Origin of the sequence: Hymenobacter endophyticus, from assembly GCF_032464715.1 — a bacterium.
GTDB classification, from domain to species: Bacteria; Bacteroidota; Bacteroidia; order Cytophagales; family Hymenobacteraceae; genus Hymenobacter; species Hymenobacter endophyticus.
In genome coordinates, this window is the sequence record NZ_JAWDJT010000007.1 from 114,537 (window position 1) to 172,207 (window position 57,671).

Genomic DNA, 57,671 nt, shown 5'->3' on the forward strand with positions numbered 1-57,671 from the left:
TGTGGCCACCGAAACCCCTGTTGCTGCCCCTGCTACCGATGTAGCCCCAGTAGCTGCTCCAGTTGAAAAGTCGGTAGCTATTAGTGCTCCTGCTGCTAAGCCTGCTGTAGCTAAGACTTCTGCTGCTCCAACCGCTGCGGTAGCCAAAGCCCCCAAGTTGAACTTCGCGCAGAAAGCAGTAGTAGCTAAGCTGACCAAACAAGCTAACAAGCTGGCCGCTAAAACGCAGGTAAGCAAGAAGTCGGAAGTAGCTTCCGAGGAAGATGCTACTGCCCTGAGCCGCAACATTAAACTGGGTATTATCCTGCTGCTCATCGGTGTACTGCTGGGTATCTTCGGCGGTATCCTGGGCCTGCTCGGTGCCATCATCGGCGTGATTGGGGTTGTTCTAATCATTCTGGGTCTGCTCGACGAGGTGTAACAACTTCCGGAAGTCAACTGCACAAAAAAAGGCCGGAGCTTTAGCTTCGGCCTTTTTTTGTGCAGTAAAAATCTATATTGATCAATATTCTACCGCATCCCTAATTCATCATTACCCCATTTTATCCTCTGTTCAGATGAATTTTTGCCTCCTAGGTGTTCTGGTTTGTATCCTATGGTTAACCTCTTGCCGCAGCACACAGGCACCCGCGTTTTTTCCGGCTGCCCAACAGTATAAGCCACACCTTACGCTGCCTTTGCGCGCGGAGCCGGAAGTATTATCGCGCCCATCTACTCCTGTACGGAAAGCAGCACCCCGCAAACTGATTGCCAGTGCCCTGACGCGTCAGTCGGTGAATACAGCGGCAGATACGTCCCGACGGGCTACCAGAAAGTCCAAAGCAAATCAGCCAACGCTGGTTGTAACCGGAAATGATACGCTGGTAGGGTACCCCGTCGACAGCCGTATTCCGCTAACCGCTCCTGCCGATACGTCGGCCCTCCGGCCAGATCCGGAAACTACGTTTGTTAATGTTATTGGGGGCGTTTTGATGGGAACCGGGCTGATTTCCTTAGCGGTGGGTTCGGCTAACACAGGATGGGGATCTTTATATTGGACACTGATAGCTCTGACTCTGACTTCATTAGGACTGGTTTTGCTGATTTACCAAGGCATAAACGGTCGGTTGCGGCTTAGGCGAGAAGCCCGTCGCCGAGCCCGCGCGGGTGCCCAAGCGCCTGTTGCAATTGGTGCGGCCTCGCCCAGCCCAAAAGCAAAACGTAATCCTATGCGGAAGCTGGTCGCTATACTCCTGTTAGCGGGAGGAATATTGCTGCTGGCTGGCCTGCTGACTGCTCCTTATGGAATGTTTTACTTCGGCTTACCCGGGATTATCACCCTGCTTATTGCCCTAATCCTGACGGCAGCGTAGCTATGGCCGGCCGTACATCACATCAGGTCTACATCGGGTCCACGTCGGCGGCTAGGCGCACCTGCTTGAACTCCTTCTGGTCGCGCACCAGGTTCATGGCTTCCAGAATATCGGCCTTGGCGGCGCGCAGCACGGTGTGTTCTCGGCTGAGCTTGATGGTGATTTCCTGGAGGTAAAAGTTGCGGATGCGGAAAATGTAGGGCGCTTCCGGCCCCAGCACGGCCTCCCGTCCCAAGCGGTCTACCAACTCCTGGGTAAGCAGAATGGCGGCCCGCTCGCCTACTACGGCATCCATGTGCTTCACAGTAAGCCGGATAATGCGCATGAACGGCGGGTAGCCATGCTCCCGTCGCTGCAGAATCTCGTACTCGTAAAACTCCAGGTAGTCGTTGCGGATTACCTTATCGAAAATCACCTGTTCCGGGTCGCCGGTCTGAATGATAACCCGGCCTTTCTTGCCCTTGCGGCCCGCCCGTCCGCTCACCTGCACAAACATCTGAAAAGCCCGCTCGTGGGCCCGGAAATCGGGGTAGTGAATGATGCTGTCGGCGTTGATGATGCCCACCAGGCTCACGTTGGCGAAGTCGAGGCCCTTGGTGACCATCTGGGTGCCTACCAGCACGTTGGTGGCCTGCTTCTCGAAGTCGGAAATGATTTGCTGGTAGGAGTTTTTGGCGCGGGTGGTGTCTAGGTCCATGCGCTGCACGTTGGCCTGGGGCAGCATCACCTTGAGGTCATCCTCCAGCTTCTCGGTGCCGAAGCCCACGGTTTTGAGGTTGCGGGAGCCGCAGGCCGGGCACTGCACGTACATCCGCTCGTGGTAGCCGCAGTAGTGGCAACGCAACTCGTGGCTGTGCTTGTGGTAGCTCAGGCTCACGGCGCAATTGGTGCACTTGGGTATCCAGCCGCAGTCCAGGCAGTTGATGAAGGGAGAGTAGCCGCGCCGGTTCTGGAACAGAATCACCTGCTCCTTGGCCGCCAGCTTGCTCTCCATAGCCTGCATTAGCTCCGGGGTGAAGTGGTTGAGCATGGTTTTCTGCTCCCGGCTTTTGCGCGTATCCACCAGCTCAATTTCCGGCAGGCCGGCCTCCCCAAACCGCTTGGTCAATGACACCAGCCCGTAGCGGCCGGTGCGCGTCTGGTAATAGGTTTCCACGGCGGGCGTGGCCGAGCCCAGCAGGGTTTTGGCACCTTGGAAGTTGGCCATCATCAGGGCCACCTCGCGGGCGTTGTAGCGCGGGGCGGGGTCGTACTGCTTGTAGCTGGATTCGTGCTCCTCGTCCACAATCACCAGCGCCAGGCTATCAAAGGGCAGAAACACGGCCGAGCGGACCCCAATTACCACCTGAAACCGCCCCGACAGCACCCCATTCCACACTTCCACCCGCTCATTATCAGAGAACTTGGAGTGGTACACGCCCAGCCGCGAGCCGAACACGCGCATTAGCCGGGTAACAATCTGAGCGGTGAGGGCAATTTCGGGCAGCAGGTATAGCACCTGCCCGCCGCCGTCCAGGGCCTGCTTGATGAGGTCGATGTAGATTTCTGTTTTGCCCGCGCCCGTTACCCCGTGCAGCAGCACAATATCCTTCTCCTGAAACTGCTGCATGATATCCTGACGGGCCGCCTGCTGTGCCTCACTCAGGGTGAAGTGGATCTTGGCCTCCGCGTCGTCCTCGTCCAGCGGGAAGCGGGACACAATCTGATCAAACTGCTCCAGCACGCCGTTTTTGATGAGCGTGTTAACGGCGGAAGGGGAGAGGTGCGGGGCCGAGGTGAGGTAGGCTTTTTCAAGGCCGCGCTGGTTGGCGTGCTCGTTCTGGTACACCGGCACCTTCTGCAGGTAGCGCATGAGCACGTCCAACTGCTTGGCCCGGCCGGCCAGCTGGGCGAACAGGTCTTCCAGCGCGGCCTCGGCAATAAACCGATGAGCCAGGCGCACCTTCTTCACTACTTTAGGCGAGTACTTATCCTGCAAGTGCTCGAACAGGAACACCACGTCCTTCTGCATCAGGGACTTGATGTACTTGTGAAAGGAGGCAATACCCAGCAACTCGCCCACTTCCGTGAACGTCATGGATTTGCCCTCCTCCCCGGTGCTCAGCGCGGCTACCACTTTCTGCTCCTGCTCACTGAGCGGGTAGGGGCTCGTCTCGGCCTCGAAAGCCGGGTGCAGCTGTACCCGGCTCTCAGAGCTGAGCTTCAGAGCCGAGGGTAAAGCCGCATTGATAACTTCGCCCAGAGTGCACAGGTAATAGTCGGCTATCCAGCGAAACAGCTTCAGCTGGGGCTGCGTGACTACCGGCGCGTCGTCAATGAACTCCAGAATGTATTTGGCCTGGTATTCCTTGGGCGGATTTTCGTGCACGGCGGCCACAATGCAGCTCAGGGTTTTCTTGGCCCCAAACTGCACAATTACGCGCCCGCCCACCACCACGTGGTCATTCAACTCGAAGGGGACGCGGTAAGTATAAAGTTTCGGCAGCGGTAAGGGCAGAATCACATCCGCAAACAGCGTTATGCGGTCGGCGGCGGGTTCTGGTTGGGGCTGCACAAAGTCAAACGTCAGGCTCAAGGGCAAAAGGAAAAACAGGGGCTTTTCCGTAGGTAAAAGCGGTGAAAAAGGCGGCGGTGCGCGAGAAGATGGTTCCCAGACCAAAGGCTCGGTCTGGGTGCTGGCCAGTTGGTAAAGATACGGCCGGGCTATGCTTTCTTGGCGCGCCGAAAGCCTACTAAAAAAGAAAACCCGACCACTGGCGGCCGGGTTTTCAATTAGCTGTTTTCGGTAGCCGAAGCATCGGTGGCCGGCTTCTTGCGCGGTGGCCTAGGCTTGCGCTTGGGTGCCGTCGGCGTTCCGGCTGGTAGTTCAGGTGCCGTTTCCACCGGCTCAGCGGCAGCAATGGAAACCTCGGGAGCCTCTGCCGGCTTGGGCTTGCGGGCCGGCCGCTTGCGGGCGGGTTTGGCTGCCGGAGTTTCGGCCGCAGTTGCAGCCGGAATGTCGATGCTCGGTTCAGTTACAGGCTCGACAGCCACCGGGGCCACCGGGGCAGCCACTTTCGCCGCCGGCTTGCGACGGGCGCGGGCCGGCGGCGCGGCAGCTACCACTGAAGCGGCTACCTCGGTAGCCTCACTAGCCACAACCGGTAACTCTGCCGGCGCCGGGTTGGCCTGTTCAACAGCCGCTACCTCTTCCGATGAAGGCACAGTCTCCGATACAGGCTCCGTCTTATCAACCGGCTTTTTCCGGCTACGGCTGGCTGGTGCCCGTTTTGGGCGGGGGGCCTGCTCCTCAGCTTCCGGTACAGCAAGAGGTTCTGTAACAGCCAACTCAGTGTCTGACGGTTGCGGTGCCTGCTCCGTGGAGACTGGTTGGGTAGTCGGCTGGTTTTCTTCGGCCGATGCCGGGGCAATGGGCTCCGGCGTTCCGGCGACTTCCGTTGCGGTCGGTTCTTCGGCATACAAAGCCGGCCGGGCAGTGCGGGAACCCGAGCGCTCGGGCCGTTCCCGCTGGTTACGGCGGTTGTTGCGGCTGCGGCGGGCCGGCTCGTTTTGCTCTGGCTCCGGGGTTTCTGCCAGGGCAGGTATCTGCTCAGCATCCGTCTGCTCCCCACGCGCTGTCTGCTGCACCTGCCCCGTTCCAACGGCGGTCAGCGGCTCCAGGCTGCTCGTAACCTGCTCCGAAGCAACAGATCCGGCAGCTTCGGCTGCCAAGCGGGCGTGTTTGCGTTTCGTACGCTTCGCTCCGCCCCGGGAGCGGCGTTTCTTGCGGCGGGCTGGCTCTTCTCCTTCAACAACGGCAGCATCTGCTTCCTCAGCGTCCTCTTCGTCCTGCTCCTCGTCGGCTAGGCCGGCCGCATAAGCGTGTTCGTAAGCTGAGTCGGGAGTGGATGCGGGTTCATCCTGCTCTTCCTCTTCGTTGTCATCGTCGATTGGATCTTCGCGCAGGATGCCAGCTCCGGCTCCCAGCAAAGAGGCCTGCGAAGTCGGAGTTTTCTCCGCGTATTCGCCAATGTCAATGCGCTCCTCGTCGTCCTCTTCTTCCGGCTCCGGCTCGGGGGCGGAGTAGGGAAGGGGCAGATCAGCCAGCTCACGCTCCAGGTGCAACGTTTCCATGCGTACGTCGGCCTGGGGACCGAGGCGGCGCAGACGCTCCAGCGTGCTTTCCAGAAACTGCCGGTGTTCGGGTGCGGCGGCATACGTGGGTTTGTGGCCCATTGCCTGCCGGATACCTTCCCACTCTTTCTTGAAACGACCGAAACCAGCATCAAAATACGTACGCGTAAACCGTTCCCAAATGTAATTTTCGGCTACCTCGGATGGATGCAGCATATCGGCCGCGTAAAAGCGGTAGTCGCGCAAATCGTCCAGCAGCAGCTCGTAAGCCGGGAAATAGGTAACGTCGGGCAGCAGTTCGCTGAGGTAGTGGCAAGCTACCCGCAGCATAGATTTGCTGGTCGAGTTCAGCACCAGCGTGTCCTTGATGTGACGCACGGGACTAACCGTCAGAATAAACCGCAAACGTGGGTTGATGCGCCGCAGGTAAGCGTGGGTTTCGGCTACGGCGGCAATGATATCGTCGGCCGTCAGCAGCTCCTTTTCGAATTTCTCGGCCGGAAGCTTGTGACAGTTACTGATGATGGCATCGGTTTCGCGCAGACGGTAGGCAAAGGCTGAACCTAACGTGAGTACTACCACATCGGCAGTAGCCAGAAACACGCCTACCTCGCGGGTCAGCGTCTGGATATGCTGCAGTAGCTCGACCGGCGTCTCAGCCCCTATCTCAGCGTGTAAGTCGTGGCTTTGCCAGCGGCCCCGAGCCTCCACCACGTGCTGCTGCCAGTCCATGTCCTCGCCGGCAGCCGCCCGAAGCAAACGGCAGACGGAAATCGGGTTGAAGACGGTTCCGAACGGGTTGACCATGGTGGTCACCTTAAAGTCGCGCAGGCGCGACCCGATGGAATCCGAGAAACAGGAGCCTATCGTCAGCACCCGGGCCGAAAGCGGCAGCTGTTGGGGATGAGGCGTAAGCGGAAGTTCGGTACGAAACATTGGATGTGATACGGCCCTCAACTGAGCCAATAGACGATCAATCTGCCGGGGCATCCCGCACCCGGGCAGTTAAGCCAAGATTACAGGAGCGCGCCCTAAGGACGCGGAGCAAAAGCCGCTGAAAATACAATATCAGGTAATACAGGCCTGCCAGAGCAGACTGTTGAAACCTTGTACGCACAAAGGTCTGTAATAGTCGGGAGCTTTGCGCGCATCCTACACAAATACAAACAAAACGCCCGGCTGCTTCCGCAACCGGGCGTTTTAGAGTGCTAAAACGCGTAGCTTATTCAGCTACTACGTTGAAACGTACTTTGTGCTTTACCTCACGGTGCAAGTCAGCCGTAGCGGTGTATTCGCCTACCGAGCCGGGCTCCGAGTCGAACGACAAACGCTTGCGGTCAACATCAACGCCTTTCGCTTTCAGGGCGTCGGCCAGCTGCAGTGTGGTTACGCGGCCGAAGATTTTGCCGCTTTCACCCACTTTAGCTGGAATTTCCAGCACCAAGTCACCAATTTGGTTAGCAATAGCCTGAGCGTCGCCTTTGATTTTGTCAGCTTTGTGAGCTGCCTGACGTACGTTCTCAGCTACGATTTTCTTGTTGGTCTTATCGGCCAGAACGGCCAGACCCTGCGGGAGCAGGTAGTTGCGGCCGTAGCCGGGCTTCACCGTTACGGTGTCGTTCTTATAGCCCAGACCTTTAACGTCGTCTTTCAGAATTACTTCCATGTCTTTATTGAGTTGCTAGCTGCTGGCTGTTGGTTGGTAGTCATTGCGGGGGCGCAAGACCGTCAACTGACAACTGACAACTAAACACTGACAATCTATTTCAAAGAGTCGGTTACGTAGGGCATCAGAGCCAAGTGACGAGCTTTTGCTACGGCTTGGGCTACTTTGCGCTGAAACTTCAGGCTGGTGCCGGTAATACGACGGGGCAGGATGCGGCCCTGCTCGTTTACAAACTTCAGCAGGAAGTTCGGGTCTTTGTAATCAACGTACTTAATGCCGTTCTTCTGGAAGCGGCAGTACTTTTTGCGGGTATCCTGCTTGTGGATCTTTTCGTTGGCGAGGCTCATGGTCTTACTGGGCTACGGCTTCCGATTGTTTAACTTTCTGCTGGTTCATCTCGCCTTTACGACGACGCGCCCCGTAAGCCACGGCGTGCTTGTCCAGTACAGTAGTGAGGAAGCGGATAACCCGCTCGTCACGGCGGAACGCCAGTTCCAGCGTATCCACCACGTTACCTTCACCGGTGAACTCTACCAGGAAGTAGTAACCAGTGTTCTTTTTCTGAATTGGGTACGCCAGTTTCTTGAGGCCCCAAGCTTCAGTGTTGATGATGTCGGCGCTATTTTCCTTAAGCACCTGCGAGAACTTCTCGACCGTCTCTTGCACTTGGCTCTCGTTCAGAACGGGAGTCAAAATGAAGACCGTCTCGTAATTTCTTACTGCCATTACGACGGGGTGAAAATTGTGTGAAAAACTAAATGAGGGGCAAAGATAGCACAATTTACGGCACCTGCTACTGCCTCACGACTCTTTTTGGTGAAAGACCTCTTTTCTAATAAGCTGATCATCAATTGCAAAAGACGGAGCCTGTAAGGAGAGGGCTCTGGCTAGCACCGGTGCCGATATAGCCATACAATCCTTTATATATAGCTGAGCTGGTGAGGGCTTGTGAAGCAAGGAGTTGCTGCTACTTGTTGTTGTTTTCGGTGAACCAAGTCTTTTTAGAATGTTTCTAAGCTTCCGGAATAGGGCGAAAATTAGCCCAAGCCGGTTTGTTCTCTGGGTTTCCCAACCTACATTTGTGGCCTTGAAGCACCCCCGCGTTTCTTTTTTTCAGTCAATTTGTGCTATGGATAGCATCCGACTACGACCCCTTTCCCGCCTCTTTCTCGCTCTGTCTCTGTTCTTTGCTAGCGTAGGCTCGTCCTTCGCTCAAGGCACAGCGGCTGATCCGAGCAAAGCCGGCGTGGCACCCGGCGCTACGGCGGCCGCTGCCCCCGCCGCCGCCGCTGCCGGCGCCCCCGCTGGCGACGCTGCTGCCATTGCCGCCGGCGACGCTCTTTTTAAAGGTAACTGCGCCCAGTGCCACGCCGTGAACGAGGTGGTAGTAGGTCCGGCACTGGCCGGTATCACCAAGCGCCGGCCAATGTCCTGGATTATTCCATGGATCAAGAACTCCAGCAAACTGGTGGCCAGCGGCGACGAGTACGCCGTGAAAATCTTCAACCAGTATCAGAAACAGCAGATGCCCAGCTTCCAGCTGTCAGATGCTGAAATCACCTCCATCATTGCCTACACCACTTCGCAGGAAGGCGGAGTTGCTGGTAAAGATCCAATTGCAGGTGATGGTACGAAACCCGCCGGTGATGGTACCGCTACTGCCGATGCTGGTGACGACGCTGCCGGGGCTGGCAAGTACATGAATGTGCTGCTCATCGTGCTGGTGGTAGTACTGATTGTGCTGGTGGTAACGCTGGTTATCATTGCTAACATCATGAAGGACGTGCTGCGGGGTCGCAAAGACCTGGACGGCCGTGACGTGGAGGTAATCGACCAGCGCTTTGACTTCTCGAAAATCTACAAATCAACAGCAGTCCGCGCTATTGTGGGCGTGGTGTTCGTGCTGGCGGTGTTGTATGAGAGCATTCAGGGTGCCATGGGCGTAGGTTTGCAGCAGGGCTACCAGCCTACGCAACCCATTGCCTTCTCGCATAAACTGCACGCTGGTGAGCACCAAATCAATTGCGCCTACTGCCACACGTCAGTGTACAAGAGCAAATCGGCTAACATTCCTTCCCCCAACATCTGCATGAACTGCCACTCGCAGATCAAAACAGAGTCGCCGGAAATCAAGAAAATCTACCGCGCTATTGAGCGCAAGCAGCCCATTCAATGGGTGCGTGTGCACAACCTGCCCGATCTGGCCTACTTCAACCACTCCCAGCACACGCAGGTAGGTGGTATTGAATGCCAGACCTGCCACGGTCCCATCCAGAACATGGAAGTGGTGTACCAATACTCGCCCCTCACCATGGGCTGGTGCATTAACTGTCACCGCGAAACGCCCCTCAATACCAAGGGCAACGGATACTACGACAACCTCGTGAAGCTACACGACTCGGCCAATGGTGCCGTGCCGTTCACCGTATCGTCGAACGGCGGTACCGAGTGTTCGAAGTGCCACTACTAGTAAGCTAGGGCCTTGGGCTCCTGGGTAGCTGGCCTCTTAACCAGCTCCGGGCGCTCAAGGCCTCACCTACCTCTACAAAAACAGCCTACTTAGCGACTTATCGGACGTTACACTCCAAGTCCCTAAGTCCCTAAGACCCTAAGTTCCAAAAACACGATGCAAGAGTCGCCTAAGTACTGGAAGGGAATTGAGGAACTGGAGAACTCACCGGAGTTCGTGAAGAATGCACTCTCTGAGTTTGCTGACTTCATGCCGATGAAGGAAACCCATGGCACCTCGGATGCCACGGTGGCCCCGCGCCGCGACTTCCTCAAGCTCATGGGTTTCGGCTTAGCTGCCGCCACCCTCGCCAGTTGCGAAACCCCGATCAAAAAGGCTATTCCCTACCTCAACAAACCAGAAGAGGTAGATCCGGGTATTGCCAACTTTTACGCCTCTACCTTCTTCAACGGCCAGGATTACAACAGCGTGCTGGTGAAAACCCGCGAAGGTCGTCCGATCAAGCTGGAAGGTAACCCCGAGTCACCCATTACCCGGGGCGGTTTGTCGGCCCGTGCGCAAGCTTCCGTTTTGAGCTTGTATGATGGCGGCCGTCTGCAGCACTTCGCCAAAAAGGGTGCTAAAATCGACAAAGATCAACTGGACCAGGAAGTGCGTAATGCACTGGCTGGGGCTGGTCGTGTTGCTATTGTATCGCACACCATCATTAGCCCTTCCACTAAAAAGGTAATTGCGGAGTTTGCTGGGCGTTTTGCCGGTACGGAGCACGTGATGTACGACGTGAACTCAGTATCAGGCCTGCTGCGCGCCAATGGCGGTGCGCTGCCAGCCTACGACTTCAGCAAAGCTGATGTTATCGTAAGCTTTGGCGCTGACTTCCTAGGTACTTGGCTGTCGCCGGTTGAATTTGCCCGTCAGTACATAACCAACCGTAAGGTTTCGAGCGAGAAGAAGACGATGTCGCGTCACTTCCAGTTCGAGAGCAACATGTCCCTGACCGGCTCTAATGCCGACGTGCGCGTGCCGTTGAAGCCCTCCGAACTGGGTGAGGCTGTGCTGGCGGTGTACAATACGGTTGTAGGTGGTGGTAGCGCCTCTTCTTATACCGATAAGCGCATTCAAACTGCTGCCTCCGAGCTGGCCAAAGCTGGTTCGCGTGGTTTGGTTGTATCAGGTTCCAATGACCCTGCAGTGCAGGCGTTGGTAACGGCCATCAACCAGCGGTTGGGTTCGGCTGCTGTTGACGTGGCTAATCCTTCAATGGTTCGCCAGGGGGATGACGCTAAAATGAGCAACCTGCTCAAAGCTATCAGTGCAGGCCAAGTTGGGGCAGTTATCTTTTACAACGCAAACCCGGTATACGACCACCCAATGGGTGCCGACCTGGCAGCTGCACTAAAAGCTGGTAAGGTTCGCACGACCATTTCGCTAAATGACCGCCTGGATGAAACCGGTGAGTTGTGCACCTACTCCGCTCCCGATCATAATTTCCTGGAGTCGTGGAATGATTACGAGCCCAAGCGTGGCTATCTGAGCTTGGCTCAGCCAGTGATTACTCCACTATTCGCCACTCGTCAGGCTCAGGATTCCTTGCTGACTTGGGCTGGTAACCCCACTACTTATTACAACTACCTCCGCGCTCAGTGGAAAGCTGTACTAGGAGGCGACTTCAATAAAGCCTGGGATAAGGCAGTACACGATGGTGTAGCCATGGGTACTGCTGCTCCAGCAGCTGCTGCCTCAACGGCTCCTGCTATGGACGCTGCTGCTGCCATTGCTGCTATCAAATCAGCTCCGAAATCCTCGGGTATAGAGTTGATGGTGTATGAGAAAGTAGGAGTTGGCAGTGGTGCTGATGGCAACAACCCTTGGCTGCAAGAGTTGCCTGATCCGGTAACTAAAGCTACTTGGGGTAACTACGTAACTGTGCCACGCGCATATGCCGAAGCCCAGAAGTGGAAGCAGGACGATGTGGTGACTGTAACGGCCAACGGCAAATCCGTTCAATTACCTATCCTCATTCAACCTGGTCAGGCTGCTGGTACGGTAGGTATTGCTCTTGGATACGGTCGCGTTAACGCTGGCAAAGTTGGTAATGGCCTAGGCAAAAATGTTCTGCCGTTGCTGTCCATGCGCAATGACGCCATCAGCTATGCTACTGCTGTTACCCTAACCGCTACCGGCACTCAGGAGCCTATTGCCCAAACACAGACGCATCACACCATCATGGACCGTAAGCCGGTGGTGCAAGAGGCTACGCTGGCCCAGTATATCAAAGACCCCAAGGAGGTTACGGAGTACGAGAAGATTTCGACTCCAGAAGGGTTACAGAAGCCTAATAAGGTTTCTCTGTGGCAGGACTACGAGTACAAGAACCACCATTGGGGAATGGCTATCGACCTCAACTCCTGCATCGGCTGCGGCTCTTGCGTGGTGGGTTGCCAAGTAGAGAACAACGTAGCGGTAGTTGGTAAGCAAGAAGTAATTAACCGTCGCGAGATGCACTGGATGCGTATCGACCGGTATTACAGCTCTGATGCCCATAAATCAGACTTCGACACCAAAGGTAAGCTGGATACATATGCAGCTATGGAAGACCCCTCTGAGAATCCCTCAGTAATCTTCCAGCCCATGATGTGCCAGCATTGCAATCATGCTCCTTGCGAAACAGTGTGCCCAGTATTGGCTACCACGCACAGCTCGGAAGGTCTAAACCAAATGACCTACAACCGTTGCGTAGGTACTCGTTACTGCGCTAACAACTGCCCATATAAGGTTCGTCGCTTCAACTGGTTCTCGTATTACACTAACGAGAAGTTCGAGTCAGTAAACGGTCACATGTTCACTGATCTTGGCCGGATGGTACTCAATCCGGACGTGACAGTACGGGCCCGCGGGGTAATGGAGAAATGCTCTCTTTGCGTGCAGCGTATCCAACTCGGCAAGCTGGAAGCCAAGAAGCAAAAGCGTCGTCCGCAAGACGGGGAAGTTGTTTCGGCCTGTGCTCAGTCCTGCCCCACGCAAGCCATCGTGTTTGGTGATATGCGGGACCCCGAGTCGCGTATATCTAAGCTGCTCCGCCGTGAAGATGGTGAGCGTGCTTTCCACGTACTTGATGCTATCAACGTACAGCCGAACATTACGTACCTGACGAAGATCCGGAACACGGAAACTTCGGAGTTCAACGCCTAGAAACCGAGCCACGGGGGAGGGTAGAAGCGCCCACCGCACTACAGCCCTCCCTCACAATTCCTTTAAGTCCAAAAAACTATGCAGCACGTATCGCCTGTACGGGAGCCGCTCGTTACCGGGGGGAAAACGTACCACGACGTCACGCAGGACGTGTGCCGCCAGGTAGAAGCCGCCCCGAATGTTCGGTGGATGGCCGCCCTGAGCGTCGCCCTTTTGCTCCTTGGCGTCTTCTTCTACTCCGTGTACCGCACGCTGTGGTACGGTATCGGGGAATGGGGCCTGAACAAAACCGTTGGCTGGGCCTGGGATATCACCAACTTCGTGTGGTGGGTAGGTATCGGTCACGCCGGCACGCTGATTTCGGCAGTTCTGCTACTGTTCCGCCAGAAGTGGCGCACCTCGATTAACCGCGCCGCAGAGGCTATGACGATCTTCGCCGTAATCTGCGCCGCTATGTTCCCAGTTCTGCACATGGGCCGCCCTTGGCTAGCCTTCTGGGTTTTCCCGCTGCAAAACACCTTCGGTTCGCTGTGGGTGAACTTCAACTCCCCACTGCTGTGGGACGTGTTTGCTATTTCGACCTACTTCACCGTGTCGCTGGTGTTCTGGTACACGGGTCTGGTTCCCGACTTCGCTACCATCCGTGACCGGGCCAAAGGTCCTATTGCCAAAGTAGCGTACTCGCTGCTGAGTATGGGCTGGAAAGGCTCGGCCAAACACTGGAGCCGCTACGAAACAGTTTCCCTGATTCTGGCCGGTGTTTCAACGCCGCTGGTACTATCGGTACACACCATCGTATCGATGGACTTTGCTACCTCGGTAGTGCCAGGCTGGCACACCACCATCTTCCCGCCTTATTTCGTAGCCGGTGCTATCTTCTCCGGTTTCGCAATGGTACTGACACTGATGCTCATTACCCGGGTAGTATTCAAGCTGGAAGACTACATCACCATCGAGCACATTGCCCTCATGAATAAAATCATGATGATTACCGGTTCGATTGTGGGGGTGGCTTATATCACGGAGTTCTTCATTGCCTGGTACTCGGGCGTAGAATTCGAGCAGTACGCCTTTATCAACCGCGCTACCGGTCCTTACTGGTGGGCTTACTGGTCGATGATGACCTGCAACGTAATCACTCCCCAGCTGGTGTGGATTCGTCGGGTGCGTTACAGCATCCCATTGACTTTCATCTTGTCGATCATCGTGAATATCGGGATGTGGTTTGAGCGTTTCGTGATTATTGTAACCTCCCTGCACCGCGACTACCTGCCTTCTAGCTGGGCTATGTTCTCGCCCACTATTATTGATATCGGCATCTATGTTGGTACCATTGGCCTGTTCTTCACGCTGTTCCTGCTATTTGCCAAGTTCTTCCCGGTAATTAACATGGCAGAAGTGAAGTCGGTACTGAAATACACCGTGGATAACGGCCCGACCTATACCGGCCATGACGCCGCCCACCACGCTCATCAGCCTGCTACCACCCACGGAGTACCTGCCTCGGCCTCTGTAAACTACGATAAGCATGACTAAGCGCTTCGCCCTCGGCATCTTCGACGACGAAGACGTGCTACTGCACGCCGTTGAAAACGTCCGCGATGCGGGTGTTAAGATCTACGAAGTTTTCACGCCGTTCCCCATCCACGGAATGGATGACGCTCTCGGTATTGAACGTTCCCGCCTGCCTATTGCGGCCTTCTTCTTCGGCCTGACGGGTCTGTGCTTCGCTTTGTGGCTGCAGATTTACACGTTGGGCTTTGATTGGCCAATGATTATCGGTGGTAAGCCACACATTGCGCTTCCTTCCTTTATTCCGGTGTCGTTTGAGTTAACAGTACTCTTCTGCTGCCACGGTATGGTAATCACCTTCTATACCATCAGCAAGCTGTACCCACGCTGGAAAACGCCTGTGCTGGATGTCCGCTCTACCGATGATAAGTTTGTAGTGGCCATTGAAGTGAACGAAAACACGGATATGACCAAGCTGACTCAGCTGCTGCGTGACAACGGGGCTTCGGAGGTGAACCAAAAAGAAATGTCCAAGTTCTAATGACGCACTCGCTGAAACTAACTCTGCAAGCGTCGGCGGTTCTGCTGGCATCGGTGTTCACCACCGCCTGCAACCGCGCCGATGACCCCGGCCTGGAGTACGCTCCGGAGATGTACGAAGGTATTCCCTACGATCCGCTGCGCCAAGTGAATGCCAACACGGTTAACCCCATGGGCATTAATGAGCGCACTCCGGCAGTTGGTACTGTTCCCCGTGGAAAGCTCAACTACTACACGCACATTGCCAAGGAGGATGTGGCTACAGCTGAAACTTCCTTGCGCAATCCTTACGCTTACTCCAAAGCCAACTTGGAAGAAGGTAAAGTGTTGTACCTGCGCAACTGCCAGCACTGCCATGGTGAACAAGGTGACGGCCAAGGGCCAGTAGGAGCCAAGTTCAAAGGTGTGCCAAACTATTCGGCTGGCGCCTACAAAACCATGAATGACGGCCATATCTACCACGTAATTCAGTGGGGTAAAGGCCGCATGATGCCCCACGGTTCTCAAGTTAATCCGGAGGAACGGTGGAAGATTGCCATGTACGTTCGTGCTCTTCAACTGGGCAAAGGCCCTGACGGACTTGCTGACATAGTGAAGTCAGGTAGTGCTAACGCCAACGTACCCACTGCTGACTCAACTTCGACCACTGGTCAAATGAAGGAAAATCCCACTGAGGCAGGTTCCGATAAAGCATCGGAAACTCCTGGACAAGGTGACAAAGCACGAAACGGCACGGCTATTTAACCTACTTCTATGGCAACTCTGACGCATCAAGAGAGCGTTACGGCTGAACACCTGGAGGTTTCGCCGGGCACCCGTAAAAATTTCATGCTGATTATCGTAGCAGGCGTAGTTCTGTTGGTAGTCGGCATCATCATGTCCATGATGGGTATTGGAGCTGCGCACCATGAAGGTGCCGCTGCTGCCCACGGTGCTGCTCACGGAGCTGCCGAACACCACGGTAGTGCTCCCTGGCTTAAGCGCCTAATCGTAAGCTTGTGGCATAACAACGTATTCTTCACTGGGGTAGCCTCCATTGGTACAGTGTTCGTCGCTATTCAATACGTGGCTTATGCAGGCTGGTCGGTATTGGTAAAACGAGTAGCGGAAGCACTCAGCGCGTGGCTCATACCTGGATTGGTAATCATGATTGTGGTGTTTGCTATCAGCTACTTCACGCATGATATCTTCCATTGGACCATGCCAGGTATCATGGATCCTAAGTCGGAAAACTATGATGCCATCATTGCAGGTAAATCGGGTTTTTTGAATATGCCCTTCTATGTTGCCCGCATGATTATTTTCTTAGGGCTGTGGGCATTCTTTACCAAGAAACTACGCGACCTTTCGCTGGCAGAAGATCTGAATGGTGGTACAGAGTACTTCCATAAAAGCATCAACACAGCAGCACTGTTTCTGGTAATCTATGCAGTGTCGTCGCCTATTGCTGCTTGGGACTGGGTTATGTCTATTGACACGCACTGGTTCTCAACCATGTTTGGCTGGTATATCTTCGCTTCTTGGTGGGTATCGGGTCTGGCTGCAATTACGCTCTGCACTATTCTGCTGAAACAAGCAGGTTACTTGCACTGGGTAAAAGAAGGCCACTTGCACGACCTCGGCAAATTTATGTTTGGTTTCAGCATCTTCTGGACCTACGTATGGTTCTCGCAGTTCATGCTGATCTGGTACGCTAACCTTCCCGAAGAGTCTGTTTACTTCAACCAGCGCCTAGGTGGGTTCAACGGTCAGTACACTTGGATGTTCTTTGGTAACCTGTTTATTAACTTCGTGTTTCCCTTCTTAGTGCTTATGACTCGTGATGCCAAGCGTCAGATGATCATGCTCAAGATTGTAAGCATCGCCATTCTGATAGGACACTGGTCGGACTTCTATTTGGCTATCATGCCCGGAACGATGAAGGCTGAAAACGGGTTTGTAATTGAGATTGGGGTAGCCTTGATTTTCCTGGGGGCTTTCCTCACGCTCATGACCAACCGCTTGGCGCAGGCATCACTGGTGCCAGTTCATCATCCTTTCTTGGATGAAAGCGTCCACCACACTACCTAAATTTGAAGAAGCTAGGAATTGGAAGCCAAGAGTAAGAATACTCTATGATTTGACTTCCGGTTCCTAGCTCTTAGCTTCTAACTTCTTTCCAAATGACTACTCTTGGTATTCTTCTGGTGCTGGTGTTGCTGCTGGTCGTGTTTGGCCTGCTGTTTCGCCTCCAGATCCTAACCTCTATCTTCTCGGGCAGTTCTACCCGCGAAGTAGGCGTTAGCAACCGCGTAAATGCCATCCTGTTCATCATCTTCTTGGTAGTTGGTGGAGCGGCCTTTGCTTGGTCGTTCGTTGACAGCTACGACAAGATGAACCCTCCCATTGCATCCGTGCATGGCCATGCTACTGAGCGTATGTTCTGGACGACAATGATCATTCTGGGCATCGTATTTACGCTGACTCAAGTTCTGCTGTTTGTCTACTCTTACAAATACCAGCATAAAGAAGGTCGTCGTGCTTTCTTTTTCCCCCACAATAACAAGATTGAAGTTATCTGGACGATTATCCCAGCCATCGTAATGGCTGGTCTGGTATTCGCCGGATGGAAAGAGTGGACGCGTATCACTGGCCCTGCGCCTAAAGATGCCATTGTTGTAGAAGTAATGGGCAAGCAGTTTAACTGGTTAGTTCGTTACCCCGGCCGCGACCAAAAGCTAGGCCTTGTAAACTACCGACTGATTGATGCCACAAACGAGTTCGGGTTTGACCTGAGTGACCAGAATGGCATAGATGATTTTGTGGCACCTGAAATTCACGTACCCAAAGGTCACCCTGTCCTGCTAAAGATTCGCTCCCGCGACGTGCTTCACGCTGTATATATGCCGCACTTCCGCGTGCAGATGTATGCGGTACCTGGCATGCCTACAAAGTTTTGGTTTACTCCAACCAAAACTACTGACGATATGCGTGCTCAATTGGGTAACCCTAAGTTCAACTATGAACTGGCCTGTAACCAAATTTGTGGCCGGGGGCATTTTGCCATGAAGCTGAACATTGTGGTAGATGAACCAGACGACTACGTAAACTGGTTTGCTGCTCAGAAGTCGTTCTCGGAGCAGAACCCTGATGTACTGGCTACCTTCAAACAGAAAGGTGATAAGCCGGTTGTAAAAGAGGCTGCTGCTGTTGTTCCGGCTGCTGCCAAAGCTTCGCTCTAACTTATTTAACTGCACGCTTCATTTATGGCTGCTAATTCTCCTACTCAAGTGCAAGGCGGTATCGGGGCGACCGAGCCGGGCGTTTCGCACGATGAGCACCTGCACCACGACGAGCATCATGATCATCATGAGCAGGGCTTCCTCGAGAAATACGTTTTCAGCACTGACCACAAGTACATTGCCAAGCAATTCCTGATTACGGGTATTTTCTGGGCTATTATCGGTGGTACGCTGTCGAGTCTGTTTCGTTTGCAGCTTGGCTGGCCTGAGGCTACACTGGAATGGCTGAAGCCGTTCCTAGGCAAATGGATTGAAGGCGGTAAACTCAACCCTGAGTTTTATCTGGCTCTGGTGACGATGCACGGTACCATTATGGTATTCTTCGTGTTGACGGCCGGTTTGTCGGGTACGTTCTCCAACTTCCTAATTCCGCTGCAGATTGGTGCCCGTGATATGGCTTCGGGCTTCATGAACATGCTCTCGTACTGGTTCTTCTTTGCTTCCAGCGTGGTTATGTTCAGCTCGCTGTTCATTGAAACCGGCCCCGCTGCTGCCGGCTGGACAATTTACCCGCCGCTGTCGGCATTGCCGCAGGCCATTTCGGGTTCGGGTGCCGGTCAGACGCTCTGGCTGGTTTCGATGGCTTTGTTCATCGTGTCGCAGCTGCTAGGCGGTGTTAACTACATAACTACCGTAATTAACCTTCGGACGCAGGGCATGAGCATGAGCAAACTGCCCCTGACGATCTGGGCATTTTTCCTGACGGCTATCCTGGGTCTGCTTTCATTCCCGGTACTGTTTTCGGCCGCTCTTCTGTTGATCTTTGATCGTTCGTTCGGCACCTCATTCTTCCTGTCGGATATATACATTGCTGGTAAGGCTTTGTCGAACACGGGTGGTTCGCCGATTCTGTTCCAACACTTGTTTTGGTTCCTGGGTCACCCTGAAGTATATATCGTGATCATGCCTGCTATGGGTATGGTGTCGGAAATCCTGGCCACCAACGCTCGTAAGCCTATCTTCGGCTACCGCGCTATGATTGGCTCCCTGTTGGGTATCTCGTTGCTGTCGTTCATTGTGTGGGCTCACCATATGTTCGTAACAGGCATGAATCCCTTCTTGGGCTCGGTGTTCATGTTCCTGACGCTGATCATTGCGGTGCCTTCCGCTGTAAAGACCTTTAACTGGTTAGCTACCCTGTGGCGCGGTAATATTCGCTTCACTACCGCCATGCTATTCTCCATTGGCTTCGTGTCATTGTTCATCGCCGGTGGTCTGACGGGTATCGTACTTGGTAACGCCGCGCTGGACATTCAGATGCACAATACCTACTTCGTGGTAGCTCACTTCCACTTGGTAATGGGTTCTTCGGCCTTCTTCGGTCTGTGGGCTGGTGTTTACCACTGGTTCCCCAAGATGTTCGGCCGCATGATGGACGAGAAGCTGGGCTATATTCACTTCTGGCTGACGTTTATCGGCGTGTACCTCGTGTTCCTGCCGATGCACTACGTAGGTATTGCCGGTTTCCCTCGTCGCTACTATGCTTGGACTGGTTTTGACAGCTTCAGCCAGTTTGCTGATTTGAACAAATTCATTTCGGTAGCGGCTATTGTAGCCTTCGTCGGTCAATTCATCTTTATTTTCAACTTCTTCTACAGCATCTTCCGTGGTCGTCGGGCAACCGAAAATCCCTGGAACTCAACAACGCTGGAGTGGACGACACCAGTGGAACTGGGGCATGGTAACTGGCCTGGCGCAATTCCAGCCGTACACCGCTGGCCCTATGACTACAGCAAACCAGGTGCTGCTGAAGATTTTATTCCTCAGCATATTCCTCACTCGCAGACGCAGTCATCAAACCTGCCATACGAGAAACAAATGGAGTAGTGCTTTCGGGCACCAGCCTTCTAAAAACGGGCCGCTGTATACACGGCGGTCCGTTTTAATTTTAAAGGGGGAACCGGTTCGGCAGTGCCGGGCGAGGTTCCCCCTTCGGCATTATATAGGCTGTGGTTTTTAGCCTGCAAAACTTTCACCTTAACAAGTTGGTATGTCAACTCCTTCCTTTGTACGCCGCTTCCGGTTTTGGGGAATCCTAACTGTGGTGTCCGTATACGTGCTGATTTTGGTTGGCGGAGTGGTGCGAAGTACGGGCTCCGGTATGGGCTGCCCCGATTGGCCGAAATGCTTTGGTAGCTGGATTCCACCCACCCACATCGGTCAGCTTCCGGTCAATTACAAGGAAATATATACTGCGCAACGGGTAGCTAAGAATAAAAAGCTGGCAACTCGTTTGGAGCGGATGGGCTTCAAACAGGTGGCAGGAGACATTTTTGCGCATCCAACGCAGTACATCGAGACGGATTTTAACCCAGTGAAAACCTGGATTGAGTACGTGAATCGTTTGGTGGGTGCCTTGATTGGAGTATTTGTATTTGGTACAGCGGTATTCGCGTTTCCGTATTGGCGTAGAGACAAAGTAGTGTTCTGGCTGGCATTCGGGTCTTTCTTGCTCACTGGTGTGCAAGGATGGCTTGGCTCTTTGGTAGTATCTACCAATCTGTTGCCTATCATGGTTACCATTCACATGGGGCTGGCACTGTTGATTGTAGCCATGCTGCTATATGCCGTGGACCGTTCTCAGTACAGTGCGTCGGCTGATATAGACGTGGTGCGGCCAGTAGCCGGGTTAACAGTAGTGCTGGGAGTAGCAGTGCTGCTAACATTTGTGCAGATTGTGCTAGGCACCCAAGTACGGGAGCAGGTTGATTTGATTGCAGCAGCGGCTAACTATTTGGGTAGAGCTGGCTGGGTGGAGCAACTAGGAAATACCTTCAAATTCCACCGCTCATTTTCTGCTGTACTCCTGCTATTGAATGGATATCTAGCGTATCGGCTCTACTATTTGCCTTCCCAACGACTACACAGGCTGGCTACAGCTATTTTGGTACTGATAGGAGGGGAAATACTGGCGGGAGTCGTGCTGGCCTACTTTGCTTTCCCGGCCGCCGTGCAGCCTGTGCACCTCACACTAGCCACTTTGCTGTTCGGGGCGCAGTTTTTGGCGGTAGTTGCTTATCGTCGGGCCACTAAGTTGCAGCGGCAGGTGGCTACTCCGGCCGTTGTTGCGTAACTTTGCGGCCCCGTTTGGCGGACTTTTTCGCCGCGCAACCTGTTTTCAACAGTTGATGAGCAAGGCTAGGGCTTTTTTCCAGTTACTGAAATTCCGACTGGCTCTCACAGTAGCCTTTTCCAGCGCCATTGGGTACCTGCTGGGGGCACATGAGCTGGATTGGAGTCGTGCCCTGCTGGTGATGTTAGGGGGCTTGGCTGTAACAGGATCGGCCAATACCATCAATCAGATTTTTGAGATTGACCTAGACCGGCAGATGAAGCGTACTGCGCAACGGCCACTGCCGCTGGGCAGTATCACAGCTGCTGAAGCTTGGATGTTCGTGGTGGTCCTGGGAGTACTTGGGTTGGGCTTACTTACGTATTTCTTCAATCCGCTGGCCGCTGCACTTTCGTTGGTTTCCCTGATTCTGTACGGCTTTGTGTACACGCCGCTGAAAACCATTTCGCCGGTATGCGTGGCCGTCGGCGCTATTCCAGGTGGCTTGCCTCCGCTAATTGGCTGGGTAGCCGCCACTGGTTATTTGGGAGTTGAAGGGTGGATCTTGTTTGGTATTCAGTTCATGTGGCAGTTTCCGCACTTTTGGGCCATTGCCTGGGTGCTGGACGACGACTACAAGAAGGCGGGCTTCAAAATGCTGCCTACCCCCGGCAAAAAGGATTTGCGCACGGCTTTCCAGATCATGACCTATACGCTGGTTCTGATACCCTTGAGTCTGCTGCCGTTTTATTTCCGCATGACAGGTACTACCTACCCGATGGTGGCCGCTATTTGTGGGGTACTGTTTTTGATGCAGACCTTTTACCTAATGCGCACCGTGAGTAAGAAAGCCGCTATGAGCATCATGTTTGGGTCGTTTCTCTACCTGCCCATCGTGCAGATTGCCCTGGTGCTGGATAAAATTTAGGAAGTAAGAAATGTAGCGAATGGTGAGGGACAAAAGGTGTCTTTCAACTGTTTTATAGCGTCTTATCTTCCTGTCTCACGCTTACTTCTGAAAATATGCATCCTTCCGAAGCGTTAAATACTAAACAGCCCTCCACCGGCATACACCCGGCCCGCTTCCTGCTGATGCTGATGATGGTCAGCATCTTCATGATTTTTGCCGCTTACACCAGCGCCTACATCGTGCGGCGCAACGAAGGCAACTGGCTGGAATTCAGCTTGCCAGTAGGCTTTCTGATTACCACCATCATCATCGCGCTCAGCTCCGGTACCATGCAGTGGGCGTGGTTGGCTGCCCGCAAGGACAACCTGAATCAAGTGCGCATAGCATTGTCAGTTACTCTGGCACTGGGTGTCGCCTTTCTGATTGGGCAGTGGCTAATGTGGAGCCAGTTGGTGGAGCAGCGCATCTTTTTTGCGGGCGTTGATGCCAACCCTTCCGGCTCATTTCTGTATGTATTAACCGGCGTCCATGGTTTTCACCTGATTACGGGCCTCATCTTTTTGCTGGTAGTTTTGCGTAAAAGCTTTAAGTATCAGGTGCATTCCCGCCAGATGCTCTCCATTGGCAACGTAACCATTTACTGGCACTTCCTGGGCGCGCTTTGGTTGTACCTGTATTTGTTCCTACTTTTGAACCACTAGAATTTCGTCAACCCCGCACGCTATGTCCACCATTTCCACGACGCAGGCCATTTCTGATTCCGCCCTGGATAAGCCGCGCACCGGCACCTGGGACGGTGGGAACGAGCCCTTCAACGCGAGCTACGGCAAGCTGATGATGTGGTTCTTCCTGTTGTCGGACGCCTTCACGTTCGCCGCCTTCCTGACCACCTACGGCCTGATCCGTCACCGCCATTTGGCCTACGAAGGTACCCCTGAGGCCTTTACCTTCTCCACCAACTACTGGCCTATTCCAGAGAAGGTATTCAACTCCTTCCCCGGCTTGCACGGCGTGGATCTGCCGCTGGCGTTTGTGGCGTTGATGACGATGATTCTGATTTTCTCGTCGGTGACGATGGTACTGGCCGTAGAAGCTGGTCACCGCTTCGATAAGAAGGACGTGCAGAAATGGCTGCTGTGGACGATTCTGTTCGGTACTATCTTCGTAAGCTGCCAGGCTTGGGAGTGGAGCCACTTTATCGGTGGCACGGATGAGGGTACGCTGATGAACGACGGTACGCGCTTCTTTGGTGCCAACCTAGCGGCCAATCAGTACGGTCCGGTTCTGTTTGCTGACCTGTTCTTCTTCATTACCGGCTTTCACGGCACCCACGTATTCTCGGGTATCTGCCTGCTGATCTACTGCTTCATTGCTACCACTAACGGTACTTTCGAGAAGCGCGGCCACTACGAGATGGTGGAGAAGATTGGCCTGTACTGGCACTTTGTAGACTTGGTGTGGGTGTTCGTTTTCACCTTCTTCTATCTGGTTTAATTTCCTGGCATACCTGAGCAGCTGAGTAACCCCAATGGTTGTTCAGCTGCTTGCGTTTTTGCTTTCTAACTCCGTTACGACTAGAACTCATGGCACAGCACGCGCCGCAGCACCCCACTCACGTAGGCGAAATTCCGAAGCCTAATACTGCTTGGATCTGGAAAACCTTCTGGGTTATTACGGCCATTACGGCCCTCGAATTTGCTATTGCCTTCGTGATGCCCGCCAGCACGCTGCGCAATAGCATCTTTATCATCCTGACCATCTGCAAGGCCTTCTTCATTGTGGCCGAATTCATGCACTTGAAGCATGAAACCAAAGGCCTGATCTGGACAATTCTCATTCCGATGTCTCTGTTGATATGGCTGTTAGTTGCGCTTATTACCGAAGGCAACGCTATTCATAAAGCCATTTTCTAAGGCATGAAGCCCCAACAAGTTTTGCTGTTGGGCATCATTCTGCTAGTTCCGGTGCTGGCTTTTCTGTTTCTGAAAAGCTTTGGAACCAACCGTTACGCGCTGCCAACTTACTTGCCCGACCATGTGGACTCCACACAGGTAGGCGGAAAGTGGCAGCGCGATACTGTTTTTCACCAAGTCGGTGATTTTCGGTTTGCGTCTCAATCGGGACGAGCAGTGACGGGGGCGGAATTACGCAAGAATGGCCTGTATGTAGCCAGCTTTTTTTTCTCGACCTGCCCGGGAGCTTGCCCGCGCATGAACAGCCAACTAGTACGGGTGCAGGAGAAGTTTCGCCAGGACCCTAGGGTGCGGCTGGCTTCCTTCACTGTTGATCCAGCCACCGATTCTGTACAGGCACTGGCCCGTTACGCGGAGAGCTATGGAGCCATTGCGGGTAAATGGTTCTTCCTGACCGGTGACAAAACGGCGCTGGACCGGTTAGCTACTGAGGAGTTTCGTTTGCCCGCACCTGCTGGCGAAGGCCCGGCATTGGTGCATAGCCAGATTGTGTTTTTGGTTGACTGTAACGGGCAGGTACGAGGCCGCTACGAGGGTACCAGTGAGCGGGATGTGAACCGGCTCATCACTGAAATTGACGTTTTGCTTTACACCTATGAACACCCCTGAGTCAACTGTTAATCCGGCCGGCTTCACTAAGTATAAAGTCATAATGGTGGCCCTGGCCGCTATTATTCCGGTGGCGGTGGCCATTCTGTATTTCCTGCCCGGTGTATTCGTCATTCCAGGCCTGGATGTGAAGATGCTGCCTGCCGTTAATGCCGTGCTTAATTCCTTGACGGCCATGTTTCTGGTAATCGGGTACTCGTTTATTCGCCGGAAGAATGTGGCCGGACACCGGGCTATGATGGGGCTGGCCTTTCTATTGGGCTCTGTATTTCTGCTGTCCTACGTGGCCTACCACTCGCAGGTGCCCAGCACTAAGTTTGGGGGGGAGGGTATTATCAAAGGCATTTACTACTTCATCCTCATCACGCACATTCTCTTGGCGGCCATAACGGTGGGATTGGTGCTGTTCACTCTGTACTTTGCCCTGACGGAGCAGTTTCAGAAGCACCGCCGGATTGCCCGCTGGACTTATCCGGTGTGGCTGTACGTGTCAGTAACGGGTGTAATTGTGTACTTCATGATCAAGCCTTACTATCTGTGAAATAGCGGTAAGTGAGCAGCATTTGCCGAACCACTACCTCTTGGTGGCGGTTATAGAATACAACTTTTGATGAAGAGCATGAAAAAGACGGTAGTTGGAGGGTTGCTGACTATGTTAATAGCAGCGTTGTTGAGCGTGCTGCCTTTATCGGTGCAGGCCCAGTGTACCATGTGTAAAACGCAGGTAGAAGCCTCGCGGCAGGAGAAAGACGGCTACGATACCACAGGCCTCAACAAAGGAATTTTGTATCTGATGACGATTCCGTACGTACTGATTGGTACCGTCGGCTTCTTCTGGTACCGGCACAGCCAGCAGCAGAAGAAAAAGGCCGCCCAAGCATAGCGTATGGACTCAACCCTTGTTAGTATCCTGCAGCAGCGGTGCCCCCGGTGCCACCAGGGCCCGCTATTTAAGCATTCGGCCCTCAACGTGGCCCGTTTTACCGAGATGCCCGAAGCTTGCCCCGTATGCGGGCAGGTATACGAGCCGGAGCCAGGATTCTACTGGGGTGCCATGTACATCAGCTTTGCATTCTCTACGGCTATTATGCTGGTAGTGGGCTTTGCGGTGTATTACTTGCTGAACGACCCTGATACGTGGGTATACATTACGGCCGTGGCCGTTGTGGCCCTGCTACTTACACCTCTGAGCCTGCGATATTCCCGCACTTTGATGCTCTACTTATTCGGGAGTGTGCGCTACGACGCTAGCTATGCTACCCGCCGCCTGTAAGCACTCTAATTAAGCTGGTTAGGAAATGCCGCCGCAGGGCGGCATTTTTGTTTGGTATCAAGGTTGTAGTATTACTCAGCTCACTAGCTGTCCTTTCTGTTGAAGATTCTGCGTTCTATTCCGGTGATGCTGTTGGCACTGGCGCTTCTGTGCTTTGCAGGCTCCTACTTCAGCAACCGCCACAGCCAGAATCCTGCCGTGATGCTGCGCGCTTCGGCCACTCGCCTGCAGGAAGTGCTGATGGAGGCGGAGCTGACCGGGGAGCGGGAATCGACAGATTTGCTGCAGCGTCTGGCTACGGGCCGGGTGAGTTTCCGCAGCCTAATCAGCCATACTACCTATCCTACGTTCATCTTTCGGGGTGAGCAGGTGGTTTATTGGTCAGACCACGCAGTACGGCCTGATGCGGAGCAGGCCCTGCAACGCTACCATGAGCGGCTGCTGGAAACGCGCTTCGGCAAGTTTCTGGTGCTGCGCCACGTGGAGGATCCGTACGTGGTACTGACCTATATTCCGCTGGAAATCAGCTATGGTATCAGTAACCGCTACCTGCGCGAGGGCAACGGCCAAGGTCTGTTTCAGGGGCAGAACGTGCGGCTGGTGGTGGAAAAGCCCGGGCCGGCAACGGGGCTGCCGCGCCTGTCCTCCAACGAAGGCAACTACTTGTTCTCCATCGAGAGCCTGCAAGCGGCTCCGATTACTGGTAAGTACCTCACACTGCTGCTGCTGGTTGCGGGAATAGCGGCTTACGTACTAGGCTGGGTACTACTAGCCCGCCAACGATTTGCGCAAGGCCGAGTGTGGCAAGGTGCTTTGCTGGTACTGGTACCGCTGTTGCTGTTTCGGGCGGTGCTGCTCTATTTGGGTCTGCCGTTTTCGCTGTTGGAAATAGGGTTGTTCGACCCCCGGGTGTACGCCGCTTCCTTGCTCTCCCCCTCCTTGGGCGACCTGTTGCTGAATGCCCTGCTGCTGCTGGTAATGGCCTGGTATGCGCTGTTGCTGTTTCGGCGCTACAAATTGCGGCGGTTTGCGCTGAACGTACATGGGTGGCGGCTACGGGTGCTGGTGGGCGGAATCATTGTAGTGAGCTTTTATGGCTTGCTGGTTCTCCTGTTCGATTTCTACACCAGTAGCTTCAGCAACTCCCTGCTCATCCTTGACATCACCCAGGACATACAGTTCAGCTTTTATAAGCTGTTGCTGGGCCTAGCCATTGTACTGCACACGGGCAGCTTCCTGATTGGATTTTATATGCTGGCCCAGTTGTTTGCCTCGGTAGTGCGGCCTTCAACCCGGCGCATCGGTGTGCTGCTGCTACTGCTGCTGGGGGCGCTGTTTTTGGTGCTGGGCTTGGGGCTACATCTGGTCCACTCTACGTTGCTGGGCTTCACGCTATTATTCTTCCTGATTCTGCGGCTTACCGGGCTGAAGTCCGTAGGCGCGGTGCTGCCCTACCAGGTATACCTGTTCATCTTTCTGATGCTGGGCATAAGCTCCGCGGTGGGAGCCCTGGCGCTGTATGAACACTTCAACCGGCAACTGCAGCTTAACAAGCAAAATCTGGCCGGCAATCTGCTAACTGATAATGATTTGCAGGGAGAATACCTGTTGGTAGAGCGTGGCCAGGAAATGGCCCAAGACCCGGTAATGCGCACCATGTTGGCCAGCCCGTTCGTGAACCTGGACCTGATCCGGCAGAAAATAGTGAAATACTACCTGCGCGGCTACTTCGATAAGTATGAGGTGCGGGTGATGCTCTTCAACCCTGAGGGGCGGGGGGTTGCCATTGGCGGCTCTTTGGCTACCACCCGCGAGTTTCTGCTACGCAATGCCCGACCTACCGACCACCCCAGCATTTTTCTGGTACGCGACAATGGTACGGCCTTCAGCTCAAGGCGGTATGTGGCTTTCGTGCCGGTGCCCGCGCCGGAAGCTGCCCAGGGCTCCAGCACTATTGTGCTGGAGCTGACGCTGAAAAAACTCACGACCAACAGCGTAGTGCCCGAACTGCTCATCGACCAGAAGTTCTTTCAACCACGCCTGGGTACAGAGCTGAGCTACGCAGGTTACGAGAACAACCGGCTAGTATACACTGAAGGAGATTTTGACTACGCCAACCGTCTGCCGGCCAGTATGTTCCGGGATGCACGCTTGTACACAACCGGCGTGGCCCTGAATGGATTTCACCACTTGGCCGTGCGCGCCACCAACCAATCGGGGCGAATGGTGGTGGTGACTACGGCTACTTACTCCTTTTCGGACTGGCTGGCCAACTTCTCGTTCCTGTTTCTGCTGTTCAGCTTCTGCTGGCTGCTGCTGATGGGCGTGGTGGTCATATTCCGGGGGCGGTACCGGGAGTTGCTGCGGGCCAACTTCAGCACTAAAATTCAGCTGTTCCTGAATTTTGGGGTGCTGGTGCCGCTCATTGTGGTGAGCGTAGCCATTGCCAGCCAGGTCACCAACTCCTATAAGCGGGACCTGCGCCGTGCCTACCAGCGCCGGGGCCAGGCAGTGCAGGAAAATTTGCTGGAGAATCAAAATCTGCTCAGTGATGCGGCCAACCGTTCCGATTTGGTGGACCTGGCCGAAAACGTGGCAGCCCTTACCGAAACCGACCTCAACCTCTACGATGCCAATGGGCAACTACTAGTAAGCAGTCAGCCGCTCATTTTTGAGGCCAACCTGCTCAGTACCCTCATGAACCCCCAGGCCGTGGCGGCCTTGGCCGAAAATGGGCAGCCTCGGGCCTTGCTCACGGAACGAGCCGGCACCTTGTCGTTCAACACGCTGTATCTGCCGTTGCGGGCCCGCACCCTGCAGCAGGGGCGGCCGGGGCCGGTGGTAGGCTACGTGGGTATCCCGTTTTTCGACTCGGAAAAAGACCTGGATAACAAGCTCACGGAGCTGCTGAGCACGGTGCTGAACGTGTTTACGCTCATGTTTATCCTGTTTCTGGTGCTGGCCTTCGTGGCCTCCCGCATCCTCACCGAGCCGCTCAAGCTCATCACCGAGAAGCTGAAGCAAACGACTCTTACCGGCCAGAACGAAATGCTGGCCTACGAATCGGAGGACGAGATTGGGCTGCTGGTGCGCGAGTACAACCAGATGCTGCTGAAGCTGGAGGAAAGCAAGCAGGAGCTGGCCACTCAGGAGAAAGAAGCCGCTTGGCGTGAAATGGCCCGACAGGTGGCCCACGAAATCAAGAACCCGCTCACGCCCATGAAGCTGAGCCTGCAGTTTCTGCAGCGCGCCATCCAGGACCAACGCCCCAACCTGGATGAGCTGATGAATAAGGTTTCCCAGACGCTCATCACCCAGATTGACGTGCTGACGGACATTGCCACCTCCTTCAGCAACTTCACCAACCTGCCCGCCATGCGCCCCGAGCGACTGGACGTAGCGCCCATTCTGCGCCGTTGCGTGGGCCTGCACCAGGGCGGGGCAGGTGGTGGCAGCATTCAGCTACAACTGCCCGAGGACGCTGAAATGGGCCGCTACGTGGTATTTGCCGACGAAAGCCTGCTGGTGCGCACTTTCAATAATTTGCTCATCAACGCCCTGCAAGCCGTGCCGGCCGGCCGCACTCCGCATATTGTGGCCACTTTGGAAGCCGTAGACGCTGGCCGGGTGCGCATTGGTATTCAGGATAATGGTACGGGCATTCCGGAGGAAGTCCAGAGCAAAGTATTCGTGCCCAACTTTACCACTAAGGAGAAAGGCTCGGGTATTGGGCTGGCCGTGGCCCGGCGGGGCATTGAAAGCGCCGGCGGCCACATTTGGTTTGAAACCGAAGAAGGCCGGGGTACGCAGTTCTTTATTGAGCTGCCATTGGCCGGATAAGGTTGGTCGGTGGCAAACCAAAAGCTGAGCCTTCGGCGTTATAGCGGCCCCAGCCTCTTTGCATCGTAATTTTACTGCATGACCAGCAGCTCTACCCCGTTTTTCCTGCGCTTTTGGGGGCTGCTGGCGTGGCTGATGCTGAGTATGGGGGCAGTGCAGGCGCAGCAGCGGCTCGATGCTCCGCCCAGCACTCGCCGCTGCGCCTGGGTGCGGCTGGCGCCGGGGCGGGATACCACGGCGTTTCAGCTGCGCGATACCCTGACGGTAGTGCCTTCTTCGGTGAGCGTGGAAGGCCGCTCGGTGGCTTATGACGCCCGCTCGGACCAGTACCGGCTGATGCTGCCGGGGCGGCGGGTGCCCAGCCCCGAGCCCGGCCGTCCCGATTTGGTGTTGGCCCGTGGGCCTGATTCGGTGCTGGTGTGCTACCGGGTGCTGCCCCTGCAGCTCTCGGCGGCGCGCTACCTGCGGCCCCGCCGCCTCATGGACAGCATCGAGTTTTTCCGGCGGCCTTCCTTTGGCACCGAGGACTTCGCGGTGAAGGAGCAGATTCTGAGTACGCCGGGCATCAACAAATCGGGTAACCTGTCGCGGGGCGTGTCGTTTGGCAACGCCCAGAACGTGTTTGTCAACTCCTCCCTGAACCTGCAGCTGGAAGGCCGCCTCACCGACCAGATCAACCTCACGGCCGCCATCAGTGACCAGAATGTGCCCTTCCAGCCCGAGGGCAATACCCAGCAGCTCCAGGAGTTTGACCGGATTTACATTACCCTCACCCACCCGCGCTGGAACCTGACGGCCGGGGACGTGGTGCTGCGCAACAAGCCCGATTACTTTCTGCGCTACTACAAGAATATTCAAGGCGGGGCGCTGGAAACCAACTTCGGGCGGCTGCCGGTGGGCGGCTTTGGGGGCGGCATCGGGCCGGGGGCAGCCACGCCCCAGCTGTTTCAGTACCCCAACGCGGCGGGCACCAGTACGGGCACTTTCGTGACGGCCCCGCCCACCGTGCCGGTGCCGGCCGGCTCGGGGCAGGTGCAGAACGGCACGGCCGCCGCGCCCACCAGCGCCACGCCCAACGGCGTAGGCCCGAACGGGCTGAGCCAGTCGGTTACCACGCGCACCGGGCGGCGCAACGGGCCGTTGCTGTCTGCCAAAGCCGGGGAGGCCTTTGCCACTACCTCGGTGGCGGCGGGCGTGGCCAAGGGCAAATTTGCCAGTCTGGATATTGCGCCTTTGGAAAACGTGCAGGGGCCTTACCGCCTGCGCGGGCCCAACGGGGAGCAGTTCATCATCATTCTGGCCAACTCCGAGCGGGTGTACCTGGATGGGCGGCTGTTGGTGCGGGGCTTTGATTTCGACTACATCATCGACTACAACCAGGCCGAGCTGACGTTTTCGCCCCGCCACCTGATTACCAGCAACTCCCGCATCAAGGTTGATTTCGAGTATTCCGACTTCAACTACACCCGCTCCCTGGTGCAGGCCAGTCACTACCAGCAGCTGGGCCGCCTGCAGGTGCACGCCAACTTCTACCGCGAAGCCGACAACCCCGATAACTCGCCCAACCTCACCCTCGACGACTCCACCAAGGCCCAGCTGCGCCGCCTGCGCGGCAACGTGAGCCTGGCCCAGCTGCCCGGCGCCGACTCGGCCCGCTACGACCGGAACCAGATTCAGTACAGCCGCGTGGTGCAGACGGACCCCGCCACGGGCCAGCTGGTGCCGGTGTTCGTGTTTCCGCTGCGCGATACGCTCCAGGGAGCCTACACGGTGCGCTTCACCAACGTGGGGGCCAGCCAGGGCAGTTACCGCATCAGCACGCAGTACGGCTCGGCCAACGGGCGGGTGTACGAGTTTGTGGGCCAGGGCCGCGGCGACTATACGCCCCTGCGCCTGCTGCCCACGCCCCTGCAGAAGCAGATGGCCACGGTGGGCACCAGCTACCAGGTAGATTCCACGGCGACGGTATTCGTGGATCTGGCCGCTTCCAGCCTGGATCTGAATCGGTTTTCGCCGGAGGCCGTGCAGGGGCGCGCTCTGCGGATAGGCTACGCCGTGCAGAACCGGCCGGTGCGCCTGCCGGGTTTGCCGGGCTACAAGCTGCGCAGCGCGTTGGATTACGAGTACACCAGCCACCAGTTTGCGCCCGTTGACCGGTACCGGGACATTGAGTTTGACCGCAACTGGAGCACCACGAACACCCTTCTCACCAACAACCAGCGCCCCCGCGAGGAGAATATTCTGAACGCGGCGGTGGGGCTGGTGAAGGATGCCGACAACGCCTTGGGCTACCGCCTGAGCCGGCGCTACCGGGCCGGGGAGGTGAACGGGGTGCAACACTGGCTGGACGCGGCCCGGCAGCTGGGGCCGGTGCAGCTGCGGGGCAATCTGTTTCTGCTGAACTCGGAAGCAGGGCGGCGGGAATCCCGGTGGGCGCGGGGCGAGGCGGCGGCCCGCTACGTGGCCGGCCCGGTGGTGCCCGGCTACGTGTACCGCTTCGATAAAAACCGGGTGGCCCGCGCCGCCGGCGACTCGCTTACCTCGGCCAACTACTACGATGAGCACGCCCTGTTCGTGCAGAGCCGCGACTCGGCCCGCACCCGCTTTCGCCTGGATTACAGCTACCGCCGCGACCAGACGCCCAACCCCGAGCAAACCGCGTTGCGCGAGCGGGGCCGGGCCCAAACCTGGCAGGGCACCTTCGCCTCCCGCCTCAGCCCCAATCAGGACCTGAGCATTCTGGCCACCTACCGCGACCTGGCCGTGCGCGACTCGGCGCGGCAGCGCACCGTGCTGGGCAAGCTCGATTACAACGCCAGCTTTCTGCAGAACGTGTTTCGCTCGGAGCTGAGCTACGCCGTGGCTACCGGCCGCGAGGCCAAGCGCGACTACACCTTCCTGAGCGTGCCGGCCGGGCAGGGCACCCACTACTGGGACGATTTGAACGGGGACCGGCAGCAGCAGCGCAACGAGTTTTTCGAGGCCCAGACCCCCGATGCCCAGTTTCGCACCTACATCAAGCTGTTTTTGCCCACTGATGTGTACGTACCGGCCTACTCCAACCGTTTCAGCTACCGCCTCACCACCACGGCCCCGCGCAGCTGGCGGGAGCAGCCGGGCTGGCGGGGGCTGGCCAGTCGGTTTTCCACCCTCACCACCGTTACCCTGGACCGCCGCAGTACCGACAACTCCCTGTCCTCGCGCCTCAACCCGTTTGCCTTCCAGACGGCCGACTCCTTGCTGCTGAGCCTGAACAAGCTGCTGCGCAACACGCTCTACTTCAACCGCTCCAACCCCATCTTCGGGGCCGAATTTACGGTGCAGCAAACCCAGCAGAAGGTGCTGCTCACGCAGGGCTCCGATACCCGCAACCTGGCCAGTCAGAGCGTATTGCTGCGCCGCACCCTAGCCCAGTCGTTCACGGCCCGCCTCACCACCACGCGCAGCATCCGCGAAAACCGGTCGAATTTCCTGCCGGAGCGCAACTTCCGGGTAGTGCAGCTGGAACTGGCCCCGGAGCTGAGCTATCAGCCCAACCAGGTGCTGCGCCTGACCACCAGCTACCTGCGCACCAGCAAGCAAAACACCGCCGGCCTCGATGGCGACACCAGCGGTACGTTCGATGATATTGGCCTCGAAACCCGCGTCAGCCAGGTGGGCAAACGCACGCTTTCGGCCACCACGCGCTTTGTGCGCGTCGGCTTTCAGGGCAACCAGGCCAGCCTCGTGGGCCTCGAAATCCTGAACGCTTTGCGGCCCGGCAGCAACTTCACCTGGAACCTGAACCTGGAGCAGCGCCTCAGCAACGGCCTCAACGTAACCCTGGCCTACGACGGCCGCAAACCCAACGGCCTCAGCCCCGTGCATACCGGCCGCATGCAGGTGGCGGTGCTGTTTTAGGTGGGAGTGCTACGTGCAGAGCTACTGCCGCACCGTCACGTAAGCCGAGAGAGACGCGCCAGGCTCCCGTTTCCAAGTGCCCAAACTGCTGGTCCGGGACACGGCTGAGCCGCCGAATTGACCTCCATAACTAAATGAGGGCACTGATGCACTCTTGCCGGGCAGAAACTCGAAACCCAGGTAAAAATCGGTCTGCAACGCCAACGCATACGGAGCCAATTCAATCGTCAGCCATCCGTTTTTCACAGCGGTGCGCACCACTAGGGCCTGCTCCACTAAGCGTGTGGTAGGCAAATCCTGGTCGGCTCGGTAAAAGTTAAGTCGAAACGTGAGGCTATCCTCGGTGGGGTAACGCAGGAAGATGTGCGCCTGCAGTAGCTCCGTTGGCTTACCGGCCAGCGGTATAAGCTTAGCAAACTCCACCATATCGTGCGAGTCCTTGCGCTGAACCTGCCCCCACAGAAAGGGGTTGTGCGTGGTAGTACCAATGCGCCGGGTTTTGGGCTGCTTAGCCCGGATAACCACTTCCCGTAGCAGCGTAGGCTTCTCCACCAGCCGAATGATGAGTGGATGACGACTACGAAGCTGTACCAGCGGCCAAGCTTGCTCCTGGTAGCCAACGGCGGAAAAGGTGAGCGTGTCCAGCTGCCGCTCGATGGGTACTCGCAGTTGAAAGGACCCGTCTGCATCGGCCACCGTACCCGTGTTCTTACCCCGAATACCAATATTGACAAATGGCAGCGGCTGCTGAGTGCCCTGTACCTGCACCTGGCCGACAAGGGTAAACTGGGCAAATGCGGTGGGCAGACCACCGAAAAACAGCGCCGTCAGCAGGTAAAAGCGAAGGTATTTCACGAAGGCAGAAAGTAGCATACTGCCTGGGGAGCCTACTTCCGGCCGTTATGGTTGCGTCGTTGGCTATTTCGCTTCTACCAAGCGCCGCACATGCGGCAGCACGGCCAGCTCGGTTTGGCCGGCGGGGGCCTTCAGCGCATCCAGTTGCTTGAGGGCGGCGGCTTGCCAGGCGGGCGTGGGCGCCTGGCCCTTTTCCAGCATTGTCAGCCGCTCCAGGGCCAGGGTGGCAGCGGTTTTCAGGGTGGTGGAAAGTGGGGCGTATTCCTTGAGCAGCGGGTTTTGCTGCAGCGTCGGCTGCACCAGCGCGTCGTTGTTCTGCCAGAGCTGGAGCTGGTTCTGCAAGGCGTTCAACTGCTGCTTGCCGCCAGCGTCGCGAAAACGGGCGGCGGAGGGGGCGCTGCGGTTATAAGCTAGCAGTTTATCCACGGCCGCGCCAAACTCCCGGGCCACGTCCGATTCGGCGGGGGCCGCGTCCACGAGGCGGTTGAGGGGTGTTAGGGTGCTGTATTTGAAGCCCTGGAAATGGCGCTTGTACTCCTTGACGGGCTCCAGCACCTGAGCCAGGGTGCGCAGGGGCAGCACAGCAGCCGAGCTGCCGGCCAGCTGTTGCAGGAGTTGGCTTGGGGCTTTGCGGTGTTGCAGGCCCAGGGTTTCCAGTTGGGGGCTGAGCAAGGCTAGGCGGCGGTACATATCGGGTACGTCGCGCACCTGCGCGGGGCTCCAGAGGCGCTCGGCCACGGCGGCAGCCCGGGGCCAGATGCGGGAGTCCACGATGACGGAATCGGCAAACTCGGCCCACATGGTAGCCTCGCCGCCCAGAATCAGCTTCTGCTGCTCCGGCGTGAGCGGGGCATCCTCGGGCAGTGGGTCGGGGGCGTAGTGGGAGGCGGCGGTTAAGTTTAGGTCGATGTAGTAGCCGTTGGACAGAATAGCCTGGTGCCCGGCTTTGGCCGCGTCATACAGCCCCTTCTTGCCGCGCCAGCTCTGGATAACGGCTTCCGCCGGCAGGCCCGGACCCAGAATTTCGTCCCAGCCCACCATGCGCTTCTGGTATTTCGTCACCATAGCCAGTACCCGCCGGTTGAAGGCCGTCTGCAGGGCGTGCTTATCGGGTAGTCCCTTTTCCGTAACGTAGCCCTGCTGCTTCATGTAGGCCACGATGCGCGGGTTGCGCCGCCACTGCCGCCCATCGTTTTCGTCGCCACCCACGTGGAAGTAGGGGTCGGGGAACAAGGGAGTAACCTCACTCAGCAACGAGTCGATGAAGCTGTAGGTGGTTTCCCGGGTGGGGTCCATGGCAATGTTGAGCACACCCCAGCGGGTGGCCACGCCGTAGGTGGAATCGTTGGAGGCCAGGCGCGGGTAAGCGGCTAGCCAGGAGGTAGCGTGGCCCGGCATATCCAGCTCCGGTACCACCCGAATACCGCGCCGCCCGGCGTAGCGCACCACCTCCCGAATCTGCCGCTGAGTATAGTACTGACCCTGCCCTCCCACTTGGTGCAAACGCGGAAACAGCTTACTTTCCACCCGAAATCCTTGGTCATCGGAGAGGTGCCAGTGCAGCACGTTAAGCTTGGTGGCCCACATGCCATCCAGGTTGCGCTTGATAACGGCCAGGGGCATAAAATGGCGCGCCCCATCCATCAGCAGCCCCCGCCATGCAAAGCGGGGCGCGTCAGTTACGTCTACCTCCGGCAGTGTCACCGTTTTTCGGTCCGCCTGGGCCAGTTGCCGCAGCGTAGCCAACCCCCGCAAAATACCCAGGTGAGTGGGAGCGTTCAAGGCCACTCCCATCGGCGTCACGCGCAGGGTGTACGATTCATCCTCACTCACGGCAAGCAGGCTGCCCGCCCGGCCGTACTGCATTACCAGGGCGGCCGTGGGCAGGGGAGAGGCCCGGCGGCGCGTGGTGGCACCCGCCTTGCCCGGCAACAATACCGGCAGTACCAGCCGCTCTACGGCCTCGGCCACGGCTGAGTCGGCGGTTTGGGTGGCGGCGCTTTGGGCGGGTGTGAACACCTGCCAGGTAAAATCCGACTTTACTGTGAAGCGGCTGTTGCCCCAGTTGGCCTGCACTGGTACTGGCAGTAGCATTCGGGAATTGGGAGGGGCCGGCTGGGCGAAAGCCGGGGCAGCCAGCAGCAGGATAAATACAGAAAGAAAGTAGCGCATGTGCGGGAAAGACAAGGAGGGCGGGAAGGCGAAGGTAAAAGATTTGAAAGTTGAGCGGGCGCCATCACCCGCCATTCGGAGTAGAGCGAAGGACCTTTTTCCGCTACAACGACTATCGTACCAACGATGCGTTCTGGCGGGAAAAGGTCCTTCGCTCTACTCCGAATAACAGAAAATTGCCTGACGGGCTTTCGGGTCAAATCAGCCCGCGGGCCTTGAATTCCAGGTATTTGTTAATGGTATTAACCGTCAGGTTCTGGGGGGCGGTGAGCAGGGCGTGGATGCCGTAGCGGTTCAGCTCCCGCACAATCTGCCGTTTCTCCTGAGCAAATTTCTCGGCTACCGTCTGGTTGTACACATCCTGGGTGGTGGCGGTGGGGCCATCAAGGTAGGAGCGCAACTCGGTGTTTTCGAAGAATACCACGAGCAGCAGGTGGTCTTTGGCCATGCGGCGCAGGTAGGGCAGCTGCCGCTGCATGCCGTGCAGGGTTTCGAAGTTGGTGAACAGAATCAGCAGGCTGCGCTGGCGGATGTGGCTGCGCACCGAAATGTACAGCCGCTCGTAGTCGGTTTCGAGGTACTTGGTCTTCTGGCGGTAGAGCACCTCAATCAGCTTGCGCAAATGGCCGCTGCGCCGGTCGGCGGGCAGCATGGCGCCAGGCTGGTGCGAAAAGGTGAACAACCCGGCCTTATCGTGCTTGAGCAGGGCAATATTGCTAACCACCAGCGTGGCATTGATGGCGTAATCCAGCAAACTCAGCCCCTCGAACGGCATACGCATCACCCGGCCCTTGTCAATGAGGCAATACACCTGCTGGGCCCGCTCATCCTGGTAGTGGTTGACCACCAGGGTATCGGCCGCGCCTGGGGTGCCAGCCCGGCGGGCGGTAGCTTTCCAGTTAATATTGCGCGGGTCGTCGCCGGTTACGTAGGGCCGAATCTGCTCAAACTCCATGCTCTGGCCCACCCGCCGAATGCGCTTCACGCCCACCTCCGTGAGGCGGTTATGAATGGCCAGCAGCTCATACTGCCGCATCTGCAGAAACGAGGGGTACACTGGCACCACCCGGCTGTCATCAAACCGGAAGCGCCGCCGCACCAGCCCCAGCGGGGACGCCACGTACACGTTCACCGCCCCAAACTCATATTCACCCCGTTTGGTAGGCCGCAGCTGGTAGCGGATAATGCCGGTTTCGCCGGGCCGAATGCCGGTCTTGAACAGCACGTCGCGCCGCTGAAACTGGTGGGGTACTTCGTCAATCGTTTCGGTTTGTACCGGAAAGCGGTACTGGTTTTCGAGGTAGATGGCAATGTCGTTATCCGAGCCATTAGCCAGCTTGTCGCCCATCACCCGCCGCCCGAATACGCTCCCGCCGCCCGCGTACAGCAGCACAGTATCCACCACCGTAAGGCCCAGCCCCAGGCCCAGCGCCAGCAGCACCGGCGTAAGCCAGCCCGGCAGAAAAAACGCCACCACCAGCCCCACAATCAGGGCCGTGGCTAGCAGGAAGAAGCGGGACGTGAGGAAGAAGGATTTCAAGGACGGGGAAGGATAGTAACTGTCAGGCTGAGCAGAGCCGAAGCATTTCTACCGCTTTGGTGCCACGGTATCATGTAGCCAAGGGCAGAAAGGCTTTGGCTTCGTTTAGCCTGACGTTCAATTACACATATAGGCTCTATCGGGGCACCTCAATCTGCTGCAAAATCTGCTTTACCACGTCGTCTGGGGTGCCGCCTTCCATTTCGCGCTCTGGCGTGAGCTGAATGCGGTGGCGCAGAACCATAGGGGCCAGGTACTGGATGTCCTCAGGCGTTACGAAGTCACGGCCCCGCAGGGCAGCCAGGGCTTTGGCGCCGTTGAGCAGGGCCAGGGAGGCCCGGGGCGAAGCGCCCAGGTACAAGCCTTTGTGGGCGCGCGTCTGGCCTACCAGGCGGGCAATGTACTCCAGTAGCTTGGGCTCTACGTGCTGACGGCGCACCTGCTCCCGTAGCCGCTGCAAATCCTCGGCCGACACTACGGCGCGCACTGCATCCAGCGGGGTGCCACCAAAGCCGGCGTGGTGACCCTGCAAAATGGCAATTTCTTCCTCCACCGTGGGGTAACCCACATTTAGCTTGAATAGAAACCGGTCCAACTGGGCTTCGGGCAGGCGGTAAGTGCCTTCCTGCTCCACGGGGTTTTGGGTGGCCAATACTACGAAGGGCGCGGGCATGGCGTAGCGGGTACCATCCTGGGTTATCTGCCGCTCCTCCATCACCTCAAACAGCGCCGACTGCGTTTTGGCCGGGGCCCGGTTAATCTCATCAATCAGCACTACACTGGCGAAAATGGGGCCGGGCCGAAACTCAAATTCGCCCTGCTGGGGCCGGAACACGGAGGTGCCCAGCACATCGGAAGGCATCAGGTCGGGGGTGAATTGCAGGCGGCTGAAGGGCACGCTCAGGGTGCGGGCCAGCAGTTTAGCCGTGAGGGTTTTGGCCACGCCCGGCACACCTTCCAGCAGCACATGCCCATCGGCCAGCAGTGCCACCAGCAGCAGCTCGGCCAGAGCCTGCTGGCCCACAATCACCTTACCCAACTCCTGCCGAATGGCATCGGCGTGGCGGCTGAGGTGGCTAAGGTCGGTGCGCGGAGCGAAGGAGTCGGTAGCAGTAGTAGCTTCGGATGCTAGCGGTGGTTGGGAAGAAGCCGGGTCGGTAGCCGGGGGGAAGGAAGAATCCATATTGAAAAGTGGTGAAATGACAAAGTTGTGCTATGATATAATTACATCTAGAAAAACATATATTGCCTGTAATTGTGCTTACACAAGTAATAGGCTAAGCAACGGAATAGTTATATAATGGAATAAGACATTTTAAATGGTAAGTGCAATTCTAAGCAGCGGCTTTTCTGAAGGTGTTAATAGCCTTGTTCAGAGCCAGCAGTTCAGTATCGGACACCTGCCGGGCCGTGAGCACGAAGTTGACGCGGCGGCTAAGGGCATCGACATCGGCGCGCGGAATGCCGGTTTTCTGGGCCAGCCGCTCCCGGGTATCGGCTTCACCTAAGTCAAGATTGGGCTCGTGGTAGCGGGTGCGCAGGTGCTCCAGAAACAACCCGATTTTCTTCTCGGCAATGAGCTGGTGGTTGCGGTCTTGGCGGTAGAGGCCGGCCACGGTGCGTGTGAACAGAAGCGTAGTGTTAGGCAGGGGTTTGAGTACCGGAATAACGCGCTGCCGCCGCCGGGCCTCGAAGACCACAAACAGCACCGCCGCCAGCAGCGTGAGGTAGGTGGCGTAGCGCAGGGCATCGTGGTCCATGAGCACCCGCAGCAACGACTGCTCCCCGCGCCGCCCCTGTTTCTGGTACTCATCCCACCACACTGGGCGACCAGTGGGCAGGTAGGAGAGGGCCGCGAAGGCAAAATTGCCGGTGCGGGGTTGCAGCACGAAGTAGTTGCTGAACACCAACGGCACCGAGCAGACATAGACGTGGCCCCGCCCGTGCGGGACCCGCAGCAGCACTGTGCGGCCCTGCTCATCAGTGGCCAAGGAGGTAGCTTTGGCCGGCAAATTGGGCCTGGCCAGCAACCGGGCAGTCAGGGCCTGGGCGGGCAGGCGGAACGAAGCGCCTGCCTGGCGGGCCAGCCCCGGGTTGCGGAGCCGCAGCTGTACTGAGTCCTGTAGCAGGCTGCGGGAGCCGTCGGGGTTGGTTTTCAGGGGCGGAAAAATTGGGCGGACGGCAAAGCCCAGAGTGTCGGCGAAGAAGTAATTGAACTCATTAGCTGCCACCAGCACATCGTTGCCGCGGGCTACGTGGCGCAGCAAGGAGCGGCAATCCAGGCGGCTCAGCTCAAAGCTGGGGGCCACAAAGAGGTAGGTAGCCGGCGCGAAATCTCCGGCTTCGAGGCCTGCTGCGTAATCCGCATCATCAGCTTCCGCATCATTTTCGATTGGGTATTGGGTAGTCGCTTTTGAGCCGGTCTGCACGGAGTCGGTGGCCCAGTCGGCGGGGGACGTTTGAGCAGAGTCGGCAACTGTTGCGGTTTCTGTTGCGTCCTCCCGGCCCGCCAGGTTTTCTGACCGCGCCTTATCCTCATCCACTCCCTCGATCTGGCTATAGATAGGCACCCGTATGGGCTGCACTTGGTTGCGGGAAGTACCTAGCAAATCGGGCAGCTCCTGAAACAGGACGTAGGTGCCGTACGGAATCTTATCGTTGTTTTGGAGAGTGGGGCGCCAGTCGAGGGGTTTGGGGCGGTAATACTCCACGGCTACATAGGCCCCCAACAGCAACGCCAACCCCACCAAATACCACCGAAACGTTGTCATGTTATACCTGAATTAAGCAGCTTGACGAGTGGAGGAAAGGCGGCGCTGAAATGCTTGGCGGGTGGTGCGGGCCCGCTCGTAGTCAGCGGCCGAGAGGTCGTCCTGCTCTCCGTACCACACGTACTCAAACTGGCGCGTAAGCTCCCGGAAAGCTTCCGGCAACGGCCCGTTGGGCAACTCGTAGAGGTAGTCGTGGTTGGTTTTGTCGGGCTGCCAGCGGATGAGGCCCCGGTCGGAAAGCTGCCGCAACACCTGCAGGTAGCCCAGCCGTACGGCCAGGCGGTAGTTGTTTTCTCCTTCGGCCTGGGCCAGCAGCGCGTCAATGTTCAGCGTGTTCAGGTCTTCGGTTTCGGTATCGTAGCTGAGGGCCGCCGGGCGCGGGGCGCGGCCGAAAGCCCGGGTCAGATCTACTTGCATGAGCTTGAGCACGGCAAACACCAAGGCAGCCACCATTAGGGCGTAGATACCATACTTCCAGGTAAAGTGCCCGGCGGGCGTATCCAGCACCTCGGCCAGCCACCGCCAGAACGGCCCCAAAAACGACCAGGATTCACTAGTCTCGCTTTTGCCCTCCACGTACCGAAAATCCCGCTGCCCCCGCAGGTCGCGTAGGTGCTCCTCGGAGGGGCGGCGCAGGCGCGGAGCCGGGGCCACATCGGCGGGTATCGGGCTGCTCAGCACCCGGGCCTGAACCTGCTGCTGGAGTGTGCTGTCGGGGGCCTCACCGTAGGAGGGCAGCACGGTGCTTAGCCACACCAGGGCCAGGGCAGCGCCACCGTAACGGCGCACTAGTGGAAAACGGATAGGAGCAAACACACGCAGGGGGCAATACACAACGGAATACGGAAGACGTAGCTGACGGGCCGGCTAGTATTCGCCTTCGTCATCGGGCCGCAGATGCTGGTTGGCCACCGTGGGAGCCGGGGCGTTGCCCAACGACATTACCTGCATCCGGAGGCCATAACCTTCCTTGCGCTCCACCAGGTTAAAGTACTGAAAGGCCATAGCCACCATCAATACCGAGTACAGCAGCTGATGCCCAGCCGCCGCTACAATTCCACTCACAATCATGAGCAGATCCGATGATAGAAAATCCCAGTGTAGTGCTTTACCGAAAATGGCCAGGTATTGCGGAACCTGAAATATGACCCCCATCATCCCAATAATAATACTTACCACTACCGTGAGGCCAAACGTAGACCACCACTTGCCGCTGATAAGATTCATGCTGCGCCGTAAGCTGTAACCAACACCGCCCTCTTCCAGCACCTGAATTGCCCAGACCAAGCTCAACGCAACCCCCAGATAGATACCCGGAATTAGCAAAAACATGCTGGCAACCACTACGATGATAATGGTAACCACGCTGCTGAGCAGTAGCATGGGCGAGTAACGCGTGACGTACTGCCACACTTGGCGAGGAGTAATAACCTGCTCGGCTGGGGTGTCCAGGCGGGCTCGCATATAGCCATAAACGGTGGAGCCCAGCAGAATATAGCCAATAAGGGAAGCCAGCAGCCCCAGCCAGTAAGCTGGCCCCATGTACGACAAGGTAGAGAACCGGCCGCTACCAAGCCCAATAGGAAAGGTACTACCGCTGAACATCCGTGTTTGCGAGAAGCCCAGGCCCAAGCCGGTGAGTACTGCTGCCGGCAGCACAAAGTACAGCAGGCACTTGCCCAGCGGTTTCCAATGAGCGGCCAGAAACTCAAACGTGGCCCCAATCTTCTGTCCAAAGTCCCGTTCCTGCCGGAACTCGGCTTCCTGGGTAAATTTCTGCTGCATATAGCTGGATAAAGAAAAAACGAGAGAGAATTTAGCGGCGGGCCGCCAACCGGCGCGGATACACCACAAAGTACCAGATGATAAAGGCGGCCGACAACCCAATAATCAGCAGGCTTAGCCACATAGGCATTTCGGTGTGGCGCGTGACAAAGCCTTCCAGAAAGCCGGCCACTACAAAGATGGGCACAAGGCCAATGGCCAGCTTCAGCCCGTCGCGGGCCGCCTCGCGGAAGGCGTGAGCCCGGGTGTAAGTGCCCGGGAACAGCATACCCCGCGCCATCACCAGGCCGGCCCCGCCCGCCAGCACAATGGCTGATATTTCTAGGGTGCCGTGAATCCAGATGGTGAGCAGGGACGGCAGCAGTACGCCTTTCTGGTAGAAGAAATACTGAAAAGAGCCCAGCATAATACCATTGCGAAACAGCGCCCAGATAGTGCCCAGCCCGGCCGTGGCACCCAGGGCAAAGGTCATCAGGGCCACGTAAATGTTGTTGGCCGTGATGCCGAGGAACATCAGCGTTTCGTTGTGGCTCTTGTACACGGCCATTGGGTCGCCCTTTTCAATATTCTCCAGCGTCTGGTTCACGTAAGCATCCCCCAGCACCACGCGCACAAACGATTCGTCGTAGGCCGCCGACAGGGCCCCAATGGCCGTGAACAGCGCGAAGAGGAGCAAAGCAACAGCGAGGGTGCGGTGATGCTGCGCCACCAGCAGCGGCAACTCCCGGGCCCAGAACTGGCGGAACCGTCCTGTCGACTCGGGCTTGTTTTTGTACAGGGTCTGGTGCTGGCGGGCGGTTAGGTCGTTGAGGTACCGGGTGGTAGGGGAGCCGGGATAGAACGTCTGGGCGTAGGCCAGGTCATCGGTGAGGGCTATAAAGCGGGCGGCCAGCTCCTCGGGGCCGGTAGTTTGCTGCTCGTACTCTTTCCACCGGGCTTCGTTCTGACGCAGAAAAACGGCTTCACGCATGGTCCTGGTACTTTCTAATAAGTAGGCTGCGGGCAGCCGGATAAAAATTGACGAGCGGCAGATTCGGGGGTTTGCCGGTCAGCCTGTAATTTGCACAGCGGACCGGCCCTGCGAAGATTGGGAAAATTTCCGTTTCGGCCCGCATGTTTTCTGTTTCTATTGTTTGTCGCCATCAGTATGAGCACCATCCGCATTCAAACTACCCAAAACGTCAGCCTGGAATACGAGGTAGCCAGTGTAGGCGACCGGGCCCTGGCTGCCATCATCGACAACCTTGTCCTGTTTGCCTGGATAGGGGTGGTAGTGGGCCTGACTGCCTACTCCAAAGCGTCAGAAATTGTAATGGGTAGCGTTGTCATAGTTCTGTGCGGCATCCCGTACGTGTTCTACAATCTGGCAAGTGAGATATTGTTCAATGGGCAAAGTATCGGCAAGAAAGCCCGGGATATAAAGGTGGTGCGCCTGGATGGCACGCCGCCCCGCTTCGGCGACTACCTCATCCGCTGGCTGCTGCGCATCGTGGATACGGTCATGTTCAGCGGGTTGGTGGCACTGGTGGTGGTGCTGGCCAATGGGCGGGGGCAGCGCATCGGGGATATTGCGGCGGGTACGGCCGTGGTGCGGGTGCGGGCCCGGCAGGCGGGGGGCGTGCTGGCCCCCTCATTCACGGAGCCCGGCTACGTGGTGGTGTTCCCGGAAGCGGCCAACCTCGCCGACCACGACGTGGCCACCGTGCGGCAGCTGCTGCACAAAGCCGCCGCCTCCGAAAACTACGTGCTGCTCAGTGAGCTGGCTACCAAAGTGAAAGACCTTACGGGTATCCGCACCGATTTGCCCGATGAAGCCTTTCTGCGCACTGTGCTACGCGACCATGCTCACTTAGCAGCGCAGGAAAGTCCGTACGCGTAGTCATTATGAACTTTTCCTTACGCAAGAAAAGGCCCGTTCTATGCAGAACGGGCCTTTTCTTGCGTAAAAAATAAGTAGTCTACTTCGCCGATACCACGCGGGTATTGGAGTATTTATCGTGCCAGCCCAAGTCGCTGAACAGAAACGATAAGGCATCCAACAGCGGGATGAGTCGCCACAGGCTACGGGTGCGGGCGGCTTCGTCCGTCACGGGCGAGCCATCTGCCATAACGACTTTGGTGCCCGTGAGACGTTTGCCGATAGTAAGACCGTTGTTTTTCTCCTGCATGTAGTAGTAGAAAAACTGCATAACCAAACTGATCAGAAAACTCAGGCCAGCCCCGGAGTCCATGTCCCGCAGCACAGTGTAAGAAATAATGTTGGTGACAATCCCGAGGAGGATACCATCCACCAAGGCATTGATAAAGCGGGTGCCTTTGCCGACAGGTACTACCGCGCTGTTAGTGGAGGTGGTTAATTGCGGATTAATTGGGTCCATATAAGGGGAGTTGGAGATGGAAGGAGCCGACAATATAGACAAAACATGATGTGCAACAGGCAGGAGTAAAGAATAGATAATCTAGGATTAGCGTGCTGATACCAGATTATGCTTACCCCACCCTCCACCAAACGGAGTCGCCCTGCCTCGGTAGGCAGAACGACTCCGCTCAGTGAAAAAGACCAGAATGTCGATTATTGCACCAGTACCCGCTGCGTACCAGCCGAGGCTCCATCTACGGTCAGGCGCAGAAAGTATACGCCGGCACGGCGGTTAGTAGGCTGCCAATCAAGGGTATGCTGACCGGCTGCGAGGCTGCCGGCAGTGCTCCGCTCCACAGTGCGACCCAAAGCGTCCGTCAGGATAAGTTCAGTCCGGCCAGCACGAGGCAGGCGGAAAGTTACCTGTGCCGCGTCGGTTACGGGGTTGGGGTAGAGGCTGAACCCAGTAGCTACGGCTGGCTGACGCGTGCCAGTAGTTACGCCTGCTGCGCCGGCAATGGCAATATCCCGCACCGTAACTCCATTTCCAATCACAACCGGCGAGGTGGCGGCACCGGTAGTCAGGTTCAGGGAGTACAGGCTGGAGTTAGCCGAAGTACCCGTGGTAGCAGTCAGGTAGGCGGTGTTGGTACCAGCAGCGGAGCTGAAGATGTCGATATCCACGTTCTGGCCGGCCGTAACCGTCACGCCCGAGGCACCTACCGTATTAAGCGTACCATTGTTTGGGGGGTTCTGGGTAACCAGAACGTTGAGGGCCTCATCGTACCCGTACAGGGTAGTGGTGCGGCTAGCATCGGCGGGGCCGCCGTAGCTGTTGGTGTAGGCAACCGAGCCCAGTGCCGGGGTAGCAGCCGAGTTGACATCAGCAGGGGAAGTGGCATACGTGATGGTGCCATCTACGGTAGGGGCAGCAGTACCATCGTTCGGGTTAATCCGGAAGTTGGCGCGGTTCACGCCCACAATCCGGATCCGGTCAACGGTCGGGTTGAAGTCGAAGCCAATGCTGCCAGTACCCAGCGGCAGGGCCAGCACGTTGCTTACCGAAGTAGCAACCCCGGTGGCGGCATTAATGGTGTAAAGCTGACCGGTTTGGTCGGTGGCATTATAGCCCAGGGCATACAGCGCATTATTGAGCGGGCGCACATCCATGCCCACAATAGTTTGGGTAGTTGGCACTCCCGTTATGCCCACGGAGGTCCGAATCAGGCTGGGCTGGGCCGTGTCGAAGGTAAGCAGGTTGGTGCCGGCCAGCGCGTAAGCCAAGTTGCCCGTAACGGCCGGCAGCGTAGCCGGGCGCGTAATCTGGAAGGCAATATCGGTTACGGCTACAAAAGCTCCGGTACCAATGTTGCCCACCTGCGTGGTAGCCCCGTTTGCCAGGTTTACCGTGTACAGCGTGGTGGTGGCGGCAGTGAGGCCGGTGGGCGTAGCTACCGACAGGTAGGCCGTATTGGTGCCGGTAGTGGGGTTGAAGTAGATGTCCAAGTCAGAAGCCTGAATGGCCCCGTTTACACTCGTGCCCAGCGTACCAATGCTGTTCAGCGTTCCATCATTCGGCGGAATCTGGCTTACTAGGCGGTTGTTGGCTTCGTCGAGGTTGTAGAGCGTGGTGCCCGTAGCCCCAATGTAGCTGTTGGTATAGGCCGAGGAGCCCACGCCCGGCGTCTGGGCCGCGTTGGCGTCGGTAGCGGCATAAGTCAGGGTGCCGTCAGTAAAAGCCAGGGCCCCGTTGTTGGGGTTCAGGCGGAAGTTCTTGCGGTTACCAGCCGTCACCCGAATGCGGTCCACGGTAGGGTTGAAGTCGAAACCGATGCGCAGGATGTTAGTACCCAGGTCCAGGGTCAGGGCGCTGCCTACGGGCGTAACAATGCCGGTGGTGCGGTTGATGGTGTACAGTTGCGCCTGAGTGCTGCTGGAGTTGTAGCCCAAGGCAAACAGCTCACCCGTGTTCGGCCGGAAATCAATACCGACAATGGCTTGGCCGGCTGTGAAACCAGTAATGGCCACGGTGGAGGTTATAGTGCCCGGAGTGGTGGCATCAAACGAAACTAGGCTCACTACGTCCGGCGAGGCAGTGCTGGACAAGCCGTAAACCGTTTGGGCGGAGGCGGAGGAAAAACCAAGCAAGCCTAGTGCGCCCAGCAGCAGGCCGCCCCGTTGGAAGGCCTTGCGGCGAGTAGAAGATGTAGACATGAAAAAGGGTAGTAGAGTTGGTGAATGAATGAACTGGTTAATGGTATGCCCATAGCAGGCGTTTCAGATACGAGCTCTACTATGAATTCGGCTTGCCCTATATTGATATTTAATTGCGTTTTAATTCAGTCAGCCTCAAAAGGCGCTTTTCGCAGGCAAAATGCCAAAAACGTGTACCTACAACATATACCAAAACGGCCCGTCAGATTAATCTGACGGGCCGTTTCTGAAAAGTAGTTGCGCTGAAAACAGGCTTATCCTGCCGCCACCGCTTTGCGCTTGCTGGCCGTTTTAGGTGCGCGCTCCTCGCCCTGGGCCAGCAGCTCGTCGTCGCGCTCCGTTTTCTTCGACCAGCTCAGCGAGTACAAATCCTTGCGCCGGTCGCGCAGGTTGCGCACCGCGCCGCTGGTGTTCAGGTCTTTCAGCAAGTCCAGGTCGAGGTCGGCAATGAGGGTCATCTCCGTGTTCGGCGTGGCCTCGGCCACAATGGCGTCGTGGGGAAAAGCGAAGTCACTGGGGCTGAACACGGCCGACTGCGAATATTGAATGTCCATGTTCTCCACGCGCGGCAGGTTGCCCACCGAGCCGGTTATAGCCACGTAGCACTCGTTTTCGATGGCGCGGGCCTGGGCGCAGAGCCGCACACGCTGGTACGCATTCTTGGTATCCGTCCAGAAAGGCACAAACAGAATTTTCATGCCCTCGTCCGACAGCATGCGCGAGAGTTCGGGAAACTCCACGTCGTAGCAGATCAGGATGCCGATTTTGCCGAAGTCCGTATCGAAAGTGCGCAGCTTGTCGCCGCCGCGCATACCCCAGTAGCTGGCCTCGTCGGGCGTCACGTGCAGCTTGTACTGCTCGTCCACGGTGCCGTCGCGGCGGCAGAGGTAGCTCACGTTATACAGCTTGCCTTCCTCGTAAAGCGGCATGGAGCCGGCAATGACGTTGATGTTATAGCTCACGGCCAGCTCCATCATCTTGGTTTTGATGGGCTCGGTGAAGGCCGCCATTGAGCGGATAGCCACCGAGGGCGACTCCTCGTTGGTGAGGGCCATCATGGGGGCGTTGAAGAACTCCGGAAACAGCACGCAGTCGGCCTTGTAGCCCGACACGGTATCCACGAAGAACTCAATCTGCTGGAAGAAGTCCTCCAGGTTTTTGGTAGCCCGCATCTGCCACTGCACAATGCCAATGCGCACGTTGCTTTTCTGGTTGCCAATCAGCTTGTCGAATTCCTCATCGTAGTACACGTTGATCCACTCCAGCAGCGTGGCGTAGGCCTTGCTTTCGGAGTCGTAGGGCAAGTACCCCCGAATGATTTTGCGGACGTAGAAGTCGTTGGAGAGCTGGAAGGTAAGAATGGGGTCAACCAGTTCCTTGTTGCGCACCATCTCTACGTACTTGGCGGGCGTCATTTCCTCGGCATACTGGTTGTAGCCGGGAATGCGGCCCCCGGCCACCATAGCGCGCAAATTCAGGTTCTCGCACAGCTCCTTGCGGGCGTCGTACAGGCGGCGGCCCAGGCGCAGGCTGCGGTACTCGGGGTCCACGAATACGTCCACGCCATACAGCGTGTCACCGTCGGCGTTGTGGGTGTCAAACTTGCCGTGGCCCGTGATTTTGGCGTAGGTGTGCCGGTCGCCGAAGTCGGAATACTGCACGATGATGGCCAGGGCGGCCGCCACCACCTGCCCGTTGTCTTCGATGCAGATTTGGCCCTCGGGGAATTTCTTGAGCAGTGCGTTATACTCTTCCTGCGACCAGGCGCCTTCCATATTGGAGTACACCTTGTCCATGATTTCCTGCACCACTTTAAAGTCGGAGCGTTTCAGGGCGCGCAACACCAGTTTGTGGGCTGGTACCGCCGTGGGCGTGAGGCGCTCGGTAGTTGTGGCGCCGCCTTTTTTAGCGTGGCTGCCGCCCGTTTTGCCAGTGGAGTTCGTGGCCATATAAATTCAGAGAATGAGAGTCGGGAGAAAGGCGCAAAGGTACCAGCTCCGGCGAACCGGCTGCTGCTAGTACGGCAGCACAACAACTTCGGTGACAAAAAGTGTCAGCAGGGCCACTACTCGCGCACCACGCGGCGCACGGCCACGCCGGCCGTAGTTTGCACCCGTAGCACGGCTACACCCCGGAAAGTACCGAAGGCATCTGCCGGGATTTCCGCTGTGCCATTCTGAGCGAGTACCCGGCGTTCAAACAGCAAGCGGCCCGCCAGGTCAGTAGCCGTAACGGTGGCTGCACCCGGCAGCCCCAGCCGCAGATTGCGGCCGGCCGGCAGGGGGTTGGGGTAGAGTGGCGCCGCAGCAGCAGGCAGAACCCGGGCAGTAGACAGCGGGCCGGTAATGCGGCGGTATACGTCCCGGTACTCTACTTCCGCAACAACCTCCTGCGCGCCCACTTGCGAGGTAGTAATGGTGAGCAGCGGAACGTGTTGGCCCGGAGTCAGCCATTTGTACTGGCGCATCACGGGCAAGATGAAGCCTTGGTTGATGCCCCCGGCCGAGAGGCTGTCATAATCCTCTAGGCGGGTAACCACTCGCACTGCTTGGAACGTGCCGTAAGGCGTAGTGAGCATACCCCAGGCATCGACCTTGTTTACCCGCTTACGGCGCTGGCTCAGGTAGCCGCTGCCCGGAATGTTGATGCTGAAAAATGACCGGCTGGAATCGGCGGGGCTGGCGTAGCTGAGCGGAAACCGATAAATGACGTCCTGCTCGGCGGCCGAAGCATACGTCACAGGCACAGCCGTGCCGGCCAGGGTGCCACCGTACCCCACCGAGCGGAAATCGGCCGCGGAAGCGTTGAAAAACTGATACGGGTCGGTGATGGGCAGGGTGAGGCCGGGAGGCACTGGTACGGTCTGCGGAGCCGCCACTGTTGCCCGGTTAGCGCCGCTGAGAATGGAGTTGAACGTGAAGGTGTAAAGCGGCTGATTGGGAACAGCCGTGAAGCGCGCCACATTCTGGGCCGTAGCTACCAGCCCGCCGTAGTTCCAGGTTTGGTTGGCGCCGTTGCGGGTGAGGGGCGGGGCACTGGCTGGCAACCCGGGCGCGGCCACACTCTGGCGGAGCGTATCCGTGGGTACCGGCATATCGGCGCGGGTGATGGTGGGCGAAGTCTGGGCTACTGCTGCCGTACCCGAGAGCAAGCCGCAGAAAATCAGGGAGTAATAGTAGCGCATACGCAAGCAGAAAAGGGCTGGTAGCCGGAAACCGGGTGCCCCAAGATACGCTGCCCGCCTCGCCGGTACCACTCCCGCTGCCGCCGGTGCCGGGCCTGCTGCCGGGTTCCTGCGTACCTTGCGGCGTGGCTCTTCCCGAACAACGTATGCAAACCCTAGCCTCGGTGCTGCAAACTCCGGAGCAGTTTCCGGCTACGGCCTGGCTGTGCGCGCCGCCCGAGCCGGCCCGCTGGGAGCCCCGTAGTCCGGCGGCCGTGCTGCTTACCGCAGCGGCCGGCCAGCCGGTACCCACTCCGCCCGGCCTGATACGCACCTTGTTTCTGGATGAAGTCCAGCTGCTGATGGAACAGTTGCTGCGCCAGGTACCGGGGGCAGTATCTGGCCTGCGGGTAGAGGTGCTGCGGCGTTACTGTCAGGAACACGAGTTTCCGGCTCTCACCAGCCAACCCGACGAGCTGGCGCGCCACTTGGTAGAGGCCGTGCGGGCCGGTAGCCTACCTCCCCCCGAAGCCCTGGCTCACTTCCGCCGCTGCTTCTCCCACTTCACCCGCGAGGCCGCCCAACATATTTTGGCCACGGCGTTTTTGAAATGGTGAGGTGGTAAAAAAGTCGTCATCCTGAGCGGAGCGAAGGACCTTATCACGCGTGAACAAACCGTTGCAACGTAATAAGATCCTTCGCTCCGCTCAGGATGACAGTTTTGTTACCCGCCTATTTCCTCAAACGCCCGTCATTTCCGGTATTTCACCACGCACGACGAGCTTTCCGGCCGTGGCCGCCTGAATTTGCTCTACCGTAACGCCCGGAGCCCGTTCCCGCAATACAAAGCCGTCGGGAGTTACATCCAGCACGGCCAGCTCCGTCACAATTTTCTTTATGCAGCGCAGGCCGGTGATGGGCAGCGTGCAGGCCGGCAGCAGCTTGCTGCTCCCGTCGCGGGCCACGTGCTGCATGGCCACGATGATGTTTTTGGCGGAGGCTACTAGGTCCATGGCGCCGCCCATGCCTTTTACCATCTTGCCCGGGATTTTCCAGTTGGCAATGTCGCCGGTTTCCGATACCTCCATGGCCCCCAGAATGGTCAGGTCCACATGCTCCCCCCGGATCATGCCGAAGGAATCAGCGGAGCTGAAGATGCTGGAGCCGGGCAAAGTGGTTACCGTCTGCTTGCCGGCGTTGATGAGGTCAGGGTCCACTTCCGCGTCGGTGGGGAAGGGGCCCATACCCAGCAGGCCGTTTTCGCTTTGCAGCTCCACATTGATGCCCGCCGGAATGTAGTTGGCCACCAGCGTTGGAATGCCAATGCCCAGGTTTACGTACGAGTTGTTCTGAACTTCCTGCGCAATGCGCCGGGCAATACCGTGTTTATCAAGCATAAGAGTGGGGTGGGGGTCAGAGAGAAGTTGAAGTAAGGGCGCGGCGCAGCTTCCGCATCTGCCGCCGCTGCCCGAGGTGAGCAAGCACCAATAGCCCAAACAGACCAGGAATCAGCAGAAGCAGAATGCGGGTGTTGGCCTCGTTGTAGGAAATGTGCCAGCGGGCGGCCAGGTTCACCATAAAATCGGTGCAATACCAGTACGCCAGCCTAATCCCCTGGTCGATACGTGCAAGCAGACTACTCATGGCGCAGTTTTTTCAAACGTCGGATTAGTACGGCATTGCGCAGGAAGCTATACGTGAGCCAGAGCAGCAGCAGCGGAATAGCCACCAGAAACACCGCAATATTGGCCGTGGCGTACCAGGCTGCTCCCCCAACCGCCAAGGCCGCAATAGTGGCGTGGTAGAGAGGCCGCAGTTGCCAGTAGGCGGGGCTGTTGGCCGCCGTGGCGTGGGGGCAGCCGTGCGCTTCGCAGTAGCGGGTGCAGCGGCCGGCCACGTACCGGGTGGTGGGGCGGTGCTGCGCAGTTTCGTTCACGTAGCCGCCAAACACCACTGGCAGGCAAGCCAGCAGCAGCGTCAGCAGCATTATGCCCGCCCGTGCGGAGTAAGTCAGCATGGTAGAAAGCGGATTGGTTGGCGGGCCACAGCCGAAAAACTACAGCAGAGCCGCAAAAAGCAGTGGCTTATGACCGAGTGGTGCGTTGCTCAATACGCTTTTCGTAGTTCTGGCCCTCAAAAATGCGCTGTACAAAAATGCCGGGCGTATGAATCTGGTTGGGGTCCAGCTCCCCGGCCGGTACCAGCTCTTCTACTTCCGCCACCGTTACCTTGCCGGCCGTGGCCATCATGGGGTTGAAGTTGCGGGCCGTGCCCTTGAAGATGAGGTTGCCAGCCGTGTCGCCCTTCCAGGCTTTCACGAAGGCAAAATCGGCGTGCAAGGCCGTTTCCAGCAAGTACATCTTGCCGTTGAACTCCCGGCTCTCCTTGCCTTCGCCCACCTCCGTGCCATAGCCGGCCGGTGTGTAGAAGGCCGGAATGCCCGCCCCTCCGGCCCGGCACCGCTCGGCCAGGGTGCCCTGCGGAATCAACTCCACTTCCAGCTCACCACTGAGCAACTGCCGCTCAAACTCGGCGTTTTCGCCTACGTAGCTGGAAATCATTTTGCGCACCTGCTTGGTCTGGAGCAGCAGGCCAATGCCAAAATCATCGACGCCGGCGTTGTTGCTGATGCAGGTGAGGTTCCGTACGCCCCGGCGCAGAATTTCCTGAATGGAGTTTTCGGGAATGCCGCACAGGCCGAAGCCGCCCAGCATCAGGGTCATGCCATCGGTGAGGCCTTCCAGCGCCGCCTGGGGGCCGGCTACTACTTTATTGATCATAAGAGGAATGGGTGGGTTTGGAACGGAAAGGTAAGTGGTAGCGCATTACGCCCAGTAAAAATACCTGCCCACCCGAACACTCCGGCATCATGCCGCCACTTATTCCAGCCACTAATCGGCCGCTTCTTGCACTCCCATTATGCCGAGCGGATAGGCAGGTGGCGGGCCAGACCTTACTGAGAGAATAGCCGGACTAGGAGCAAATAGGTGAGGTGTGGCTACGCGGCAATGCTTGGGGTAACGCCTGGGACAATCAGGCCAGGGCCAACCGGGCAGCCTCCGCATCCAGGGCCAGTTGGGCTTTCAGCTCGTCAAGGCCATTGAATTTTCGCTCGTCGCGCAGGCGGGCCACAAATTCCACTTGCAATGGCTGGTCGTACAGGTTGCCCTCGAAGCCCAGCAAATGGGCTTCCACGGTTTGATTGAGGCCCCCGGCCACGGTGGGGCGGACGCCAATATTGAGCATGGCGGGCCAGGTTTCGCCGGTGGCGGTGGTAGCCCACACGGCGTACACGCCCCGGGCCGGCACCAGCTTCAGCAGTTCAACTTCAGATACGTTAGCAGTGGGCCAGCCTAGGGTGCGGCCCAGCTGCCGGCCCTTCACCACAGTGCCCGTGAGGGGGTAGGCATACCCGAGGTAACGGTTGGCCGTGGCTACATCGCCGGCTTCCAAGGCCCGGCGGACGCGGGTACTGCTCACGCCTACGGCATCCACATCCTCGCGCGGAATTTCTTCCACCTCCAAGCCATAGCGGGCTGAGTGGGCACGCAAATACTCGAAACTCCCTTCCCGGTTGCGGCCAAAGCGGTGGTCGTAGCCGATAACCAATTTGCGGGTGCCCACCGTTTGGAGCAGAATCTGCTGAATAAACTCCTCCGAGGTAAGGCCGGCAAACTCACGGGTGAAGGGCACTACCAGCAGGTAGTCGACCCCGAACGAGCCCAGGCGGGCGGCTCGTTCTTGCAAGGTGTTGAGCAGGCGCAGTTCCAGCAGCTCGGAATGGGAGGGCGGCGGCCCCAGCACCAGGCGAGGGTGGGGCCAGTAGGTAATAACTACCGAAGGCCCCTGACTGTGGCGAGCTACTTCCTGCAGCCGCCGCAGAATCTGCTGGTGACCCACGTGCACGCCATCGAAGGTGCCACTGGTAACTACCGCGTTGCCGAGGTAGGGAAACTGAGCCGGATCCTGAATAACCTGCATGAAAAGGTGCGTTTCGCGGGGAAGGAGGAAAGAAGGCGGGCTGAATCAGGCAACCGGCGCGTCGGCCGATGGTTCAGCGGCACCGGGGGCGGCGTGGGTGGCCTGGAAGTACTCCAGGCCAGCGCGCCGCTCGGGCTGCCGCTCCCGGCGCGGGCGGGGCGTACGTTCTGGCCCCCCCTCGGGGCGGGGTGGGCGCAGGGCCTCTACGGTGTCCATTGTTAGGGCATCGGCCAGCCGGTACTCCCCAATACGGGTACGCACCAGTTTGGTGAGGTGGGCCCCACAGCCCAGGGCGGCGCCAAAGTCGCGGGCTAGGCTGCGGATGTAGGTGCCCTTGGTGCAGGTGACGCGGAAATCCACTTCGGGCAGGGCAATGCGCGTAAGCTCAAACTCCCGAATGGTAATCTGCTTGCTCTTGATTTCGGCTTCGCCGCCGCGGCGGGCTACCTCGTAGGCCCGCTCCCCGTTCACCTTCACGGCCGAAAACAGCGGGGGCGTTTGCTCCAGTAGTCCAATGAACTGCGCCGTAACCGCCCTTATCTGCTCCTCGGTGAGGTGGGCGTAGGGCTTTTCCTCGTCCACGGGCGTTTCCAGGTCGAAGGAAGGAGTAGTCTGACCCAGGCGGAACGTGCCCGTGTACTCCTTCTCCTGGGCCTGAATCTGGTCGATTTGCTTGGTCTTCTTGCCGGTACACAGAATCAGCAGGCCGGTAGCCAAGGGGTCGAGGGTGCCGGCGTGGCCGATTTTCTTGATGCGCAGCGTGTTCTTGACTTTGCGCACCACGTCAAACGACGACCAGGTAAGGGGCTTGTCCAACAGCAGCACTTCGCCGGCTTCAAAATCGAAGCCAGCAGCGGCGGCCGGGCTCAGTTCGGGGTTTTCCATACGTAGCAGTGCGCTGTAGTAGGCCAAAGTAGCCTGGCAGCGTGAAGCGGCAAAAGTACGGACTCTGGGGCTAGAAAACGGTCATAACAAGCAAAGCGCAGAATCTGGGCTTCCACTCCGCTGGATAACCCAAACTCCGCGCTTTGCCTGCTGAAAAACTGCGTCTGAAGAAGAACTACACAATTTTGAGCGGAATGCCCAGGGCCAGCATAATCAGGATGATCAGGCCCACGGCAATACGATAGAGGCCAAAGGCCCGGAAACCGAAGCGCGACACGAAATCCACGAACGTTTTGACGGCCAGTAGCGCCACAATGAAGGCCACCACGTTGCCGAACAGCAGCAGCTTGATGTCGTTGGCGCCAGGGGCGGCTACTTTAAAGGTTTTGTAGAGCTGATAAGCCGTAATGACGAACATGGTAGGCACGGCCAGCAGAAACGAAAAATCGGCGGCGGAGCGCCGGTCGAAGCCCTGAGCCAGGCCGCCCACAATGGTAGCAGCGGAGCGCGACACACCCGGCACCAAGGCGATGCACTGAAACAAGCCAATTTTGATGGCCTGGGCGAAGTTGGGCGTGGTTACCTGCTTGCGCTCCGAGGTGAACAGCTTATCCACGAACACCAGCACTATGCCCCCAATCATCAGCGACCAGGCCACCACGCTCACGTCCTTAAGCAGGCGCTCAATTACATCCTTCAGCAGAAAGCCCAGAATGCCGAAAGGAATAAAAGCGGCGGCCAGCTTCAGGTAAAAATCGAAGCTCTGCAGGAAGCGCCGCCAGTACAGGGCCACCACCGACAGGATGGCGCCAAACTGAATGGAGGTGATAAAGGTATCGGTGAAGGGGAGTTGCCCAATGCCCAGCAGGTTGGCCACAATAATCATGTGCCCGGTGCTGGAAACCGGCAGAAACTCAGTGAGGCCTTCAACAATGGCGAGCAACAGCGCGTGCCAGTACGACATAAGAGCAGGGGGTAACAGTCAGCAGGGAGCGTGCCGCCTGCCGATACCGACAACAGGCTGCACCCTCCCTGATGGATGAAAAAGCAAGAACTAGCGCTTGTAGGCAGGCGCGGTAATGATGGGCTTGGCCGGAGCTGGCTGTGAGGGCACGGTGTTTACCGTGGCAGCATCCTGGGCCACTGGGGCCGTGGCGCCGGGGCGGGCCATGATGGCCCAAAACTCAATAACAAAGCCCACGGCCAGCAAAATAGGACCCAGGGTAATGCCCAAAAAACCTTCGCCGTAATCCTCAGAGTCCAGCGTCATGGTGATGAAGCCGGCGGCCAGCACGGCCAGCCCGACAAACATCAGGCGGTAGTTGCGCGGCCCGAAGGCGAAGCGGGGAGTAGTCGGTTCCATGAGGGCAAAGGTAGGAGGGATGCGGCAACCGGCCGCACAATTTCAACCAACGAAGGATTTTGGGGAATGAATGAATGAATGGGAGAATGGTTGAATGGGTGGATGAATGGGTTGACTGTCATTCTCCCATTCACCTCAATACAACTCATCCAAAGACATACTCAGGTACTTGCGCACGGCCCGCCAGGAGCTCAGGAACCCAATACCCATGCCTAATAGCACCAGTGCTACCGCCAAGGCCCCAAACAGGCGCACATCCTGCAGCAGCCGCAACTCGGCCAGTTGCAGGTAGGCGTATTGCAACAGGGCCAGCAGCAGCAGGCCAGCTAGCAGGCCGCTTACCAGTCCCTGCCACACGGCCCGGCGCATAAACGGCCACTGTATGAAGCCCGAGGTAGCGCCCACCAACTGCATGCTCCGAATCAGGAAACGCTGGGAGAATAGGGCCAGCTTGATGGTATTGTTGATGAGCACCACCACCACAAACGTAAGTACCGCCGCAAAACCCAGCAGCACCAAGCTCACGTTGCGCAGGTTCTCATTCACGGAGGTAATCAGGCTTTCCACGTACTCTACCTCAAACACGCCTTCCTCCTGACCCAGCTCCTGTTTGATGCGGGCTAGCTGGGGGGCATCGGCGTAATCGGCGTTAATCTTGAGCAGATAGGCGTCGCGCAGAGGATTGTCGCCGAGAAACTGCTGGAAGTCTTCCCCGGTTTGGTCGATGAGCTGTTTGGCGCCTTCTTCCTTGGACAGAAACCGCACCTGGGGCTGCCCGTCCTTGCGGGCTATATAAGGTTTGCGCGCGAAGTCCTGCTGCAGGCGCAGCAATTGGGTTTCGGGCAGGCCCCGCTCCAGATACACCTGCATTTCCAGGTTCTCCTTCACCAGCGTTGATAC

The 57,671-nt window shown here is 57.5% G+C and carries 48 protein-coding genes (2 of these 48 cut by a window edge); 22 read left to right on the plus strand and 26 right to left on the minus strand.

The genetic code is table 11. The features are described 5' to 3' along the window. A protein-coding gene (locus ROI90_RS11935) for a hypothetical protein (protein ID WP_315998577.1) crosses the window boundary here: on the plus strand, positions 1 to 421 show its 3' portion. Its footprint begins 155 nt before the window's first position; only the last 421 of its 576 coding nucleotides appear in the window; its start codon lies beyond the left edge, outside the window; its stop codon occupies positions 419 to 421. Between the two features lie 959 nt (positions 422 to 1,380). On the opposite strand, the gene priA is transcribed toward ROI90_RS11935, so the two are convergent. The 5 genes from priA to rpsF form a co-directional block, all read right to left on the minus strand. Continuing rightward, positions 1,381 to 3,927 (minus strand): replication restart helicase PriA, encoded by a 2,547-nt coding sequence (priA, locus tag ROI90_RS11940; RefSeq protein ID WP_315998578.1) that lies wholly within the window; start codon positions 3,925 to 3,927, stop codon positions 1,381 to 1,383. 197 nt (positions 3,928 to 4,124) lie between these two features. Then, entirely contained in the window at positions 4,125 to 6,401 is a 2,277-nt protein-coding gene (locus tag ROI90_RS11945; RefSeq protein ID WP_315998579.1) for a GSCFA domain-containing protein, read from the minus strand. Positions 6,402 to 6,687: 286 nt separating this feature from the next. Then, the gene (rplI, locus tag ROI90_RS11950) at positions 6,688 to 7,131 is read right to left on the minus strand and encodes a 50S ribosomal protein L9 (RefSeq protein WP_315998580.1); all 444 of its coding nucleotides are present in this window, start codon (positions 7,129 to 7,131) and stop codon (positions 6,688 to 6,690) included. A 95-nt stretch (positions 7,132 to 7,226) separates the two neighbouring features. Beyond that, positions 7,227 to 7,478, minus strand: coding sequence for a 30S ribosomal protein S18 (rpsR, locus tag ROI90_RS11955; RefSeq protein WP_044002832.1), 252 nt, complete (start codon positions 7,476 to 7,478; stop codon positions 7,227 to 7,229). Between the two features lie 4 nt (positions 7,479 to 7,482). Next, positions 7,483 to 7,857, minus strand: coding sequence for a 30S ribosomal protein S6 (rpsF, locus tag ROI90_RS11960; RefSeq protein WP_125421248.1), 375 nt, complete (start codon positions 7,855 to 7,857; stop codon positions 7,483 to 7,485). Positions 7,858 to 8,260: 403 nt separating this feature from the next. Here rpsF and ROI90_RS11965 point away from each other — a divergent pair, with 403 nt between their 5' ends. The 19 genes from ROI90_RS11965 (at position 8,261) to ROI90_RS12055 (ending at position 33,683) form a co-directional block, all read left to right on the plus strand. Continuing rightward, the gene (locus tag ROI90_RS11965; RefSeq protein WP_315998581.1) at positions 8,261 to 9,601 is read left to right on the plus strand and encodes a cytochrome c3 family protein; all 1,341 of its coding nucleotides are present in this window, start codon (positions 8,261 to 8,263) and stop codon (positions 9,599 to 9,601) included. Positions 9,602 to 9,757: 156 nt separating this feature from the next. Beyond that, positions 9,758 to 12,793 carry a TAT-variant-translocated molybdopterin oxidoreductase gene (locus tag ROI90_RS11970; RefSeq protein WP_315998582.1) on the plus strand — a complete coding sequence of 1,012 codons (3,036 nt, stop codon included), beginning with the start codon at positions 9,758 to 9,760 and terminating at the stop codon, positions 12,791 to 12,793. 78 nt (positions 12,794 to 12,871) lie between these two features. Next, complete coding sequence (gene nrfD, locus ROI90_RS11975) at positions 12,872 to 14,329, plus strand: NrfD/PsrC family molybdoenzyme membrane anchor subunit (protein WP_315998583.1); 1,458 nt, start codon at positions 12,872 to 12,874, stop codon at positions 14,327 to 14,329. Next, positions 14,322 to 14,846 carry a DUF3341 domain-containing protein gene (locus ROI90_RS11980; protein WP_315998584.1) on the plus strand — a complete coding sequence of 175 codons (525 nt, stop codon included), beginning with the start codon at positions 14,322 to 14,324 and terminating at the stop codon, positions 14,844 to 14,846. Before nrfD ends, ROI90_RS11980 begins: the two co-directional genes overlap by 8 nt. Next, on the plus strand, positions 14,846 to 15,589 hold the full coding sequence (locus tag ROI90_RS11985) for a c-type cytochrome (protein WP_315998585.1): 744 nt from the start codon (positions 14,846 to 14,848) through the stop codon (positions 15,587 to 15,589). Before ROI90_RS11980 ends, ROI90_RS11985 begins: the two co-directional genes overlap by 1 nt. Positions 15,590 to 15,598: 9 nt before the next feature. Beyond that, positions 15,599 to 16,915 carry a quinol:cytochrome C oxidoreductase gene (locus ROI90_RS11990; RefSeq protein ID WP_315998586.1) on the plus strand — a complete coding sequence of 439 codons (1,317 nt, stop codon included), beginning with the start codon at positions 15,599 to 15,601 and terminating at the stop codon, positions 16,913 to 16,915. Between the two features lie 92 nt (positions 16,916 to 17,007). Then, positions 17,008 to 18,066 (plus strand): cytochrome c oxidase subunit II, encoded by a 1,059-nt coding sequence (locus ROI90_RS11995; RefSeq protein WP_315998587.1) that lies wholly within the window; start codon positions 17,008 to 17,010, stop codon positions 18,064 to 18,066. Positions 18,067 to 18,090: 24 nt separating this feature from the next. Then, complete coding sequence (locus ROI90_RS12000; RefSeq protein WP_315998588.1) at positions 18,091 to 19,953, plus strand: cytochrome c oxidase subunit I; 1,863 nt, start codon at positions 18,091 to 18,093, stop codon at positions 19,951 to 19,953. Positions 19,954 to 20,116: 163 nt separating this feature from the next. After that, positions 20,117 to 21,199, plus strand: coding sequence for a COX15/CtaA family protein (locus ROI90_RS12005; protein WP_315998589.1), 1,083 nt, complete (start codon positions 20,117 to 20,119; stop codon positions 21,197 to 21,199). A gap of 55 nt (positions 21,200 to 21,254) precedes the next feature. Further along, positions 21,255 to 22,106: a heme o synthase gene (cyoE, locus tag ROI90_RS12010; protein WP_315998590.1), complete on the plus strand. Its 852-nt coding sequence runs from the start codon at positions 21,255 to 21,257 to the stop codon at positions 22,104 to 22,106. Between the two features lie 95 nt (positions 22,107 to 22,201). Continuing rightward, positions 22,202 to 22,789 carry a cytochrome c oxidase subunit 3 gene (locus tag ROI90_RS12015; protein WP_315998591.1) on the plus strand — a complete coding sequence of 196 codons (588 nt, stop codon included), beginning with the start codon at positions 22,202 to 22,204 and terminating at the stop codon, positions 22,787 to 22,789. A 22-nt stretch (positions 22,790 to 22,811) separates the two neighbouring features. Continuing rightward, on the plus strand, positions 22,812 to 23,582 hold the full coding sequence (locus ROI90_RS12020) for a cytochrome c oxidase subunit 3 (protein ID WP_315998592.1): 771 nt from the start codon (positions 22,812 to 22,814) through the stop codon (positions 23,580 to 23,582). Positions 23,583 to 23,671: 89 nt separating this feature from the next. Beyond that, on the plus strand, positions 23,672 to 24,001 hold the full coding sequence (locus ROI90_RS12025; RefSeq protein WP_315998593.1) for a cytochrome C oxidase subunit IV family protein: 330 nt from the start codon (positions 23,672 to 23,674) through the stop codon (positions 23,999 to 24,001). 3 nt (positions 24,002 to 24,004) lie between these two features. Further along, positions 24,005 to 24,670, plus strand: coding sequence for an SCO family protein (locus ROI90_RS12030; protein ID WP_315998594.1), 666 nt, complete (start codon positions 24,005 to 24,007; stop codon positions 24,668 to 24,670). After that, positions 24,657 to 25,211, plus strand: coding sequence for a DUF420 domain-containing protein (locus tag ROI90_RS12035; protein WP_315998595.1), 555 nt, complete (start codon positions 24,657 to 24,659; stop codon positions 25,209 to 25,211). Before ROI90_RS12030 ends, ROI90_RS12035 begins: the two co-directional genes overlap by 14 nt. 78 nt (positions 25,212 to 25,289) lie before the next feature. Further along, on the plus strand, positions 25,290 to 25,553 hold the full coding sequence (locus tag ROI90_RS12040; protein WP_315998596.1) for a hypothetical protein: 264 nt from the start codon (positions 25,290 to 25,292) through the stop codon (positions 25,551 to 25,553). A gap of 3 nt (positions 25,554 to 25,556) precedes the next feature. Then, positions 25,557 to 25,943, plus strand: coding sequence for a DUF983 domain-containing protein (locus ROI90_RS12045; RefSeq protein WP_315998597.1), 387 nt, complete (start codon positions 25,557 to 25,559; stop codon positions 25,941 to 25,943). Positions 25,944 to 26,042: 99 nt separating this feature from the next. Next, entirely contained in the window at positions 26,043 to 29,783 is a 3,741-nt protein-coding gene (locus ROI90_RS12050) for a sensor histidine kinase (RefSeq protein WP_315998598.1), read from the plus strand. 78 nt (positions 29,784 to 29,861) lie between these two features. After that, on the plus strand, positions 29,862 to 33,683 hold the full coding sequence (locus tag ROI90_RS12055) for a hypothetical protein (RefSeq protein ID WP_315998599.1): 3,822 nt from the start codon (positions 29,862 to 29,864) through the stop codon (positions 33,681 to 33,683). Positions 33,684 to 33,704: 21 nt separating this feature from the next. Here the strand turns inward: ROI90_RS12055 and ROI90_RS12060 are convergent, their stop codons facing one another. From ROI90_RS12060 to ROI90_RS12095, 8 genes are all read right to left on the minus strand, one after another. Then, positions 33,705 to 34,538 carry a carboxypeptidase-like regulatory domain-containing protein gene (locus ROI90_RS12060; RefSeq protein WP_315998600.1) on the minus strand — a complete coding sequence of 278 codons (834 nt, stop codon included), beginning with the start codon at positions 34,536 to 34,538 and terminating at the stop codon, positions 33,705 to 33,707. A 63-nt stretch (positions 34,539 to 34,601) separates the two neighbouring features. Continuing rightward, positions 34,602 to 36,710: a beta-N-acetylhexosaminidase gene (locus ROI90_RS12065; protein ID WP_315998601.1), complete on the minus strand. Its 2,109-nt coding sequence runs from the start codon at positions 36,708 to 36,710 to the stop codon at positions 34,602 to 34,604. Positions 36,711 to 36,906: 196 nt separating this feature from the next. Further along, entirely contained in the window at positions 36,907 to 38,250 is a 1,344-nt protein-coding gene (locus ROI90_RS12070; RefSeq protein ID WP_315998602.1) for a DUF58 domain-containing protein, read from the minus strand. A 136-nt stretch (positions 38,251 to 38,386) separates the two neighbouring features. Then, positions 38,387 to 39,433, minus strand: coding sequence for an AAA family ATPase (locus ROI90_RS12075; RefSeq protein ID WP_315998603.1), 1,047 nt, complete (start codon positions 39,431 to 39,433; stop codon positions 38,387 to 38,389). A gap of 151 nt (positions 39,434 to 39,584) precedes the next feature. After that, on the minus strand, positions 39,585 to 41,021 hold the full coding sequence (locus ROI90_RS12080) for a DUF4350 domain-containing protein (RefSeq protein ID WP_315998604.1): 1,437 nt from the start codon (positions 41,019 to 41,021) through the stop codon (positions 39,585 to 39,587). A gap of 12 nt (positions 41,022 to 41,033) precedes the next feature. After that, positions 41,034 to 41,810, minus strand: a complete 777-nt coding sequence (locus tag ROI90_RS12085; RefSeq protein ID WP_315998605.1) for a DUF4129 domain-containing protein — start codon at positions 41,808 to 41,810, stop codon at positions 41,034 to 41,036. Positions 41,811 to 41,888: 78 nt separating this feature from the next. Further along, positions 41,889 to 42,806 carry a hypothetical protein gene (locus tag ROI90_RS12090; protein WP_315998606.1) on the minus strand — a complete coding sequence of 306 codons (918 nt, stop codon included), beginning with the start codon at positions 42,804 to 42,806 and terminating at the stop codon, positions 41,889 to 41,891. A 31-nt stretch (positions 42,807 to 42,837) separates the two neighbouring features. After that, on the minus strand, positions 42,838 to 43,776 hold the full coding sequence (locus tag ROI90_RS12095) for a stage II sporulation protein M (protein WP_315998607.1): 939 nt from the start codon (positions 43,774 to 43,776) through the stop codon (positions 42,838 to 42,840). Positions 43,777 to 43,953: 177 nt separating this feature from the next. Between ROI90_RS12095 and ROI90_RS12100 the strand changes: the two genes are divergently transcribed. After that, positions 43,954 to 44,685 (plus strand): RDD family protein, encoded by a 732-nt coding sequence (locus ROI90_RS12100; RefSeq protein WP_315998608.1) that lies wholly within the window; start codon positions 43,954 to 43,956, stop codon positions 44,683 to 44,685. Between the two features lie 79 nt (positions 44,686 to 44,764). On the opposite strand, the gene ROI90_RS12105 is transcribed toward ROI90_RS12100, so the two are convergent. From ROI90_RS12105 to ROI90_RS12120, 4 genes are all read right to left on the minus strand, one after another. Continuing rightward, entirely contained in the window at positions 44,765 to 45,184 is a 420-nt protein-coding gene (locus ROI90_RS12105; protein WP_315998609.1) for an RDD family protein, read from the minus strand. Between the two features lie 194 nt (positions 45,185 to 45,378). Then, a complete protein-coding gene (locus ROI90_RS12110) occupies positions 45,379 to 47,379 on the minus strand; it encodes a DUF4394 domain-containing protein (RefSeq protein ID WP_315998610.1) in 2,001 nt (666 codons plus the stop codon). A 254-nt stretch (positions 47,380 to 47,633) separates the two neighbouring features. After that, on the minus strand, positions 47,634 to 49,175 hold the full coding sequence (locus ROI90_RS12115; protein ID WP_315998671.1) for a bifunctional GNAT family N-acetyltransferase/carbon-nitrogen hydrolase family protein: 1,542 nt from the start codon (positions 49,173 to 49,175) through the stop codon (positions 47,634 to 47,636). Between the two features lie 269 nt (positions 49,176 to 49,444). Then, positions 49,445 to 50,563 (minus strand): hypothetical protein, encoded by a 1,119-nt coding sequence (locus ROI90_RS12120; protein WP_315998611.1) that lies wholly within the window; start codon positions 50,561 to 50,563, stop codon positions 49,445 to 49,447. Between the two features lie 146 nt (positions 50,564 to 50,709). Between ROI90_RS12120 and ROI90_RS12125 the strand changes: the two genes are divergently transcribed. Beyond that, complete coding sequence (locus tag ROI90_RS12125) at positions 50,710 to 51,159, plus strand: hypothetical protein (RefSeq protein ID WP_315998612.1); 450 nt, start codon at positions 50,710 to 50,712, stop codon at positions 51,157 to 51,159. 123 nt (positions 51,160 to 51,282) lie between these two features. Here ROI90_RS12125 and ROI90_RS12130 read toward each other — a convergent pair whose 3' ends face one another. The 9 genes from ROI90_RS12130 to ROI90_RS12170 all read right to left on the minus strand — a co-directional run. Next, positions 51,283 to 51,939 (minus strand): 3-oxoacid CoA-transferase subunit B, encoded by a 657-nt coding sequence (locus ROI90_RS12130; protein WP_315998613.1) that lies wholly within the window; start codon positions 51,937 to 51,939, stop codon positions 51,283 to 51,285. Between the two features lie 16 nt (positions 51,940 to 51,955). Beyond that, a complete protein-coding gene (locus ROI90_RS12135; RefSeq protein WP_315998614.1) occupies positions 51,956 to 52,186 on the minus strand; it encodes a hypothetical protein in 231 nt (76 codons plus the stop codon). After that, entirely contained in the window at positions 52,179 to 52,559 is a 381-nt protein-coding gene (locus tag ROI90_RS12140) for a hypothetical protein (RefSeq protein ID WP_315998615.1), read from the minus strand. The genes ROI90_RS12135 and ROI90_RS12140 overlap by 8 nt, the downstream gene beginning before the upstream one ends. A gap of 67 nt (positions 52,560 to 52,626) precedes the next feature. Next, positions 52,627 to 53,322: a CoA transferase subunit A gene (locus ROI90_RS12145; RefSeq protein WP_315998616.1), complete on the minus strand. Its 696-nt coding sequence runs from the start codon at positions 53,320 to 53,322 to the stop codon at positions 52,627 to 52,629. Positions 53,323 to 53,575: 253 nt separating this feature from the next. Then, positions 53,576 to 54,523, minus strand: a complete 948-nt coding sequence (locus tag ROI90_RS12150; RefSeq protein WP_315998617.1) for a bifunctional riboflavin kinase/FAD synthetase — start codon at positions 54,521 to 54,523, stop codon at positions 53,576 to 53,578. A gap of 45 nt (positions 54,524 to 54,568) precedes the next feature. After that, positions 54,569 to 55,408 carry a tRNA pseudouridine(55) synthase TruB gene (gene truB, locus ROI90_RS12155; RefSeq protein WP_315998618.1) on the minus strand — a complete coding sequence of 280 codons (840 nt, stop codon included), beginning with the start codon at positions 55,406 to 55,408 and terminating at the stop codon, positions 54,569 to 54,571. Positions 55,409 to 55,583: 175 nt separating this feature from the next. Continuing rightward, positions 55,584 to 56,372, minus strand: a complete 789-nt coding sequence (locus ROI90_RS12160) for an undecaprenyl-diphosphate phosphatase (protein WP_315998619.1) — start codon at positions 56,370 to 56,372, stop codon at positions 55,584 to 55,586. Positions 56,373 to 56,462: 90 nt separating this feature from the next. Then, entirely contained in the window at positions 56,463 to 56,771 is a 309-nt protein-coding gene (locus ROI90_RS12165) for a DUF3098 domain-containing protein (protein WP_315998620.1), read from the minus strand. Between the two features lie 135 nt (positions 56,772 to 56,906). Continuing rightward, positions 56,907 to 57,671, minus strand: partial view of a cell division protein FtsX gene (locus tag ROI90_RS12170; RefSeq protein ID WP_315998621.1) — the 3' portion only. It continues 123 nt past the right edge of the window; 765 of the gene's 888 nt are visible here — the last part of the coding sequence; its start codon lies beyond the right edge, outside the window — the gene reads right to left on this strand; its stop codon occupies positions 56,907 to 56,909.

Coding starts and splice junctions, on each gene's coding strand:
- ROI90_RS11945 (WP_315998579.1), bottom strand. CDS start 6,401: ATGTTTCGTACCGAACTTCCGCTTACGCCTCATCCCCAACAGCTGCCG.
- rplI (WP_315998580.1), bottom strand. CDS start 7,131: ATGGAAGTAATTCTGAAAGACGACGTTAAAGGTCTGGGCTATAAGAAC.
- rpsR (WP_044002832.1), bottom strand. CDS start 7,478: ATGAGCCTCGCCAACGAAAAGATCCACAAGCAGGATACCCGCAAAAAG.
- rpsF (WP_125421248.1), bottom strand. CDS start 7,857: ATGGCAGTAAGAAATTACGAGACGGTCTTCATTTTGACTCCCGTTCTG.
- ROI90_RS11965 (WP_315998581.1), top strand. CDS start 8,261: ATGGATAGCATCCGACTACGACCCCTTTCCCGCCTCTTTCTCGCTCTG.
- ROI90_RS11970 (WP_315998582.1), top strand. CDS start 9,758: ATGCAAGAGTCGCCTAAGTACTGGAAGGGAATTGAGGAACTGGAGAAC.
- nrfD (WP_315998583.1), top strand. CDS start 12,872: ATGCAGCACGTATCGCCTGTACGGGAGCCGCTCGTTACCGGGGGGAAA.
- ROI90_RS11980 (WP_315998584.1), top strand. CDS start 14,322: ATGACTAAGCGCTTCGCCCTCGGCATCTTCGACGACGAAGACGTGCTA.
- ROI90_RS11985 (WP_315998585.1), top strand. CDS start 14,846: ATGACGCACTCGCTGAAACTAACTCTGCAAGCGTCGGCGGTTCTGCTG.
- ROI90_RS11990 (WP_315998586.1), top strand. CDS start 15,599: ATGGCAACTCTGACGCATCAAGAGAGCGTTACGGCTGAACACCTGGAG.
- ROI90_RS11995 (WP_315998587.1), top strand. CDS start 17,008: ATGACTACTCTTGGTATTCTTCTGGTGCTGGTGTTGCTGCTGGTCGTG.
- ROI90_RS12000 (WP_315998588.1), top strand. CDS start 18,091: ATGGCTGCTAATTCTCCTACTCAAGTGCAAGGCGGTATCGGGGCGACC.
- ROI90_RS12005 (WP_315998589.1), top strand. CDS start 20,117: ATGTCAACTCCTTCCTTTGTACGCCGCTTCCGGTTTTGGGGAATCCTA.
- cyoE (WP_315998590.1), top strand. CDS start 21,255: ATGAGCAAGGCTAGGGCTTTTTTCCAGTTACTGAAATTCCGACTGGCT.
- ROI90_RS12015 (WP_315998591.1), top strand. CDS start 22,202: ATGCATCCTTCCGAAGCGTTAAATACTAAACAGCCCTCCACCGGCATA.
- ROI90_RS12020 (WP_315998592.1), top strand. CDS start 22,812: ATGTCCACCATTTCCACGACGCAGGCCATTTCTGATTCCGCCCTGGAT.
- ROI90_RS12025 (WP_315998593.1), top strand. CDS start 23,672: ATGGCACAGCACGCGCCGCAGCACCCCACTCACGTAGGCGAAATTCCG.
- ROI90_RS12030 (WP_315998594.1), top strand. CDS start 24,005: ATGAAGCCCCAACAAGTTTTGCTGTTGGGCATCATTCTGCTAGTTCCG.
- ROI90_RS12035 (WP_315998595.1), top strand. CDS start 24,657: ATGAACACCCCTGAGTCAACTGTTAATCCGGCCGGCTTCACTAAGTAT.
- ROI90_RS12040 (WP_315998596.1), top strand. CDS start 25,290: ATGAAAAAGACGGTAGTTGGAGGGTTGCTGACTATGTTAATAGCAGCG.
- ROI90_RS12045 (WP_315998597.1), top strand. CDS start 25,557: ATGGACTCAACCCTTGTTAGTATCCTGCAGCAGCGGTGCCCCCGGTGC.
- ROI90_RS12055 (WP_315998599.1), top strand. CDS start 29,862: ATGACCAGCAGCTCTACCCCGTTTTTCCTGCGCTTTTGGGGGCTGCTG.
- ROI90_RS12065 (WP_315998601.1), bottom strand. CDS start 36,710: ATGCGCTACTTTCTTTCTGTATTTATCCTGCTGCTGGCTGCCCCGGCT.
- ROI90_RS12075 (WP_315998603.1), bottom strand. CDS start 39,433: ATGGATTCTTCCTTCCCCCCGGCTACCGACCCGGCTTCTTCCCAACCA.
- ROI90_RS12080 (WP_315998604.1), bottom strand. CDS start 41,021: ATGACAACGTTTCGGTGGTATTTGGTGGGGTTGGCGTTGCTGTTGGGG.
- ROI90_RS12090 (WP_315998606.1), bottom strand. CDS start 42,806: ATGCAGCAGAAATTTACCCAGGAAGCCGAGTTCCGGCAGGAACGGGAC.
- ROI90_RS12095 (WP_315998607.1), bottom strand. CDS start 43,776: ATGCGTGAAGCCGTTTTTCTGCGTCAGAACGAAGCCCGGTGGAAAGAG.
- ROI90_RS12100 (WP_315998608.1), top strand. CDS start 43,954: ATGAGCACCATCCGCATTCAAACTACCCAAAACGTCAGCCTGGAATAC.
- ROI90_RS12105 (WP_315998609.1), bottom strand. CDS start 45,184: ATGGACCCAATTAATCCGCAATTAACCACCTCCACTAACAGCGCGGTA.
- ROI90_RS12110 (WP_315998610.1), bottom strand. CDS start 47,379: ATGTCTACATCTTCTACTCGCCGCAAGGCCTTCCAACGGGGCGGCCTG.
- ROI90_RS12115 (WP_315998671.1), bottom strand. CDS start 49,175: ATGGACAAGGTGTACTCCAATATGGAAGGCGCCTGGTCGCAGGAAGAG.
- ROI90_RS12120 (WP_315998611.1), bottom strand. CDS start 50,563: ATGCGCTACTATTACTCCCTGATTTTCTGCGGCTTGCTCTCGGGTACG.
- ROI90_RS12125 (WP_315998612.1), top strand. CDS start 50,710: ATGCAAACCCTAGCCTCGGTGCTGCAAACTCCGGAGCAGTTTCCGGCT.
- ROI90_RS12130 (WP_315998613.1), bottom strand. CDS start 51,939: ATGCTTGATAAACACGGTATTGCCCGGCGCATTGCGCAGGAAGTTCAG.
- ROI90_RS12135 (WP_315998614.1), bottom strand. CDS start 52,186: ATGAGTAGTCTGCTTGCACGTATCGACCAGGGGATTAGGCTGGCGTAC.
- ROI90_RS12140 (WP_315998615.1), bottom strand. CDS start 52,559: ATGCTGACTTACTCCGCACGGGCGGGCATAATGCTGCTGACGCTGCTG.
- ROI90_RS12145 (WP_315998616.1), bottom strand. CDS start 53,322: ATGATCAATAAAGTAGTAGCCGGCCCCCAGGCGGCGCTGGAAGGCCTC.
- ROI90_RS12150 (WP_315998617.1), bottom strand. CDS start 54,523: ATGCAGGTTATTCAGGATCCGGCTCAGTTTCCCTACCTCGGCAACGCG.
- truB (WP_315998618.1), bottom strand. CDS start 55,408: ATGGAAAACCCCGAACTGAGCCCGGCCGCCGCTGCTGGCTTCGATTTT.
- ROI90_RS12160 (WP_315998619.1), bottom strand. CDS start 56,372: ATGTCGTACTGGCACGCGCTGTTGCTCGCCATTGTTGAAGGCCTCACT.
- ROI90_RS12165 (WP_315998620.1), bottom strand. CDS start 56,771: ATGGAACCGACTACTCCCCGCTTCGCCTTCGGGCCGCGCAACTACCGC.